The organism is Fontimonas sp. SYSU GA230001, assembly GCF_040066175.1.
GTDB lineage: Bacteria > Pseudomonadota > Gammaproteobacteria > Nevskiales > Nevskiaceae > Solimonas.
This window is the reverse complement of the sequence record NZ_JBEAAM010000029.1, coordinates 1-46,227: the sequence shown is the minus strand read 5'-3', so window position 1 is coordinate 46,227 and position 46,227 is coordinate 1. Positions and strand designations below refer to the sequence as shown.

The following is a 46,227-nucleotide window of genomic DNA, read 5'->3' as shown; positions in this document are numbered from 1 at the left end:
TCATCCTCCGATGATCCCGCCGCCCCGCCGGCCTTTCAGGCTCACTTCACGTTGGAATCACGCACCCCCTTCAGGCTCATGTGTCATTGGAAGAGGCTTTCGGTGCAGAACACCCGCCGCCATCGGATAGAATTACATTTTTTACCCGTTCCATCCCGTCCGAGACCGGCAGTCCATGTCCTCCCAGTACGTTTACACCATGAACCGCGTCGGCAAGACCGTGCCGCCGAAGAAGGAGATCCTGCGCGACATTTCGCTGTCGTTCTTCCCCGGAGCCAAGATCGGCGTGCTCGGCTACAACGGTGCCGGCAAATCGACGCTGCTGCGCATCATGGCCGGCGTGGACAAGGACTTCCACGGTGAGGCGCGGCCCATGCCGGGCCTCAAGATCGGCTATCTGCCGCAGGAACCGCAGCTCGACCCGAGCAAGGACGTGCGTGGCAACGTGATGGAGGCGCTGTCGCACATCGCCGATGCGCAGGCCGAGCTGGAAAAGATCTACGCGGCCTACGCCGAGCCGGATGCGGACTTCGAGAAGCTCTCCGCCCGCCAGCAGGAGCTCGAAGCGATGCTGCACGCCGGTCACGGCGAGAGCCTCGATGTCACCCTGGACAAGGCGGCCGAGGCGCTGAACCTGCCGCCCTGGGATGCCGATGTCAGCAAGCTGTCGGGCGGCGAGAAGCGCCGCGTCGCGCTGTGCCGGCTGCTGCTGTCCAAGCCGGACATGCTGCTGCTCGACGAGCCGACCAATCATCTCGATGCCGAGTCCGTCGCCTGGCTGGAGAAGTTCCTGAAGGACTTCCCCGGCACGATCATCGCGGTCACCCACGACCGCTACTTCCTCGACAACGTCGCCGGCTGGATTCTCGAACTCGACCGTGGCCACGGCATCCCCTGGCAGGGGAATTACTCCTCTTGGCTGGAGCAGAAGGAGAAGCGCCTGGAGAACGAGCAGAAGGCCGAGGACGCTCACACCAAGGCGATGAAGGAAGAGCTGGAGTGGGTGCGCAAGAACCCGAAGGGTCGTCAGGCCAAGTCGAAGGCGCGTGTCAAGGCGTTCGAAGAGCTCGCCTCGCAGGAGTTCCAGAAGCGCGCCGAGACGCGCGAGCTGTACATCCCGCCGGGTCCGCGCCTGGGCGACAAGGTCATCGAGGTCAAGGATCTGCGCAAGACCTATGGCGACCGCACGCTGTACCAGGGCGTGAGCTTCACGGTGCCGCGCGGCGCGATCGTCGGCATCATCGGCGCCAATGGAATGGGCAAGACCACGCTGTTCCGGATGCTGACCGGACAGGAGAAGCCAGACGGCGGCGAGATCGTCGTCGGCGAGACGGTCAAGATCGCCTACGTGGATCAGTCACGTGACACGCTGGATGGCGAGAAGACCGTGTTCCAGGAGATCGCCAACGGCCAGGACATCATCCGCGCCGGCAGTTACGAGATGCCGAGCCGCGCCTATATCGGCCGCTTCAACTTCAAGGGCGAGGCGCAGAACAAGCGGATCAAGGAGCTGTCCGGCGGCGAACGCAACCGCGTGCATCTGGCCAAGCTGCTGATGTCCGGCGGCAACGTGCTGCTGCTCGACGAGCCGACCAACGACCTCGACGTCGAGACCCTGCGCGCGCTCGAAGACGCCCTGCTCGACTTCGCCGGCTGCGTACTGGTGATCTCGCACGACCGCTGGTTCCTCGACCGCATCGCCACGCACATCCTCGCCTTCGAGGACTCGGGCGACGTGATCTGGCACGAGGGCAATTACCGAGAGTACGAGGACGACTTCCGCAAGCGCACCGGCTCCGAGCCCGGCGTCAACCGTCGCGCGCGCCACAAGAAGCTGGCCTGAAAGAGACCGCGCCGCCCTGTGCGACGCAGAGGGCTACTCGGGCAACGCCATTCGCAGTGTGGCGGCGACGCGCCGCCGCACTTCGACAAAGTTTGCATGCCCGAGCCTGCCCAGGGGCTCGGCATCTCGAGCCTCGATCGTGGCGATCTTTGCGGTGCGCACCACCGAAGGAACTGGCAGACCCGCTCTCACCAATCCGGTGACGGACACATCGCCGGGCCAGCCGCGATTCTCCGCGCTGGTCACCATCAGCACCCACAGCAAGCCGTGTGCGTCCTCAAGTCCGTCCGACGCGATCACCAGCGCCGGACGGCGCTGCCGGGTGGCCTTATCGGTGTAAGGAAACGGGACTTTGACGACGGTCCCAGGCTCAAAGATGCGCATAAGCGCGCCGATCGGCTTCCGAATCCCACTCCTCAAAGGTTCGGAACGGATCATCCTTCGCGCTCGGCTGGCGCTTCGAGAGCACGACGCGATCGCCGGAAATTTCGTAGACCAGCTCGTCCCCTTCTCGCACGCCCAATGCCGCGCGGACCGACTGGGGAATGGTCGTCTGCGCCTTGGACGTGAGCTTGCTGGTAATCATGTGGCAATTGTAAGGACGTTCCTTACTCGCAACAAGAGATGAGGATCACGTCGCCTCTGCCACGATTGGACGTTTACCATACGGCCATGGTCACATCATCGTCCCCGCTCGCCTATCGCTGGCGGCGCGGTGCGCTGCAGCCGGTGCCGTATCCGCAGACGATCGTCCCCGAAAGCCTGCTCGGCATCGATCGCCAGAAGGCCGCGCTGTTGGAAAACACCCGGCGCTTCGTCGAGGGCCTGCCGGCCAATCACGCGCTGCTGACCGGCGCGCGCGGCACCGGCAAGTCCTCGCTGGTCAAGGCGATGCTGAGCGCGTTCGGACGTCGTGGTCTGCGTCTGGTGGAAGTGCCGCCGCACGATCTGATCGACCTGCCGGACATCGTCGCGCCGCTGCGCGGCAAGGCGGAGCGCTTCATTCTCTACGTGGACGATTTCTCGGTGGCCGCCAATGACCCGGCGCTGATGGCACTGAAGACCGCGCTGGACGGTGGCGTCGAGGAGCCGCCGGATAACGTGCTGATCTATGCCACGTCCAACCGGCGTCACCTGATGCCGGAGATGCGCACCGACAACGACGAGTACCACTGGATCGACGGCGAGCTGCATCCGGGCGAATCGACCGAGGAGAAGATCTCGCTGTCGGAGCGCTTCGGCCTGTGGCTGTCATTCCTCGCCTTCGACCAGGATCAGTACCTGGAACTGGTGCGCCAGCACCTGTGCCGGCTCGGCGACGAACGCTGGGACGAGGAGACGCGGACGCGGGCACTGCGCTGGGCGCTGGAGCGCGCCTCGCGCAGCGGCCGCGTTGCGCAGCAGTTCGCGCGCCACTGGTCCGGGCGCGCCGCCTGAGACTCGCGGTCAGTTGCCGCGCGCGGTGACGAACTGCCAGCTGTACGGCCGCGCCAGGGGCTGGCCCTTGTAGTCCTTGACCTTGGTTGTCAGCACCGCGGTGTAGCGGTGAGCGGGCTTGAGCGGGGCATCGAGCCGCACGCGCGTCGAATGCGACCAGTGGCGCGACCAGCCATGCCCGCCCTGCACCGTCAACGCAACCGGCTCGCCGTCCTCGTCGAACAGACAGAACGCGCCCGGCTGCTCGATGCTGTCCGGATCGACTTCGCTGTCGAAGAACACGTGCAGCCAGCGGTGCTCCGTCCAGCTGCGTTCCCCGGCGGGCTCCAGCCGGACTTCGACAACGCCATGACGCGGATAGTGGCCGGCCACCTGCGGTGCCATCGGCTGCGCGGCATCTCCGGTCAGCTGGTCCCACATCTGCAGGTACATGCCGCTGACGACCAGCGCGGAGCTGATCACGCCGCCTTCGCCCATGAAGTAATTGTTCGACGCCCACGGCATCTGCGCGCGCACGCGCTCGTAATCGAGCGGCGCGGTCAGCGCCTGGGCCTGCACGGCGCCGCGCGAGAACAGGTTGCCGCGTTCGATCTGCTCGCGCGCGACGGTCATGCCGCTGCTCGCGTAGACCGCGATCAGGTCGTCGGCCGGCGGAAACACCAGCGTCGGCGCATCGAGTTCGAGCCGGTGCTCGGCGATGTTGACCACGTCCATGGCGTACTCGATCGCGTTCATCGGCGTCGCCGCGTAGAGATCGGCGATGTAGTGATACGAGTCGCCGAGCGCCTGGCGCAACACCGAACCCGGCGTGAACGGGCCCCAGAAGCCCTGCGCGTCGAAGAACGTCGCGATGTTCGGGTCTTCGCCCTGGTGGCGCACCTCCGGCTCGAACTGGGCGTCCCAGGTCTCGTCGGTGACGCCGTGCGCCGCGATGCCGAAGGCAAACGCGATCAGCATGCCGCAGCGGTCCGTGAGTCCGGCCAGATCGACGGTGCCAAGCGGATTGGTGATCGTGCTCCCCGGCAGATCGAGCGGCGCATCCGCAGGCAGGTTGACCAGGCGGGCCGCCTGCGCGCCGCAACCCTGCTCGCGCAGATATTGCATGAACGCGATATGCATTTCGCCCCAGTGGGCGTGCTCGGCCATGTCCCGGTCCGCCGGGAAGGCTGCACCGGAGCCGTAGCCACCGTCGGGGTAGATCGCGCCGGCCAGCAGCGCCGGACGGTGCGCGCCCAGAATCCGTTTGAGCGGGCCATCCGGCAGTGCCTGCCGGCCGTGATCCGCCATCGTCGCGTGCGTGGTCATTCCCGCCGCCCATGCCGGCGCCCACAGGGCGTTGAACAGCGCCAGCACAGCGACCGTCTTCCCGAGAATACCCATGGCCCGATTCACCTTACTGCTGCTCACAGCAACCCTGCTCCATCGCCTGCAACTGTTCGAACGCCGCCCTCGCCTCGGCCAGATCATCCGCGACCGGCGGCGTCGCGGCCGGCGATGAAGTCGGCGAAGGTTCCGGTGAAGGCGTCGGCGTAGCCGTCGGCAGCGGCGAGGCGGATGGGAGTGGTGTCGGCGAAGGCGTCGATCCCGGCAGCGGCTGGCCGCCGACGCCCGCGCCCTGGTTGCACGCTCCAAGCAGGAAGACCACGGCCAGCACCGCCGACCGCGGTCGAAGATCAACTCGTTTCATCTGTGGAGCCTAAGCCTGCCCTGTGACTCCGGCGTTGCAGCCCGTGCCGCCCCTATTGCTGCGCGCGGCGCATCACCACCGCATCGATGCTTTCGGTGCGGATCACGGCATCGAAGAACTCCATGCCAGTCAACTCGGTCAGCTTCACGGTGTCGTTTTCAACCGCGACAACGACGCCAGTCAGTTCCTGGCCCGACTGCAGCTTGAGCGTCGCGCGCTTGCCCTTGAGTTCGGTCAGGGTCTTCGCGATCGCACCGTCACCGCCCGCGAACGCGGGAGCGGCCATGCACGCCGCCGCCAGCAGCACCAACGCCGCACTTCCGTTCCGGATCGCGTTCATGGAAGCGGCCTGGCTCACTTGTGGGTCTTCAGCAGCGCGGCGACCTTGTCCACGTACTGCTTCATCGCGGCGTCGGGCTTGGTGCCCTTGAGCTTGGCCCAGGCGTCGTACTTGGCGCGGCCGACCATGTCGAGCATGCCCGGACGCGAGCCCTTGACGTCACCTTCCGTCGCCTGCTTGTAGGTGGAGTACAGCAGCAGCATGTCGTTGTTGTCCGGGCGCCTGGTCAGGGTCTTGACGTCCTTCTGCGCCTGTTCGAACTGAGCCTTGAGGTCGGCCATCGCTGTCTCCCGCGTCGTGGTGGTTTGTGCCTGATCTTACGCCCGGCGCTCCAGCGTGCGGAAGCGGTAGGCGAAGGCATGGCGCTCATCGGCGGGATGCGCCTCGCTGGCGATCTCCCGCCACTGCGCCGGATCGTAGTCCGGAAAATGTGCGTCACCTTCAAGTGACGCATCGACTTCGGTCAGGTACAGGCGCCGTGCCAGCGGCAAGGTCTGGCGGTACAGGTCGGCACCGCCGATGACCATCAGCTCGCCGGTCCCGTGCGCGCGCAACGCCGCATCGAGATCGCGGAACACGCGGCAGCCCTGGGCCGTGAAGGATGCATCACGCGTCAGCACCCAGTTCTGGCGGTCCGGCAGCGGACGGCCCAGCGACTCCCAGGTCTTGCGTCCCATCAGGACGGTCTTGCCGACGGTCAGCCGCTTGAAGTGCTTGAGGTCGTTGGGCAGCCGCCACGGCAGGCCGCCATCGCGGCCGATCAGGCGATTGCGATCGATCGCGACGATCAGGGCAATCGTGTGCTCCGACATCAAACGGCCACCGGCGCCTTGATGTGCGCGTGTGGCTCGTAGCCGGTCAGTTCGAAATCCTCGTAGCGGAACGCGAACAGGTCCTTCACGTCCGGATTGAGGCGCATCGTCGGCAGCGGCCGCGGCGCGCGCGACAGCTGCTCGCGGGCCTGGTCGAGATGATTCAGGTACAGGTGGCAGTCGCCGCCGGTCCAGACGAAGTCGCCGGGACGCAGGCCGGTGACCTGCGCCACCATCATCGTCAGCAGCGCGTAGGACGCGATGTTGAAGGGCACGCCGAGGAAAATGTCGGCGCTGCGCTGGTAGAGCTGACAGGACAGATGCCCGTCGGCGACATAGAACTGGAAGAAGGCGTGGCAGGGCATCAGCGCCATCTGGTCGAGTTCGCCGACGTTCCAGGCCGACACGATCAGCCGCCGCGAATCGGGATTGCCGCGGATCTGGTCGAGCAGCAGCTGGATCTGGTCGATGTGCCGGCCATCGGCGGTCGGCCACGAGCGCCACTGCTTGCCGTACACCGGGCCGAGTTCGCCGTTCTCGTCGGCCCACTCGTCCCAGATGCTGACGCCGTTCTCCTTGAGATACCGGATGTTGGTCTCGCCCTTCAGGAACCAGAGTAGCTCGTGGATGATCGAGCGCAGGTGGACCTTCTTGGTCGTCACCAGCGGAAAGCCGTCGGTGAGACGGAAGCGCATCTGGTGACCGAACACCGACAGCGTGCCGGTGCCGGTGCGATCGCTCTTCTCCGCGCCGTGCTCCAGCACGTGGCGCATCAGGTCGAGATACTGGCGCATGCGGTCGGTCTATGATCGTGGGACAGGCCATTGTAGTCCGATCGACCCGACCATGACCGATTCGCCGTTCCGCATCGAGACGCAGCGCCTGCTGATCCGCGAATGGCGCGCCGAGGATCGGCCCGGACTCGAACGCCTGACCGGCGATGCCCAGATGATGCGCTACATCACCGGCGGCGAGGTCTGGAACGCCGAGCGCAACGACGGCCTGGTCGCACGCCAGCAGGCCCATCTCGCCGCGACGGGTCTGTGCATGGGGCCGGTGCTGCTGCGCGCCACCGGCGAGATGATCGGCGTCGCCGGCGCGCAACCGCTGGACCGGTTGCCGGGCTTCGACCTCGGCTGGTGGATCTGGCGCGCGTACTGGAATCAGGGCCTGGCGACCGAGGCTGCATGGGCGGTGTATCGCCACGCCTTCGACCGCGGTGGACTCGACCGTCTCTACGCCGTGATCGACCCGGACAATGGGGCGTCACGGCGCGTCGCCGAAAAACTGGGCATGCGCCTGCACGGGCACAGCACCGCCGACCGGACCGCGTCGTGGCGCCCTGCGGTGGATGTGCTGCTCTACCTGGCCGAACGTTCCGGCAGCCGAGTCTTGCCGTAGGCGAGCGCGATCAGCGTGAGGCCGACGATCCACATCGGCGCGCTCAGCACCATGCCCATGGTCAGCCAGCTCGTGCCCGCCAGATAGCCGATGTGCGCGTCCGGCAGGCGCACGGTTTCGACCAGCGTGCGGAACACGCCGTAGCCGAGGAGGAACAGACCCGACACCGCCATGCGCGGGCGCGGCTTGCGGCCGAACCACCACAGGATCGCGAACAGCACGAGACCTTCCAGCGCCGCTTCGTAGAGCATCGACGGATGGCGCGGCTCCGGACCGGCATGCGGGAACACCATGCCCCAGGGCAGCGTCGTCGGCGCGCCCCACAGCTCGCCGTTGATGAAGTTGCCGATGCGCCCGGTGAACAGGCCGATCGGGATCATCGGCACGGCGAAGTCGCCGATGTCGAAGGGATTGAGCCGGTGCACGCGCGCAAACCACAGGATCGCGACGACCACACCGATCAGCCCGCCGTGGAAGGACATGCCGCCTTCCCAGATCCGGAAAATGGACAGCGGCTCGGCGAGGAAGCGGTCGAGGTTGTAGAACAGCGTGTAACCGATGCGCCCGCCGAGGATCACGCCCATCACGCCGTAGAACAGCAGGTCCGACACACGCTCCCTGGGCCAGCGGAACTGCGGCAGCTGCGCGCGGCGCAGGCCGGCCCACCAGAAGCCCAGAAAGCCGAGCAGGTACATCAGGCCGTACCAGTGCACGGACAGGGGACCGAGACGCAGGGCGACCGGATCGATGTCGGGATGGACGAGCATGGCGCGCGATTGTAGCCCCGCGCGCTACAGCACAACGCCGACGCGCCGCAGCACCAGCGTCATCAGACCGTAGGCGGCCGCAGTCGCCACGCAGCTGAGCAGCAGGGCCAGCCAGAAGCCGAGGCCGGCGCGCAACAGCACCGGCAGCAGCACGAACAGCAGCAGCGACGGCAGCACCAGCCAGAAGATCGAGCCGGACAGCGCAGCGATCTGCGCGGTGTCGCCGGTGTCGCGGTAGAGCCAGACGAAGGCCAGCAGCGAGGTCAGCGGCAGCGAGGCGACCAGCGCTCCGAATACGCTTGAGCGGCGCGCGATCTCGGACACCGCGACGACGACCGCCGCGCTGATCGAGAACTTGAGGATCAGATACAGCATCAGCCGGCCAGCGCGCGGCAGTAGAACGCCTTGAGATAGCGCGTTTCCGGTATCGCCGGGTGCACCGGATGATCCGGCCCCTGCCCGCCCTGCTCTAGGATCTGCAGGCGGCGGCCGACTTGACGCGATTCGCGCAGCAGCACGCGCTGCAGATCGTCCGCGTCCAGGTGGTGCGAGCAGGAGCAGGAGACGAGGATGCCGTCCGGGACGAGCAGTTGCAGCGCCGCGCGGTTGAGCGCGGCATAGTGCTCGACACCGGCGTCGAAATCCTTGCGCCGCTTGATCAGCGCCGGCGGATCGACGACGACCACGTCGAAGCTGCGTCCGGCCGCGCGCAGCCCCTTGAGGCCGTTCAGCGCCTCGTCGCGGATCGTTTCGATCTTGAGGCCGTTGAGCGCCGCGCTCGCCAGCGCCGCGTCGAGGGCGGCCTGCGAAGAATCGAGGCAGGTGGCCGACGCCGCGCCATAGCGCATCGCGCGCTGCGCCCAGGCGCCAACGTGGCTGAACGCATCGAGCACGCTGCGGCCCGCGACATAGCGCTGCAGGCGGCTGCGATTGTCGCGCTGGTCGAAGAAAAAGCCGGTCTTCTGCCCCGCCTTCAGATCGACTCGGTAGCGCAATCCCTCCTCGTGGACCTCGACGGAGTCGCCGACTTCGCCGATCACTTCGGCTTCCGCCAGCGGCAGACCTTCGAGCTCGCGCGCGCCACTGTCGTTGCGCAGCACGATGCCAGCCGGCTGTACGACGGCGCGCAGCGCGTCGAGCAGCACCGGCTTCAGGCGCTCCATGCCGGCGGTCGTGATCTGCACGACGCAGACCGCGCCGTAACGGTCGATGACGACGCCGGGCAGGCCGTCCGACTCGCCATACACCAGCCGGTAGTGAGGCTGCGGGTACAGCCGCGCGCGCAGTGCCAGCGCCGCCTGCAGCCGACGCTCGAACCAGGCCGCGTCGATGGTCGCCTGCGCGTCACCGCTGAGCAGGCGCGCCGCCAGCAATGTGCGCGGATTGACATAGCCGGTGCCGAGCGGCTTGCCACGGTGATCGACGACCCGGCACAGGCTGCCGGGTTCGATCTGCCGGAAGCGGTCGTCGGTCTCGATCTCGTTCGAGTACACCCACAGATGGCCGGCACGCAGGCGGCGCTCCTCGCGCGCCTTGAGTTTGAGCGTCAGCATGGCGGCTCCGGCCGGGTCAGGCGTAGTCGTAGCGGAATTCCTTCCGGAAGCGTGCGCGGAATTCGTCGATGTGGAAGCGGTGATTCTGTGTGCCGGGACGCTCGATGTTGTAGGCGCCCATCAGCGAGGCGATGCGCCCGGTCGTCTCCCAGTCCATCTCGCGCAGCAGGCCGTAGAGCAGGCCGCCGCGGAACGCGTCACCGCAGCCGGTCGGATCGGTCAGCGAATCGGCCTTGGCGCAGGGGATGTCGTACACCTTGCCCCTGGCGTGGATGTGCGAACCCTGGGCGCCGCGCGTCACGATCAGTGCCTCGACGCGCGCCGCGATGTCCTTGAGCGACAGGCCGGTGCGGTCCATCAGCAGCTCGGACTCGTAGTCGTTGACGGCGAGGTAAGTGGCCTGTTCGACGAAGCTGCGCAGTTCCTCGCCGTTGAACATCGGCAGTCCCTGACCGGGATCGAACAGGAACGGGATGCCGGCCTCGGCGAACTGGCGCGCATGCTTGATCATGCCGTCGCGGCCGTCCGGCGACACCGTGCCGATCTTCACGCGACCGGCCGGCACGTCCTGCTGATGCGCGTGGTTCATCGCGCCCGGATGGAAGGCCGTGATCTGGTTGTCGTCGAGGTCGGTGGTGATATAGGCCTGCGCCGTGTAGGCGTCGGGCACGGCCTGGATGAACTCGCGCGAGATGTCGAGGCGGTCCAGCCACTCCGCGTAGCGGTCGAAGTCCTTGCCGACCGTGCCCATCGGCAGCGGCTCGCCGCCGAGCAGCTTGAGGTTGTAGGCGATGTTGCCCGCGGTACCGCCGAACTCGCGGCGCAGCTGCGGCACGAGGAAGGCGACATTGAGGATGTGCACCTTGTCCGGCAGGATTTCGTTCTTGAAGCGACCCGGAAACACCATGATGGTGTCGTAGGCCAGGGAACCGCAGATCAGGGCTGACATCGTGATGCCTCGGAGCTGAGTGTGTTCGTCATTCCCGCGAAAGCGGGATTCCAGGCCTTCAGGGCACTGGATGCCCGCCTGCGCGGGCATGACGCCATGTTGGATTATGCGGTGGCTTGCGGCTGGTAGCGCAGGTCGAGCTGGCGCGCGGCACGCACGTCGTCGAGACGGCGCACCGGCATCGTGTACGGCGCGCCCTTGAGTTTCGCGATGTCCTGTTTGCCCTCTGCCCAGATCGCGACGAGCGCATCGACGAAGGCGTCGAGCGTTTCCTTGTCCTCGGTCTCGGTCGGCTCGATCAGCAGGCACTCCGGCACCAGCAGCGGGAAGTACACCGTCGGCGCGTGGTAGCCGTAGTCGAGCAGGCGCTTGGCGACGTCGGTCGCCGTCATCTCGATCTCGGCCTTCTGCTTCTTCAGCGTGATGATGAACTCGTGGCTCGCGCGCCGCTGCGGGAACGCCAGCTCGAAACCCTTCTCGCGCAGGCGCGCGGCGAGGTAGTTCGCATTGAGCGTCGCGAATTCGCCGACACGGTGCATGCCTTCGCGGCCGAGCATGCGCGCATAGACATAGGCCCGCAGCAGCACGCCGGCATTGCCCATCCACGCCGACAGGCGGCCGATCGTCTGCGGCAGGTCGCGCTCGTCCAGCCAGCGGTAGCGGTCCCCCTGCCTGCCGACGACGGGAATCGGCAGGAAGGGCTTGAGTCGATCCGACACACCGACCGCACCCGCGCCCGGTCCACCGCCGCCGTGCGGCGTCGAGAAGGTCTTGTGCAGGTTCATGTGGATGACGTCGAAGCCCATGTCCCCCGGCCGCACCTTGCCGAGGATCGCGTTGAGGTTGGCGCCGTCGTAGTACAGCAGGCCGCCGGCCTGGTGCACGATCTCGGCGATCTCCTTGATTCGGCGCTCGAACACACCCAGCGTGGACGGATTGGTCAGCATGATGCCGGCAGTCTGCGGGCCGACCGCGGCCTTGAGCGCCTCGACATCGACGTCGCCATCGTCATTGGTCGGGATTTCGCGCACGCTGCAACCGAGCATCGCCGCAGTCGCCGGGTTGGTGCCGTGCGCCGCGTCCGGGACCAGGATCTCGGTGCGCGCGAGATCGTTGCGCGAGCGGTGATAGGCCTGGATCATGGCCACGCCGGCGAACTCGCCCTGCGCACCGGCCATCGGCGTCAGCGACACGCCGGCCATGCCGGTCACGTCCTTGAGGATCTCCTGCAGGTCGTACATGCAGGCGAGGAAGCCCTGCGAGTGCGACTCCGGCGCGAGCGGATGACGCGCGAGGAACTCCGGCAGCATCGCCAGGCGATTGCAGGCGCGCGGGTTGTACTTCATCGTGCACGAACCCAGCGGGTAGAAGTGCGTGTCGATCGAGAAGTTCTTCTGCGACAGGCGCGTGAAGTGCCGCACCACCTGCATCTCCGAGACTTCCGGCAGCAGCGGCTTGTCGGTGCGGCGCAAGGCTTCGGGAATGCCGGACGGATCGACGCCGCCCTCAGGGTTCTGCGCCCAGGCCACGCGGCCCGGCCGCGATACTTCAAAGATCAGCTTTTCGGTCATCTTCAGCTCAGCGACTGGAGTGCCGCCTCGTAATTGGGTTCGTTGCCGATTTCGCTCACCAGCTCGGCATGGATCACGCGGTCGTTCTCGTCGAGCACCACGACGGCGCGCGCGGTCAGGCCGGCCAGCGGGCCGGTCTCCAGCAGCACACCGTAGTCCTCGGCGAAGTGGCGGCCGCGCATCAGCGACAGCATGACCACGTTGGCGAGTCCTTCCGCGCCACAGAAGCGCTTCTGCGCGAACGGCAGATCGGCCGAGATGCACAACACGACGGCGTTCTTCAGCGCGGCGGCGCGCTGGTTGAACTGGCGCACCGACATCGCGCAGGTCGGCGTGTCGATCGACGGGAAGATGTTGAGGATCTTGCGCTTGCCGGCGAAGTCGTGGAGTGCGACATCCTTGAGGTCGAGTCCGACCAGCCGGAATCCCGGCACCTCGGTTCCGACGCCCGGCAGCTCGCCGCTGGTCTGCACCGGGGCACCACGCAATGTGACAGTGGCCATCCTTTGTCTCCGTGATCAGTGCGCCGACAGAACGTCGGCAAGGGCCTGACGATATACCGCGATATCCGCGTCGGTCTTGGTCTCGGTTGCGCACACCAGCAGCGCATGACCCAGCTCGGGGTGATGCCGGCCCAGGTCGAAGCCGCCGAAGATGTCCCGCCTCGACAAGGCCTCCAGCACCGGCGCGACCGGCCTGGGCAGACGGATCACCGCCTCGTGGAAGCGCGGTCCGTCGAACACCACCTCGACGCCCGGAATCGTCGTCAGCGCGGCGACCAGCTTGCGGGTGTTGCTCATGCAGCTTGAGGCGACCTGCGCCAGCCCTTCCGGCCCCAGCAAGGACATGTGGATCGTCGCCGCCGTCACCAGCAGGCCCTGATTGGTGCAGATGTTGGACTTGGCCTTGGCGCGGCGGATGTGCTGCTCGCGCGCCTGCAGGGTCAGCGTGAAACCCGGCTTGCCTTCGAGATCGACAGTGCGGCCGACGATGCGGCCCGGCATCTCGCGCACGTGGGCCATCCGGGTCGTCAGGAAGCCGAAGTACGGGCCGCCCGAGGACAGCGGCGCGCCCAGCGGCTGGCCATCGCCGCAGACGATGTCGGCGCCGCTTGCGCCCCAGCGCCCGGGCGGCTTGAGCAGCGCCAGCGACACCGGGTTGACGACCGCGACCACCAGCGCGCCCTGGGCATGCGCCCAGTCGGTCAGCGCATCGACGTCCTCGATCTGACCGAAGAAGTTCGGCTGCTGGATCACCACCGCGGTGATGTCCTGTCCTTCGTAGCGCTTGAGCGCGGACAGCAGCGTCGTGCCAGCCTGCGGGCAGTAAGCGACCGGCTCGGACTTCACCCCCTGCGCCGAGGTCGTGGCATGCACGACATCGACATAGAACGGATTGACCGCTGCCGGCATCAGCACCCGCCCGGACGTGTTCTTCTTGTTCGCGCGCACGGCCATCAGCAGCGCCTCACCCAGCGCCGAGGCGCCGTCGTACATCGACGCGTTCGACACCTCCATGCCGGTGAGCGCGCAGATCATCGTCTGGTACTCGTAGAGCACCTGCAGCGTGCCCTGGCTCGCCTCGGCCTGGTACGGCGTGTAGGCGGAGTAGAACTCGCCACGCGTCGTGATCTCCCAGACCGCCGCGGGGATGTGGTGCTCGTAGGCGCCGGCGCCGATGAAATTCAGCGCCAGACCGTCCTGCTCGGCGCGCTCGTGCATCAGGCGCGAGACCTGCATCTCCGGCAGACCCTCGGGGACGTTCGTCAGCGGACCGCAGCGCAGCGCCGCGGGAATCTCGTCGAACAGGGTGTCGATGCTCGGCGCGCCAATCGCGCCGAGCATGTCCTTGACGTCGGTTTCGGTGTGGGGAATGAAAGGCATGTCTGATCGTGGGCGGCAGGCGTCAGGACTTACAGCGTCTTCAGGTAGGCCTCGTAGCCGGCGGCATCGAGCAGCTTGCCGATGTCCGCGGCATTGGCCGGCTTGAGCTTCCACATCCAGCCGGCGCCGTAGGGATCGCTGTTGAGGATCTCCGGGTTGCCACCGAGCGCATCGTTGGCGGCGACGACTTCGCCGGCGATCGGGGCGTACACGTCGGATGCCGCCTTGACCGACTCGACGACGGCGCAGGCCTCGTTGGCCGCGACCTTGCGGCCGACCGCCGGCACCTCGACGAACACCAGGTCGCCCAGCGCCTGCTGCGCGTGGTCGGTGATGCCGATGGTGACGGTGCCGTCGGCCTCGACGCGCAACCACTCGTGCGACGACACGTACTTCAGATCTGCGGGGACCTTGCTCATCTCTGTGCTCCCAATCGATTGATCAAACCAGAACCTTGTTGTTGCGCACGAACGGCGGCCGGACGACCCGCGCCGCCACCCACTGCCCGCGGATCTCGACCTCGCAGGTGCCATCCGCCGTCGCATCCACGCGCGCGAAGGCGATCGACTGCTTCATCGTCGGCGCGAAGCCGCCGCTGGTGGTCTCGCCGCTCGCGCCGTTGGCGAAGCGCACCTTCATGTGCGCGCGCATGATGCCGCGGCCTTCGAGCACGAGGCCGACCAGCTTGCGTGGCGACTGGCCGCGCATCGCTTCGAGCGCGGCGCGGCCGATGAACTGCCGGTCGGACGGATCCCACGCAATGGTCCAGCCCAGGCCGGATTCGAGCGGATGCGTGGTCTCGTCCATGTCCTGGCCGTAGAGGTTCATGCCGGCTTCGAGACGCAGCGTGTCGCGCGCGCCCAGGCCGCAGGGCCTGACGCCGGCATCGAGCAGGCGCTGCCACAGCGCCACCAGCTCGGCGTGCGGCAACATCAGCTCGAAGCCGTCCTCGCCGGTGTAGCCGGTGCGCGCGACCAGCCAGTCCCCCAGCTGGGCGGCCTGGAAGTTGGCCAGTGCTGCGGCCGCCGCGCGCAGGCCCGCGGGCAGCAGGGGTTGCACCAGCGCGCGCGCCTGCGGCCCCTGTACCGCAAGGATGCCCAGGTCGGCGCGTTGGCGGACGTCCACGTCATAGGTGGCAGCGTGCCGGCGGATCCACGCCAGATCGTTGTCGGTCGTGCCGGCATTGACGACCAGCCGGAACCAGTCCTCGCGCAGGAAGTACACGATCAGGTCGTCGATGATGCCGCCGTCCTCGCGCAGCATGCACGAGTAGAGGGCCTTGCCGGGCACGGTCAGGCGGGCGACGTCGTTGGCCAGCAGGTGGCGCAGAAACTCGCGCACGCGCGCGCCGTGCAGATCGACCGCGCACATGTGGGCGACGTCAAACATCCCGGCGTGCTGGCGCACCGCATGGTGTTCGTCGAGCTGCGAGGCGTACTGGATCGGCATCTCCCAGCCGGCGAAATCGACCAGGCGCGCGCCCAGACGCTGGTGTTCGGCATGGAGTGCGGTTTTCTTGAGCATGCGGTTGCGCCGATGAACGTGGATTCGGTACGAACCGCCCTGACTCTGTCCGGGTACCTGAAAGTTCGAAAGCGGCGAACCGCTCCTGCCTCGTCGGTGGCCCGCTCGTGGCGGACGCTCTCCAGAGTTTTGCCGCTGCAGCGCGCTCCTTGTGCCTGAGCGATTCCGGGCGGATTTGCGCCTTCGGCGCCGCCGGATCCCGGCGGACTCTCGCGCACTGCAGACCCTGGCCGACCGATGCCGGCGCAGGGTCGGCAGATTCTATGCGCGAAGCCACCGCTTGGCGAGGGCCGCGCCATCAGGAGCCGGTCGGCCGCGGCGCTGTGACCCACTCGACAGCCGCGCCTGTCGCACCGCGCGCCGCTGATCTATAGTCCCATAGGCCTTCAACCGGCCCTTCCATGGCCATAGGGGAATCCGAGATGCGCGCGCATCGCCTGGGGATAGCGTCAGTGTCGCTGGTCCTGTTCTGCGCACCCGCGTGGCCGCAGACCGTCACGCCCGGCCAGATTTCGGACACGCTCAAGCCGGCGCCGGAGTTGCGCGCACCGGCGGCCGAAGGAAGGATCGAGGCGGCACGGCCGCCGGCGCCGCGTCCCCCGGGCAGCGGCGCCACGGTCACGGTCACGCAGTTCGCGTTCACCGGCAACACGGTGTTCAGCAGTGCCGAGCTGGCAGCCCTGGTCAAGGGCTACCTCAACCGCCCGCTGAACCTGCAGCAGCTCTACGAGGCGGCGGACCGCGTGGCGTCGCACTATGCCAGCCGCGGTTATGCGCTAGCCTCGGTCAATCTGCCGCCGCAAAAGATCACCGACGGGCGCGTCGAGTTACAGGTTGCCGAAGGGCGCGTGGCGCGGATCGATGTCACGGGCGCGCGGCAATACCAGCCCGGCCATGTCCGCGCCTACCTCGGCGAGTTCCGGCCCAACGAGATCTATCGCTCCGACACGCTGCAGGACGGTTTGCGCCTGCTCAGCACCCTGCCCGGCCTGTCGGCCAAGGCGACGGTGAAGCCCGGGACGGTCTTCGGCACCAGCGACGTCACCGTCGATCTCGACGAGAGACTGCTGCAAGGCGACCTGAGCGTGGACAACTACGGCCGCAAGGGCGTCGGCGAATACCGCTTCACGGCACGCGGCCAGATCAACAATCCGCTGCGCGTGGAGGACCAGTTGTCGCTCACCGGCCTGCTCGCCGAGGATCAGTCCACACGCTACTGGTCGGCAAACTACGCCTTCCCCCTGAATTTCCGGGGCACGCGCGTGCGGGCGAGCTACGCCGACGCATTCTTCGAGGTCAAGGATTCGCCGGTCGAAGGACGCAGCCGCAGCGGCGACGTCATGCTCGAACATCCGCTGCTGCTGGATTCCCGGCAACGCCTCTACGGCACGTTCGGCGCGACGCGGACGCTGTCGAACGCCGATTTCAGCGGCCTGATCTTCAATCAGACCTCGATCACACTTCTGCGCCTGGGGTTCACTTACAGTCACACCCAGCTGAACGGCTCCGTGCTGCAGCTGGGTACCTCCATGTCGTCGAACTTCAAGCAGCTGGAAATCGAGGACTTCGCCAACGACGAGGTGGAGGGCAAGCAGCGCCTGAAGTGGGAAGCGGACGCGCAGTACCTGCTGCAGATGACCCGTTCGTTCCAGCTGTACTTGCGGGTCAACGGCGCCTGGTCCCCGGACCCGCTGGTCGATACCGAGAAGTACTCCCTCGGTGGCCCCGGCAACGTGCGCGGCTATCCGAGCGCCGAAGTGCGCGGCGATCAGGGCTACTTCGCTTCGATCGCGCTGCAGCACCGGCTGCCGCTCGGTCCGGCCACACTGCGCAGCCGCATCTTCTTCGACGGTGGCGAGGTGTTCTCGGTGGACGCCCCGGATGCCGGCTCGCTGTCGAGTGCCGGCGTCGGCTTCGACCTGATCCTTCGCCCGATGGTCTTCAAGCTCGATTGGGCGTATCCGCTGGACGATCGCGACGTCAGCGACGGCCGCGACTCCGGCCGCGCGTTCGGTTCCCTGTCGGCCAGCTTCTGAGGGCACCCCATGTCCAACAAGCACCGCCTCAATCCCATCGCCGCCTGCCTGCGCGCGAGTGCAGCCGCACTGGCCGGCGCCACGCTGCTGGCGCCGATCGCCGCGACGTCCAACCCGCAAAACGGGCAGGTCATCGCCGGCCAGGCGAACGTCTCGACGCCGACTGCGGGCACGACCGTGATCGACCAGCAGTCGCAGGCCGCGATCATCAACTGGCAGAGCTTCTCGGTCGGCGCCGGCGAGTACGTGATGTTCAACCAGCCGTCGGCGTCCGCAGCGGTGCTCAACCGCGTCGTCGGCAACCTGCCTTCGGAAATCCTCGGCAATCTGTCCGCCAACGGCCAGGTGTTCCTGATCAACCGTCAGGGCGTGATGTTCGGCGCCGGCAGCCGCGTCGATGTCGGCGCGCTGGTCACCAGCACGCGCGACATCCGCAACGAGGACTTCCTCGCCGGTCACTACGTCTTCGCCGGCGACAGCACGGCCGGCATCAGCAACGCGGGCGACATCCGCGCCGCCGACGGCGGCTACGTCGTGCTCGTCGCCGACCACGTCGGCAACAGCGGCCGCATCAGCAGCCCCAACGGCGATGTCCTGCTGGCGGCCGGCAACCGGCTGTCGCTGGTCGTCGATGCCGAAGGTCTGGTCAGCTACGCGGTCGATGGCGCCGCAGCGTCGGCGCTGGCCGGCATCGACAACGCCGGCGAGATCCTCGCGCGCGGCGGCGCGGTGATCATGCACGCCGAAGTCGCGCGCGGCCTGATCGGCAACGCGATCAACAACAGCGGCCGGGTCGCTGCCGACGGCATCGAGACGCGTGGCGGCGACATCTGGCTCGTCGCCAACGGTGGCGGCATCGCGCAGACCGGTGTCCTCGACGCCTCCGGCACCGGCGGCACCGGCGGACAGGTTTCGCTCGTGTCCGATGCCGACATCCTGATCGGCGCGGGCTCGTCGATCGACGCGACCGGCCGCGATGGCGGCGAAGTACGGGCCATCGCATCCGGGGCACTGACCTACGCGCCGGGCGCGGTCATCAGCGTCGCCGACCGGGGTGGCGCCGGCCAGGGCGGATTCGTGGAACTGTCCGGCCATCGTGCGATCCACGTCGGCGACATCGTCCGCCTCGGCAGCGGCGGACGGCTGCTCATCGATCCGGAAGATTTCATCGTCGGCAACAACGACGACGATCCCTCGACGATCAGCATCACTTACGGGTTGCTGATGTCGCAGTTGTCGGATTTCGGCGGCGGCACCGTGCAGATCGCCGCCAGCAATGCGGTGATTTTCCGCGATTACGACAGCAACAACTTTTTCCCGCAGGATTACGGTGGCAGCCTGGAAGTGACCACCAGTCCCGGCTCGATTTGCAGCGGCGTGGGTTCGGACCCTGGAAATGCCTGCCAATCGCCGGGATCGCAGCGGGGCATCTTCTTCGAGGGTGCAGATGACGTCTTCGGTATCCCGGGTTATGTCACGCTCACCGATTCGACGTCCGGCGGACAGATCAGCATCGCCGGCACGCTGAACGCGGGAACGGATCTGACGCTCAGCACGAACGGCAGCATCTCCGCCGCCGGCTTGTCGGCGGCGAACAACATCGATCTGTCGGCCGGCACCGGCATCAGCGTGGCCAATCTGCCATCCTCGGTGTTCAATACCTACAGCCTTCACGCAGGCTCCGGTGCGCTGAACATTCCGCTGCAGGGGTATTCCGCGGACTATCTCTACTTCGACAGCGGCAGCGGCAGCCTCAGCTTCCCGTTCCTCGATGCCGTTTACGACCTGTCGGTCACGACACGTGGGGGCAGCCTGACGGTCGGCGACCTGCCCAGTTACCTCTACGGCAACCTGAACCTGTTCGCCGGCGGCACGCTGAGCATTCCGGTCAACCCCAATACCGACGTTGGTTTCGATTACGAGGCCCGCAACATCACGCTCTACGCCGGATCCGGCGACCTCAGCCTGCCCGACACCTCGCTGCACGCCTACAACGGCGTGATTCAGGTTTCGGCGCCGAACGGGTCGATCGTGCTGGCGGATCTGCAGTCGGATTTCTCGTCGTCTTACTACTTCCTGATCGACGGAGGAGGCAAGGCCACGCAACCGTCCTTCTGCACGATCTCGAACGGATTCGCCTCGGCGGCGTGCATCGCATTGACCGCGCGTAACGGCATACAGACCGGCGATCTCACGGTAACAAACACCAGCAGTTTCAGCAGCACTGCCGCCCAGGCCGCCGTCTTCCTCGACAACCGGGCCACCGGCAGCATCCAGACGGGCGCAATCAACGTCTCCATCGAAGACTACGGCGGTTCCGTCACCGGCAACGCGGTCGTCGGAATCTTCAACACCGGCGGCGCCATCCAGATGGGTACGCTCGATGTCGATGATCCGTACAGAGCGATTGCCGCCGACGTTCGGATCAGCGCAACGGGATCGATCTCCGGCCTCGGCGGACAGGGGCTCAGCCTGTTCGTGAACGACACGGATCATGGATCCACGCCGATTCCGAACACACTGGTGTCGGTGCAATCGACCAACGGCGGTACGGTCCTGATCGACCAGATCGTCGCAGGCCCCAACGTCAGCGGCACGCCGACCTCGGCCAACCGCGCGAACACCGTGATCCGCAGCGCCGCCGCCGGCGGCGCGATCGTCGGCCGGGCGGAGTCCTCGATCTCCACCGGCGCACTGGACGTCGTCGGCGGCACGATCAACCTGTCCCAGACGACCACCCGCGTCGGATCGGCTCGCGCACAGTCCGGAACCGACAGCGCGCTGATCAACGGCGCCAACTCCCTGTCCAATCCGCCCTTGGGGCTCCCCCCCGGGCCGAATGCCAGTTTCTCTTCACCGAGGACCGTGCAACTCGGCGATCTGCGTGTGGGCGGGGGCTATCTGTTCGTCCGCGCCCCGAGCGTAACCGCAGGCAGCATCGGCAACGCCAACGGTGGTCCCCTGTCCGCGTTCAACTTCAGGCCGTTCAGTGACACGGACGGAATCGAGCTGACTGACATCAACGGCGCACTTCGCTCGAATATCGTCACGTACCTGCTGGGTGGCAGCGGCTATGCGGGCATCATCGACGGCGCATTTCCGGCACTGATCCTCAAGTACCAGGGTGCCGAGAACTACGTCCTGATGACCGACGGCAATAGCCCGACGGTCAACCTGGTCAACATCGACACGCTCGAGAACGGCACGTCGGGGCAGGTGATCATCGTTTCCGGGGTGAGGGCCGTGCCGACGCCGCAGCCGACACCGACACCGCAACCGACGGCGACACCGGCGCCTACCGCGACACCGGCACCCACCGCGACACCGGCACCCACCGCGACACCGGCGCCGACTGCGACACCGGCACCCACGCCGACGCCCGTCCCGACACCGACGCCGCCGCTGCTGATTCCGCTGGTGACGTTGACCCAGGCGCAACCGACCCCGGTGCCGGAGCCGACACCCGACCCGACGGACGCGGACGAAATCGCGCGCGCCCTGGACCTGGCCCAGGACATGGGCAACGAGGCGCCGGCTCCGAGTCCGACTCCCACCGTTCCCGACCGGATCGAAGTCCGCGACTCGTCTTACGAGATCAACGATCTTTCTTGCGACGTCGCAGGAGTGCAATGACATGGTCCGTGCAACGCGCTGTCTCTGGCTGATGGCCCTGTGTGGCGGCATCCTCGCGACCCCGTTGCACGCGGCCGAACCGGTACCGGCAGGCACCGTCGTGCTGATGACCGGCGCGGCCACCGCGTCGAGCGTGGAGACGATGGCCATGCGCGCCCTCAAGAAGGGAGATCCCGTCTATGCCGGCGACATCGTCAGCGCGGGACCGAACACCTACGTCAATCTCAAGTTCAGCGACGGCGGCCTGGTCCTGGTCCGGCCCAATTCGCGCTTCCAGATCGAGGCTTTCAGCTTCGCGGCGGAGACGGGCACCCGCCCAGACGCCCCCACGCCCGCAACAGGCGCGGCACGGACTGCACCGGCGGTCGCGACGGCGCAGGCCGAACCGGCCGCGCCTTCGCGCGCCTTCTTCCGTCTGCTGCGCGGCGGCCTGCGCACCGTGTCCGGCCTGATCGGCAAGGGCAACGCGGACGACTACCGCATCAACACCCCGGTGGCCACCATCGGCATCCGCGGCACGGACTACTGGGTGATCCTGTGCGACGAGAAGTGTGCGAACGACCCCGCGCTGCTCGCCAATCTGCCCCCGGGCGTCAGCCCGCAGGGCGGTGTCATCGTCGGCGTCATCGAGGGGTCGATCTTCGTCATCAACGAGGCGGGCAAGGAAGCCGTGGTCGGCGAGGGGCAATACCTGATCACGCTGCCGGACGGCACGCAGATCTATCTGCCGTTCGAACCGCAGTTCATCCAGATCCAGCCGATTCCGGACCCGAAGACGATCTGCACCTCCGAGTGAGGACGACAGCGGTACACCGGTGACGCTTGCGGGCTGAGCGAGCGTGGCGCGCCTGGCCTTTGTCTGGGAACTCGGCTCGTACAGCGGTTATTCCGCCCTGATCGGACAGATCGCGCAGGCGGCCGTCGCGCAGGGCCACGCGTGCGTCTTCGTCGTCAAGGATCTGCGTGCCTGCGCACCTCACCTTCCGGCACGCCTGGGGCCGATGCTGCAGGCGCCCCGCGCGGAGTCCGCGCCGGGTGCGCGCGTGAAGATCCAGACCAGCTACGCGACGCTGCTGCACAACTGCGGCTACGGCGACTCCGACGCGCTGGCCGTCCGGATTCGCGCGTGGACCGAGCTGTACCGGACCCTGCGCATCGAACGCGTGCTCGCCCGTCACAGTCCCACCGCGATCCTGGCCGCAAGACTGCTCGGACTGCCGGTTCTGCATTACGGCAACGGCTTCACCTTGCCGCCCGACTGCGCGCCCTGGCCCAGCTTTCGTCCGGACCTGAACGTCGCGTCCGCCGCGCTGGAACACAACGAGCGCCGCGTGCTGGGCGTGGTCAACGATGCGCTGGCCCGCCTCGGCATCCGGCCGATCCCGAGCGTGCAGGCGATCTTCTCCGGTGTGGCCACCCTGCTCCTGGGTTCACCCGAGCTGGACCACTATGCGCGCACGCCGACGCCCTGCCATGTGGATTTCCCGCCGCTGGGCTATGGCGCTGCGCCGGAGTGGCCGGCGGGTGACGATGAAGCGCGCCTGTTCGTCTCGCTCTGGCCGGGCCCGTCGGCAACCGGCTGGCTCGAACTGCTGGAGCGACTGCCGGCACGCAGCCTGGTCCGCTTTCCGGCCGACGCGGCGATCGAGCACCGCAGCGAACGCGTGCGCATCGCCCGCTCGGCCGTGGACTACGTCGCCGCGCTGGCGCATTGCACCGCCGTCGTGGGCTACGGCTCCCACAACCTGGCCCATGAAGCGCTGCTGGCCGGCAAACCGCTGGCGACGATGGCCCACACCCCGGATCACCTGCTGCTCGCCCGGCGCGTGCAGGCGCTGGGCACCGGCATCCTCCTGCCCGAACGCGCCGATACGCAGGCCCTGAACGGCATCGGCCGCTTGCTGACCGACGAACGCCTGCGTACCTCCGCCGCGGCATTCGCCGCACGCAATCGCCGCAGCGGCAGCGCTGCGGACATCGTCACGCAGATCCTCGAACACGCGCTGGCGGCACACGCAGCTCCGCTCTGAACCCGCTCAGAGGCCGCAGGCGCGCCGCACCAGGGCTTGCCGCAGCGGGTCGGCGCGCCCGACCAGCGACAGCCCACGCTGGCGCAGCCACTGCCACGCCGGCTGGCGGAACCGGTAGGCACGATACAGGCCGTCGGTGACCGCCATCATCTCGACGACCGCGGCCTTGCGGCTGCGCTGGTAGCGCTGCAGCACGCGCAGCCCGCCGATATCCCGGCGCAGACGCCGCGCGCCGGCGAGGGTTTCGATCAGACACTGCGCGTCGCCAAAACCGAGATTGACGCCCTGTCCGGCGAGCGGATGCACGACATGCGCCGCGTCGCCGGCGAGCACGCAGCGCGGCCGCACATAGTCCTGCGCCTGCTGCAAGGCCAGCGGGAACGCCAGGCGCCGCGTGCAGTCGAGTATGCGACCGAGCACGTGCTGACAGGCTTCGCCGAGCGCTTCGCAGAACGCCGCATCGTCAAGCGCCATCAACGCCGGCGCCTCGACCGAAGACCAGACGATGGAGCTGCGTCCGTCGGCCAGCGGCAGCAGGGCCAGCGGTCCGGTGTCGAGGAAGCGCTGGTAGGCCGTCGCCCGATGCGGACGTTCGGTGCGGACATGGCAGACCACCGCGGTCTGCTCGTAGGGATGACCCATCACCTCGATGCCGACCGCTTCGCGCAGCGGCGAGCGGGCGCCGTCGGCGGCGACGACCAGCGAGGCCCGCAGCGGCGCGCCGCGCGCCAACCGGAGCGTCGCGGCCCCGTCATCGACCTCGCACGCGGTCACCGTGACGCCCTCGCGCAGCACGCCGGCCGGCAGGGCATCGAGCAGATGCCGCTGGATGACGCGGCTTTCGACGATGTGACCGAGCGCCGGCAGACGCACATCGGAGGCGTCGAAGTGCAGCGCACCACCCGGTTCCGCTTCCCAGACCTGCATGTGCGTGTACGCGCTGACGCGCTCCGCCACGATCGCGTTCCACGCACCGATGTCGTCCAGAAACTGCGCGCTCGCCGGCGAGATCGCATAGACGCGCAGGTCGTAGTCGTCTGCGCCTTCGGCCGGCAGTCCACGATCGAGCAGGCGCACGCGCAACCCAAGCCGATGCAGACCGACGGCGATCGCCGCACCGACGAGGCCGGCGCCGACCACGGCGACATCGCAGTCCGTGGCCATGGTCAGCGCGTCGAACGCGCAGCGGACGGCGTGTAGCCGCCGAAGCCGAGGTTCTGCCACATCACCGCCTCGCGCAGCGGCGGCGCCAGGTCCAGCGCGAGCAGCCCCAGGTGCCGGAGACCGCGCAGCCCGGGAACGCGGTTGGAAAACAGGCGCACCAGTCCATCGGTGAACTCCGCGGTGCGCGAGCGATCCGGCGCGCGCAGCTCGACATAGCGGCGCAGCAGCTCCGGCGCGCCGGCGTCACCGGCCGACACCGCCAGCAGCTCGCACAGCGTCGCCGCGTCGCGCAGCCCGAGGTTGAAACCCTGCGCCGCGACCGGATGCAGCGACTGCGCAGCATTGCCGACGAAGACGACGCGCGGCGCCGACAGCTCGGCCGCCATCACGCGGCTGAGCGGGAACGCCTGGCGCCGGCCCAGCTCGGTGAAACGGCCCAGACGTTCCCCGAAAGCGTCTTGCGCGGCGGCGAGAAACTCGGCGTCCGCGCACTGCATGCGCGATTCCAGCCCGCTTCGTGGCGTCGTCCACACCAGCGAGCAGACGTTCTCCTCCGCCGCCCATGGCTTGGGCAGCAGCGCGATCGGTCCGTCCGGCGTGAAACGCTCGTAGGCGCAGCCGCGGTGCGGCCGCGCAGTGCGCACCGCGGTGACGATCGCCGACTGCGCGTAGTCCCGCGTCTGCGCGGCGATGCCCAACCAGCCACGCAGCGGCGAGTGCATGCCGTCCGCGGCCACGACGAGCCTGGCCCGCAGGCGGCGACCATCGTGCAGGCTCAGCACGGCGTGCGTCTCCGTCAGGCCGATGCCGGACAGCGACGCCGGCGCGAGCAGCTGGCTGCGCCCGGCCCGGACGAGGGCCTGCCACAGGACTTCGCCGATACGCCGGATCGGGACGTTGTAGCCCAGGGCCTCCAGACCCGCCTCGGCGGCCGTGAAGCGCGCGACGCCGAAGCGCCCCCGTTCGGAGATGTGCGTCGAGACGATCGGCGCGGACACGCGACTCAGCTCGGGCCAGACGCCGAGCGCCTGCAGGATGCGGTAGCTCGCCTGGTTGACCGCGATGCAGCGCTCATCCCAGTCCGCCGCGCCGGCTGCCGGCGGCGCCGGTTCGATCAGTGCCACCGACAGCGGCGTGCCTGCGAGACCGTGCGCGACGGCGGCGCCGACGAGGCCGCCTCCGACGATCGCGACATCGACCTCACGGGGCACGCCATCGCCGGAGTGCGCCGCGCCGGGGTCAGCCTGGCGGCTGTCCGAATTCGTTCCGGACGAACCTGTCATGCGCCGGACATCAGCCTCTCGATCTCGCGCACCTCCTTGGGCACGCCGCCGGTCAGCACCTCGGGCCCCTTGGCCGTGATCGCGACGTCGTCCTCGATGCGCACGCCGATGCCCCAGTACTTCTCCGGCACGCCCTGGGTGCCCGGCGCGATGTAAAGGCCGGGTTCGACCGTCATCACCATGCCGGACTCGAACGGCCGCGGCTTGTTGTCGAGCTTGTAGCGGCCGACGTCGTGCACGTCCATGCCCAGCCAGTGACCGGTGCCGTGCATGAAGAACTGCCGCTGCCGGCCCGCCTTGATCAGCTCGGCCGGCTTGCCCTTGAGCAGGCCCAGATCGACGAGCCCTTCGGTCAGCACGCGCGTCGCGACGTCGTGCGGGCGCGCCGACGAATTGCCCGGCCGGAGTTCCTCGATCGCCTGCTTGTTGGCCTCGAGCACGACTTCGTAAACCGCCTGCTGCGCAGCGCTGAACCTGCCGTTGACCGGGAAGGTCCGCGTGATGTCCGCCGTGTAACCCTGCAGCTCGCCGCCGGCATCGATCAGCACCAGGTCGCCGTCACGCAGCTCGGCACTGTTCTCGACGTAGTGCAGGATGCAGGCGTTCGCGCCGCCGCCGATGATCGTGCCGTAGCCCGGCTCCATGTCGTGGCGCGCGAAGTGATGATGGATCTCCGCACCGAGCTGCCATTCGTAGAGCCCCGGCCGCGCCGTGCGCATCGCGATGCAGTGTGCCTGCGCGGTGATCTCGCAGGCCGTGCGCATCAGCGACAGTTCCGCAGCCGATTTGCGCAAGCGCATCTCGTGCAGCGTCGCCTCCAGCGCCACGAAGTCCACCGGCGCCGCCGCGCCACGACGCGACACTTCGCGGATTTCGCGTACACAGGCGGTGATCCTCGCATCCCAGTGCGGGTGCTCGCCCAGGGTGTAGTGGAGATGCTGGCGGCCCGCGAGCAGGCCCTTGAGCTCGTGCTCGAAGGCATCGATGGTGAACGCCTGGTCGGCGCCGTAGTCACGCATCGCACCGGCCGGGCCGGCCCGGCGACCGTCCCAGATCTCGCGCTCGGGATTGCGCTCGCGGACGAACAGCACGTACTCGGCCTTGCGGCCCTTGACCTTGCGCCCCGGCGCCAGCACCGCCAGCGCGTCCGGCTCGGGAAATCCGGTCAGGTACGAGAAGTCGCTGTCCTGGCGGAACTTGTAATGCGTGTCACGCGAACGGATCACCTCGCGCGCAGACGGCACGATCGCCACGCCGTCGGCACCGATGCGTTTCATCAGCTGCGCGCGACGCGCGGCGTACTCCTTGGGTGTCCTGCGGGCCGGTTTGATCGCCATGTGGAATCAGTTCTCAATGCAGGTGTGGGGAATCCGTCGGATCCAGCGTCGGCCGCGGGTGCAATTCCATGAACACGAGTTGCGCACCCACGCGCAGGTACTCGACCAGCTCGGCGTAGGCCGTCTCCTCGATGTTCGCGTCCACCTCGTCGCCGACCGCGGCCTGCGTCAGCTCGGTGAAGTCGCGGACGATCTCGCGCAGATCCGCTGAGCAGCGCTGCAGGTCGAGGCCCGGGCGGCTCGCCAGTCCGTAGAGGAATCCCTGGCACCATGCGACCAGCGCAGACACTCGCGGCACCAGTGCCGCGTCGTCATCCGGCAACAGCGGGCTGAAGCGCATGTCCTCGTCGCTCAGGGCCTCCGCCGTCGCCGCACGCAACGCCTCCAGCGCCGCACGTGCGTCCGCAGTGGCGGTCGCGGTCTGCGCCGGTTCGATCAGACGCAGCACGTCGATGTCCCGCGCCTCGCGCACGCACAGCGCGCCGCACAATGCGCCGTGGTACTCGGCCGCCTCGTCGGCCAAGCCGGCCTGCCGCAGCACGGCGGCCAGCGCGTCGTAGTCCAGTGCTTGGGTCATCGGCGGATTATAGGGCGGCGGTCCACAAATGGCCGGGCGTTCGGGGGTCCTGCGCCAGATGACCGCAAAGCGGACAGCCTCACCCCCTATAATCCGCCCATGATGTCCGCCGACTTCGTCGCCGTCCTGCGCGCCTGCGCGCCTTACGTGCACGCCCACCACGGGCGTGTTTTCGTGATCGCCTTCGGGGGCGAGGCGGCCGAGCGTGCGGACTTCGACTCCCTGATCTACGACATCGCCCTGCTGCAGAGCCTCGGCGTCCGGCTGGTGCTGGTGCATGGCATGCGGCCCCAGATCGACGCGCGCCTGAAGGAGCGCGGGCTCGAACCGCGCTTCGTCGATGGCCTGCGCGTGACCGACCGCGCGGCATTGGACTGCGTCAAGGCCGCGGCCGGCAGCCTGCGCATGGAGATCGAGGCGCGGCTGTCCACCTCGCTGGCATCGAGTCCGATGGGTGGCGCACGCATCCGCGTGGCCAGCGGCAACTGGGTCACGGCCCGGCCGGTCGGCGTGCGCGGTGGCATCGACCACCTGTTCACCGGCGAAGTGCGGCGCATCGACGTGGACAGCATCCGCCAGGTGCTGGACCAGGAGCGCATCGCGCTGATCTCGCCGGTCGGCTACTCGCCGACCGGAGAAATCTTCAACCTGCGCGCCGAGGACCTGGCGACCGCCACGGCCACCGCGCTGAACGCCGACAAGCTGGTCTTCGTCACGCCGGCGAATCCGGATCAATGGCGATCGGCCGAGACGACCGGCGATGCCGGCCAGCTGTCCCCGCTCGAAGGCGAGCGCCTGCTCGCCAGCGGCGCGCTCGGCGAACTCGACCGCACCTACCTCAGAGCCGCGCTCGCCGCCGCGCGCGGCGGCGTCAAGCGCGTGCACCTCGTCGGCCACGACGACGGCGCGCTGCTGCGCGAGCTGTACACCCGCGACGGCGTCGGCGTGATGCTGTATTCCGACCCCGACTACGAGGCCACGCGCGACGCCACGATCGAAGACGTCGGCGGCGTACTGGCGCTGATCCAGCCGCTGGAGCAGCAGGGCGTGCTGGTGCCGCGCTCACGCGAACAGCTCGAACTCGACATCACGCATTTCAACGTCATCGTGCGCGACGGTCTGGTCATCGCCTGCGCGGCACTGTTCCCGTTCCCGCAGAACGCGATGGGCGAGCTCGCCTGCGTCGCGGTGCACCCGGACTACCAGCGCGCCGGTCGCGCCGGAGCACTGCTCAAGCGCGTCGAGGCCGAGGCCCGGCAGCTGGGACTCAGGCAGCTCTTCAGCCTGACCACCCACACCCCACACTGGTTCATCGAGCACGGCTTCCGCAAGGCCGGCATCGACGCGCTGCCGATGCAGAAGCAGCGCATCTACAACTACCAGCGCAACTCGCTGGTGCTGATCAAGGATCTGTAGCCACTTGGGCTGACCTGGGTCAGCGCAGCCCCCCTGCCGCCCGCCGATACTGCCGCCACGATCGCGAGGCAGGACGCATGGACTGGAAAACCGAAGGCAGGACACTGGCCATACTGGTGGGCGGCTTCCTCGCGTTCTACTTCCTGCCGGTCGGCCAGCCGCGCTTCGACGGCGCGGTGACCGAGGCCCTGGAACTGACACGCTGGTACGCACGCGAGCACGTGATCCTGTGCCTGCTGCCGGCGTTCCTGATCGCCGGCGCGATCGCGGTGTTCATCGACCAGGACGCGGTGATGCGCTACCTCGGTCCGCGCGCGCCCAAGCCGCTGGCCTACGGCGTCGGCGCGGTCTCGGGCGGCATCCTCGCGGTCTGCTCGTGCACGGTGCTGCCGCTGTTCGCGGGCATCTACCGGATGGGCGCGGGTCTGGGCCCGGCGATCGCCTTTCTCTACAGCGGCCCGGCGATCAACGCACTCGCCGTGATCCTGACCGCGAAGGTGCTCGGCTGGGAGCTGGGTCTGGCGCGCGCGATCGGCGCGGTGCTGTTCAGCGTCGTCATCGGCCTGGCGATGGCGCTGATCTTCCGCCGCGAGGCGGCGGCATCGATGAAGCCGGCCGCGCTGCCTGACGACGCCGGTCCACGACGCTCGCTGGGGCGCACGGCGCTGCAGTTCGCGCTGCTGATCGGCGTGCTGGTGTTCGCGAACTGGGCCGATCCCGGGACGGCGAGCGGCTTCTTCGGCGCGGTGCATGCGCAGAAATGGACGCTGACCGCGCTCAGCGCCGCGGCCTGGGCGCTGACGCTGTGGCGCTGGTACGGCCTGTCCGGCCGCGGGCTGCTGGCGCTGGCCGCCACGGTGGCCATCGCCGCGCTCGCCGTGCCCGCGCAGCCGATGCTGGCCTTCGCCGTCGGGGTGGTGGGCCTGTGCGCGATCCTCGCGCGCGGTGGCGACGAAGCGCGCGAGTGGCTGGCGCAGAGCTGGGGCTATGCGAAACAGATCGCCCCGCTGCTGCTGGTCGGCGTGCTGCTGGCCGGCTTCCTGCTCGGCCGTCCCGGCCACGAGGGCGTGTTGCCTTCGGCCTGGGTCGCCGCGGCAGTGGGCGGCGAAAGTCTGGTCGCCAGTTTCTTCGCGGCAGCCGCCGGCGCGCTGATGTACTTCGCAACGCTCACGGAGATTCCGATCCTGCAGGGTCTGATCGGCAGCGGCATGGGCAAGGGCCCCGCGCTCGCGCTGCTGCTCGCCGGCCCTTCGCTGAGCCTGCCGAGCATCCTCGTCATTCACAGCCTGCTCGGCGTGCGCAAGACCGCCACCTACATCCTGCTCGTGGTCGCCATGGCGACGCTCACGGGCTGGATCTACGGCCGTTTCATCGTCTGATTGACCGGAGTTGCCCATGACCAAGATCCAGATCCTCGGCAGCGGCTGCGCGAAGTGCCAGCAGCTCACGCGCAATGCGGAAGCCGCCGCCACCGCGCTCGGGCTCGACTACCAGATCGAGAAAGTCACCGCCGTGGACGACATCGTCGCCTACGGCGTGATGCGCACGCCGGCGCTGGCCGTGGATGGCCAGCTCAAGGCGGCGGGCCGCGTGCTCTCGGCGGACGAGATAAAGCCGCTGCTGCAGTCCTGACCGCGACGTGAGCCGTGCGGGCGACTGCGCTATCGTGCGCGTCCCCCACCGACACAGGCGACCCGCGGCATGAGCAACGACGACTGGACGCAGCGCTCACTCGCACACGTCTGGCAGCCCTGCACGCAGATGCAGGATCACGCCGGTGCCGATCCCGAACTGCCGCTGATTCCGGTGCGCCGCGCCGAAGGTGCGTGGCTGGAGGATTTCGACGGCCGCCGCTATCTCGACGCGGTGAGTTCATGGTGGACCAACATCTTCGGCCATCGTCATCCGCACATCGTCGAGCAGCTCAGGCAGCAGCTCGACACGCTCGACCACGTGATGCTCGGCGGCTTCACCCATGCGCCGGTCGTCGAACTGTCCGAGCGCCTCGTGCAGCTCGCACCGCCGGGGCTGACGCGCTGCTTCTATGCGGACAATGGCTCGTCGGCGGTCGAAGTCGCACTGAAGATGTCGTTCCACTACTGGCACAACGCCGGCCAGCCACGCAAACGGCGCTTCATCACACTGACCAACAGCTACCACGGCGAAACCCTGGGCGCGCTTGCGGTCGGCGGGCCGAGCATCTACCGCGACACCTACGCGCCGCTGCTGCTGCAGCCGATCCATGTACCCTCGCCCGACTGCTACGAACGCACGCCGGGCCAGAGCTGGGAGGACCACACGCGCCAGAGCTTCGTGCACATGGAGCATGCACTCGCCGAGCACGCGGGCGAGGTCTGCGCGGTGATTCTCGAACCGCTGGTGCAGTGCGCCGGCGGCATGCGCATGTATCACCCGCTCTACCTGCGCCTGCTGCGCGAGGCCTGCAATCGCCACGGCGTGCACCTGATCGCCGACGAGATCGCGGTCGGCTTCGGCCGCACCGGACGGATGTGGGCCTGCGACTGGGCGCCGCCCAATCCGCGCGACGACGACGCGCAGCCTGGCATCACCCCCGACTTTCTGTGCCTGTCAAAAGGACTCACCGGGGGCACCCTGCCGCTGGCGGTGACGCTGACGCGCGAGGCGATCTACCAGGCGTTCTACGCCGACTACCGCGCCGGCAAGGCCTTCCTGCATTCTCACTCCTACACCGGCAATCCGCTCGCCTGCCGCGCCGCGCTGGCGACGCTGGACCTGTTCGAAACCGAGAAGCCGCTGGCGACCAACCGCCTGCTCGCCGATCTGATGTGGCGGCAGACCGCGGACATTCGCGCCCATCCGCACGTCGCCGAGGTGCGTCAGCAAGGCATGATCCTGGCGATCGAACTGGCGCGGAACGTGCGCAGCAGGGAACCCTACCCGGCCGCCGAGCGCCGCGGCCTGCGCGTCTATCGCCACGCGCTCAACGGCCGGCCGGACTTCGCCGCGGTATTGCGCCCGCTCGGCAACGTGATCTACTTCATGCCACCCTACGTAATCACGCCGCGCGAGATCGAGCAGCTGTGCAAGCTCGCGCTGGACGCCATCCACCAGGCGACGCGCGACTGAAATGCGGACCCGCTGCGTGAATTGCTTATGGATTCCCGCCTCGCCCGCGCCGACAATGCCGGCATGACCCGAATCCATCTCGACACCCCGCTCGCCGAAGGCGCCAGCGTGGCACTGCCCGAACCCGCGTTCCGCCACCTCGTGCAGGTGCTGCGCATGCGCGAGGGCGAGACCTTCACCGCATTCGACGGCCGCGGCGGCGAGTACGATGCCGTGCTCGTCGAGATCGGCAAGCGCAGTGCGACGGCGCGCCTGCTCGCCCGCCACGACGTCGATCGCGAATCGCCCCTGGACCTCACGCTCGCCCAGTGCATCTCCAAGGGCGAGCGCATGGACTACACGCTGCAGAAGGCCGTCGAGCTGGGCGTGACGCGCATCGTGCCGCTGATCTCCGGCCGCAGCGTCGTGCGCCTCGACGACGACCGCTGGGAGAAGAAGCTGGAGCACTGGCGCGGCGTGATCGTGTCGGCAGCCGAGCAGTCGGGACGCACGCGCCTGCCGATTCTCGAACCGGTGCAGGACCTGCCCGGCTGGCTGGTGGACGAGCGCGCGCGCGGCGACCGCATCACGCTCGACCCGAACGGCCGCCACACGCTGCGCGACCTGCCGCACCGGCACGGTCCGGTGACGTTCCTGGTCGGCCCGGAAGGTGGCCTGAGCGACGGCGAGCTCGACCACGCGCGCCGTGCCGGCTTCATCGGCATCCGCATCGGTCCGCGCGTGCTGCGCACCGAGACTGCGGGCGTCGCCGCGATCGCCGTGATCCAGGCCTTGTGGGGCGACTGGAACTGACGCCCGGTTCAGGGCATCGCGTCGACTTCCTTGTCCTCCGGCGGCAGCAGGTCCTCGCGCGACACACCCAGCGCGACGGCCAGATTGGTCGATACGTAGATCGACGAATAGGTCGCGACGATCACGCCGAAGATCAGCGCGACCGAGAAGCTGTGGACGCTGGAGCCACCCAGGATCAGCAGTGCGAACAGCACCAGCAGCGTCGTCAGGTGGGTGATCACCGAGCGCAGCAGCGTCTGGTTCACCGACAGGTTGACGACTTCGAGGATATCGGCGCGGCGCTGGTTGATCAGGTTCTCGCGCACGCGGTCGAAGATGACGATGGTCTCGTTGTTCGAGTAGCCGATCAGCGCGAGGATCGCCGCGAGCGTGGTGATGTCGAACTCGACCCAGAGCAGCGACAGGTAGCCGAGCACCATCACCGCGTCATGGATCAGCGCGGCGATCGCACCGATCGAGAACTTCCACTCGAACCGGAACGCGATGTAGATCATGATGCCGATGAAGGCGAACAGCAGCGCCAGACCGCCCTTCTCGGTCAGTTCCTCGCCGACCTGCGGGCCGACGAACTCGATGCGGCGCAGCTCGATCCCTTTCTCCTCGGCGTGCAGCGCCTGCAGGATGTTGGTGCTGACCTGCGCCGACGAGGCATTTGCGGCAGGTGGCAGACGGATCAGCACCGCATTGGTCGAACCGAAGTACTGGACGACGGCACGGTCGTATTCGGCGGCCGCGAGATCCGCGCGCACGACGTCGAGCTCGACGGTCTGCGGGTACTCGACCTCGACCAGCACGCCGCCGGTGAAGTCGATGCCCAGGTTCAGGCCACGGATCGCGACGAGCAGCAGCGCGCCGAGCGTCAGCACCGTCGAGACCAGCAGGCCCGTCTTGCGCTGGGCCATGAAGTTGATGTTGGGAACACGTGCAAAGAATTTCATTTGTAGCTCCCGGTTCACCAGACAGGCACGTCAGTCAGCTTGCGCTTGGCGAACACCAGCTGCGCCAGCGCGCGCGTGCCGACGATGGCGGTGAACTGCGAGGTGAGGATGCCGATCGCCAGCGTGATCGCGAAGCCCTTGATCGGCCCTTCGCCGAGGGCGAACAGCACGACGGTGGCAATCAGGCCGGTGATGTTGGCGTCGGCGATCGTCAGGAAGGCACGGTCGTAGCCCGCCTCGATCGCCGCGTGTGGCTTGGTGCCGGCGCGCAACTCCTCGCGGATGCGCTCGTAGATCAGCACGTTGGCATCGACCGCGATACCCATGTGCAGGACGATGCCGACGATGCCGGGCATCGTCAGGGTCGCCTGCAGCACCGACAGGATCGCGACCAGCACGACCAGGTTGAGCAGCAGCGCGGAGATCGCGAACAGGCCGAACACGCGGTAGTAGATCGCCATGAACAGCACGACCAGGGTCAGGCCCAGCACTGCGGCCGAGAAGCCCTGGCGGATGTTGTCCGCGCCCAGGCTCGGGCCGACGGTGCGCTCCTCGACGATCTCGACCGGTGCGGCGAGCGCACCCGCCTTGAGCAGCAGCGCGAGGTCGTGCGCCTCCTTGCTGGTCAGGCCGGTGGTCTGGAAACGCTTGCCGAACACGCCACGGATATTGGCGATCGAGATGACCTCCTCGACCTCGCGATGCTCGCGGATCGGTTCGCCCTTGGCGTTGTAGTTGGTGACGACCTCGCGCTCCTTGAACAGCACGGCCATCGGCTTGCCGACGTTCTTCTCGGTGAACGCGAACATGCGCTTGGCGCCGGCGCCGTCCAGCGTCACGCTGACCGCGGGGCCGCCGTTCTCGTCCACCGTCGCGGCGGCATCGACCAGGTTGTCGCCACCGGCGATCACTTCGCGCTGCAGCAACACCGGGCGCCGCCCCTCACGGGTGTAGAACAGCTCGGTGCCGGCCGGCACGATGCCGGTGCTGGCCGCGGTATAGGCGTCCGCATCGGCCACCGCGCGGTACTCCAGCGTCGCGGTCGCGCCGAGCAGATCCTTGACGCGCGTCGTGTCCTGCACGCCGGGCAGCTGCACCACGATGCGGTTCGCGCCCTGCCGCTGCACGACGGGCTCGGCGACGCCGAGCTGGTTGACGCGATTGCGCAGCGTCGTCAGGTTCTGCTGGACCGCGAAATCGACGATGCGCTTGGCCTCGCTCTCCGACAGGCGCACCTGCAGCGACAGCGGCGCATCCGGTGCGACCGTCAGCTGGTACTCGGGAAACGCCTTGGCAATGGCGTGGCGCGCGGCTTCCAGACGAGTCTCGTCCGCGAAGTCGAGAATGCCCGCATCCCCGGCCTGGCGGCGCCCGGTGTAACGGATATCCTCCTTGCGCAGCAGCGTCGGCACCTCGCTGACGATGCGATCCACCGCGCGGGTGCGCACGTCGGCGATATCCACCTCCAGGAGGAAGTGCACGCCGCCACGCAGATCGAGACCCAGGTTCATCGGTCGTGCCCCCAGCGCCCGCAGCCAGCCCGGCGTTTTCGACGCGAGGTTGAGCGCGACGACGTAGTCGCGGCCCAGTTCGCGCTTGAATGCGTCCGCGGCCTTCAGCTGCGCCGAGGTGTCGTCGAAGCGCACCACCCACTGCCCCTCCTCGATCCCGCTGGCGGCCGCCGCGATCTGCGCATCCTGCAGGATGCGCTCGACGCGCGCGGCGAAATCCGCCGTCAGCGCCTCGCCGCTGGACCGCGAGATCTGCACCGAAGGATCGTCGCCGTACAGATTGGGGGCCGCATAGACCAGGCCGAACAGCACGGCGAGAACGAGAATGACGTACTTCCAGGTCGCGTAGGGTTTCATGGAGTTCAACGGCGCGGCGCGAGCCGCTTCAAAGCACGCCGGATTGAGGATGCCCGGCGCAGGGTCAGAGGGATTTCAGGGTGCCCTTGGGCAGCACGCTGGTCACCGAGGACTTCTGCACCTTGACGGCCACGTTGTCGGCGATCTCGACCGACAGGTAAGCCTCGCCGATGTTGACGACCTTGCCGGCGATGCCGCCTGCCGTGACCACCTCGTCACCCTTGGCGATCTTGGCCAGCATGTCGCGGTGCTCGCGATTCCGCTTCATCTGCGGGCGGATCAGCATGAAATAGAACAGCACCACCAGCAGGATCAACGGCAGGAACTGCATCAGCGGATTGGGCGGGGTGGCCGCTGCCTGGGCGTGGGCAGGGGCGATCAGGAAATCCAGCACGGGAAAGACTCCGGACAGACCAGATTGAAGGGCGCGGATTATGCCACGGGCCAGCAAACGCGCTGCGGCGCCGCCCGGCAAGGCAGTGCCGGGCTGCCCGGATACAGGGGAGGATCGGCGCGAAAGCGCGGTCGCGACATGGGCGGTCTGCACGTGCCCACGACCGCGGGCCTCATGCGAGACGGCGGCCGATCCCCTGGTAGTGAAACCCCAGCTTTCTCAGCGCGACCGGATCGTAGAGGTTGCGGCCATCGAAGATCGCCGGGTTCTTCATCAGCGTCTTGATGGCCGCGAAATCCGGGCTGCGGAACTGCGCCCACTCCGTCACCAGCGCCAGCGCATGCGCGCCTTCGCAGGCCGCCTCGGCGCCGTCGGCCAGCACCAGGTCGGGCCGCTCGCCGTAGATGCGGCGCGTGGCATCCATCGCGATCGGGTCGTAGGCGCGCACCGTGCCGCCCGCGGCCCAGATCGCCTCCATCAGCACGCGGCTCGGCGCCTCGCGCATGTCGTCGGTATTGGGCTTGAACGCCAGCCCCCACAGCGCGATGGTCTTGCCGCGCAGCGAGCCGAGGTGTGCCTGGATACGCGCGAACAGCACCGACTTCTGATGCTCGTTGGCCGCCTCGACGGCGTGCAGGATCTTGAGGTCCTGTCCGAACTCGCCGCCGGTGCGCACCAGCGCCTTGACGTCCTTCGGGAAACAGGAGCCGCCATACCCGCAGCCGGCGTACAGGAACTGGTAGCCGATGCGCGGATCGGAGCCGATGCCGCGGCGCACCGACTCGATGTCCGCGCCGACCTTCTCGGCCAGCAGCGCCAGTTCGTTCATGAAGCTGATGCGCGTCGCCAGCATCGCGTTGGCCGCGTACTTGGTCAGCTCGGCGGACTCGACGTCCATCGCCATCAGGCGATCGTGGTTGCGGTTGAACGGCGCGTACAGCGTGCGCATCAGCGCCAGCGCCCGCTCGCTGTCGGTGCCGACGATGATGCGGTCCGGGCGCATGAAGTCCTCGACCGCCGCGCCTTCCTTGAGGAACTCGGGATTGGAGACGACGTCGTAATCGACGGCGGCGCCGCGCGACGCCAGCGCTGCGGCAACTTCCGCCCGTACCTTGCGCGCGGTGCCGACCGGCACCGTGGACTTCGTGCAGATGACGCGGTACTCGCGCATGTGCGTGCCGATGGTGCGCGCCACCTGCAGCACGTACTGCAGATCGGCCGAACCGTCTTCCTGCGGCGGCGTGCCGACCGCGATGAAGAGGATCTCGCCGCTGGCCACGCCTTCGGCGGCATCGGTCGTGAAGCGGATCCGGCCGGCGCGCAGGTTGCGCGTCAGCAACTCGTCCACGCCGGGTTCGTAGAACGGGCAATGCCCGGACCTGAGCATGGCCACGCGCCCGGCATCGATATCGACGCAGACGACATGGTTGCCCGAATCGGCCAGACAGGCTGCCGTGACCAGGCCGACGTAGCCGGAACCGAAGACGGTGACTTTCATGGATGTCGCTCTTTTGAATTGAAGTTCAACAGCGATGGTACTGACGGTACCAGGCCACGAAGCGGGCGAGCCCGATCTCGATCGGCGTCCTCGGCTCGAAGCCGCAGTCGCGGGTCAGATCGGCGACGTCCGCGTAGGTGCGCTGCACGTCGCCGGCCGCCATCGGCCGCAGGACCTTGCGTGCCGGCCGGCCGATCAGCCGTTCGAGCACCTCGATGAAGTGCAGCAGCGGCACCGGCGAGTGGTTGCCGATGTTGTACAGGCGGTAGGGCGCACGGCTGCGCCCGGCCAGCGGCGGATCGCCGCTCCACGACGGGTCGGGCTGCGGCGGGCGGTCGAGCACGCGGATCACGCCATCGACGATGTCGTCGATGTAGGTGAAGTCGCGCTGCATGTCGCCGTTGTTGAAGACCTCGATCTCGCGTCCTTCAAAGATCGCCTTCGTGAACGAGAAATAGGCCATGTCCGGGCGGCCCCAGGGACCATAGACCGTGAAGAAGCGCAGACCAGTCGAAGGAATGCCGTAGAGGTCGCTGTACGCATGTGCCATCACCTCGTTGGCTTTCTTCGTCGCCGCGTACAGACTCACCGGGTGGTCGGTGCGGTCGGTCACCGCGAAGGGCACCTTGGTGTTGGCGCCGTAGACCGAGCTGCTGGAGGCGAACACCAGATGCCGCACCGGGTGATGGCGGCAGCACTCGAGAATGTTTGCGAAGCCGACCAGGTTGCTGTCCACATACGCGCGCGGGTTCTGCAGCGAATAGCGCACGCCGGCCTGCGCGGCGAGGTGGACGACGGCCTGCGGCCGGAACTCGCGGAACGCCGCCTCCAGCGCCGCGGCATCGGCCAGGTCGATGCGCCGGAACTGGAAACCGGGACGCCCCTGCAACAGCGCCAGGCGCGCGGTCTTGAGCGTCGGGTCGTAGTAATCGTTGAGATTGTCGCAGCCCAGTACCTCGTCGCCACGCGCGAGCAGCGCGAGCGTGCTGTGCAGTCCGACGAAGCCGGCCGCCCCGGTGAGCAGGATTTTCATGGGCGGACATTGTAGTGTCTCCGTCCCGCAGCGGCGTGCGCCTCGGCATCGCGTGCTGTTACCCTTACGCCCCCGCAACGACCTCCCCCACCGCGTTTTCCAGGTGTATCGATGGCCAGCTACAAGGCGCCCCTGCGTGAAATCAGCTTCGTTCTCAACGACGTCCTCGACGTCGGCCGGCTGACCGGCATCCCGGCGTTCCAGGACGCCACGCCGGAGACGCTGTCTGGCCTCATCGAAGAAGCCGCCAAGCTGATCGAGGAGCGGCTCGCGCCGCTCAACAGCATTTCCGACCAGCAGGGCTGCAAGCTCGCCAACGGCGAAGTCACCGTCCCCGACGGCTTCGCCGAGTTCTACAGGATGTACTGCGAGGCCGGCTGGATCGGCATCTCGCAGAAGACCGAGTACGGCGGCGCCGGCCTGCCCTACACGCTGGGCAAGGTCACCGAGGAGCTGCTGTGTTCGGCCAACGTCGCCTTCGCGCTGTATCCGGGCCTGACCCAGGGTTGCTTCGAGGCGCTCGAAGCCTCGGCCTCGGACGAGATCAAGCGCACCTACCTGCCCAGACTCGCGACCGGCGAGTGGTCCGGCACGATGTGCATCACCGAGCCGCAGGCCGGTTCCGACGTCGGCGCGGCCAAGACCCGGGCGATTCCGCAGGCGGACGGCAGCTTCCTGATCGAAGGCGGCAAGATCTTCATCACCTCCGGCGAACACCGGATGGCCGACAACATCGTCCACTTCGTACTCGCACGCCTGCCCGACTCGCCGCCCGGCGTAAAAGGGCTTTCGACCTTCGTCGTGCCCAAGTTCCTGGTCAATGCCGACGGCACGCTCGGCGCGCGCAACAAGCTCGCCGCGACGGCCATCGAGCACAAGATGGGCATCAATGGCTCGGTGACCTGTGTGATGCAGTTCGACGGCGCGAAAGGCTGGATCGTCGGCGCGCCCAACCAGGGCATCCAGAGCATGTTCGTGATGATGAACCTGGCGCGCATCATGGTCGGCTTCCAGGGCCTGGGCCAGTGCGAGCTGGCGACGCAGAACGCGATCCGCTACGCGCTCGAACGCAAACAAGGCAAGGCTTTCAACGGCAGATCCGAGATCATCGAGCACCCGGACGTGCGCCGCATGCTGCTGCAGATGAAGGCGACCACCGAAGGCGCGCGCGTGCTCGCCTACGAGACCGCGATCCATGTCGATCTCGCGCGCAACCACCCGGACGCTGCGGTGCGCGAAGTCGCACAGGACTGGGTCGATCTCAACACGCCGCTGGTCAAGGCCTTCTGCACCGACGCGGCCGTGGAACTCGGTTCACTGGCGATCCAGGTTTACGGCGGGCATGGTTTCATCAAAGAACATGGCATCGAGCAGATCGTGCGCGATTCCAAGATCCTGTGCCTCTACGAGGGCACCAATGGCATCCAGGCGATGGACCTGGTGCGCCGCAAGCTGATGATGCACAACGGCCGCCTGCCCGGTCGCTTCTTCAGCGCCGTGCGCGCCGACCTCGCCGCCGGCCCGGATGCGCTGAGCGCGCCGCTGAAGACCGCGCTCGACGCGCTCGAAAGCACCACGCGCTGGGTGCAGGAAACCTACAAGTCCAGCCCGGACGACGCCGCCTTCGGCTGCTGCGATTACCAGCGTGCCTTCGCGCTGACTTATCTGGGCTGGAACTGGCTGCGCATGGTCCGCGCCGCCGACAAGACCGGTGACGCAGGCCTGGCCAGGACCAAGCGCGTCACCGCCGCGTACTTCGCGACGCGTATGCTGTCGCAGGTGCCCGCGCTGCTCGCCAACGTGCGCGAGAGCGCCGCGCCGATGATGGAACTCTCAGCGGAGGACTTTGCATGAGCAGCGTTTACGATTTCGAAGCGAACACCATCGACGGCCAGACGCAGAAGCTCGATGCGTACAAGGGTAAGGTCCTGCTGGTCGTCAATGTCGCCAGCAAGTGCGGCTTCACGCCGCAGTACAAGGGCCTGGAGGCGCTGTGGCGCAAGTACAAGGACAAGGGCCTGGTGATACTCGGTTTCCCCTGCGACCAGTTCGGCCACCAGGAGCCGGGCGACGAGAATGAGATCAAGAACTTCTGTTCGCTGACCTATGACGTCAGCTTTCCGATGTACGCCAAGATCGAGGTCAACGGCGCCAACGCCCACCCGCTCTACAAGCACCTGAAGGAAGAGGCGCCGGGCGTGCTCGGCAGCGAGGCCATCAAGTGGAACTTCACCAAGTTCCTCGTCGGCAAGGATGGCAAGGTCGTCAAGCGCTATGGCTCGATGGACACGCCGGAGAAGATCGAGGCCGACATCGTCAAGCTGCTGTAGCGTGTGCCGTGCAGGCCGGGGGCGATCCAGGGGTCCGGCATTCGCAACGAACAGCGCATCCATTGCATGAAAAAGGCCGCGTCAACGCGGCCTTTTTCATTGCCTCGCGCCGTTACAGCTTGCCTTTTTCCTTGAGGAATGCGAGCAGCGTGTGCACCGACTGCTCGATCGACAGTTCGCCGGTGTTGATCGTCAGATCGGGATGTTCCGGCGCCTCATAGGGCGAATCGATGCCGGTGAAGTTCTTGATCTGGCCGGCGCGCGCCTTCTTGTACAGGCCCTTGGGGTCGCGGCTCTCGCAGACATCGAGCGGAGCGTGGACATAGACCTCGAAGAACTCGCCCTCCGGCATGATCTTGCGCACCAGATCGCGGTCGGCGCGGAACGGCGAGATGAAGGCGGTCAGCGCGATCAACCCGGCGTCGGCGAACAGCTTGGCGACCTCGCCGATGCGGCGGATGTTCTCGACGCGCTCGGCATCGGAGAAACCGAGATCCTTGTTCAACCCGTGGCGGATGTTGTCGCCGTCGAGCAGATAGCTGTGGAAGCCGAGCCGGAACAGCTCGCCTTCCAGCGCATTGGCGATGGTGGACTTGCCGGCACCGGACAGGCCGGTGAACCAGATCACGCAGGGCTTCTGCTTCTTCTGCGCGGCGCGCTCCGCGCGCGAGACGTGGTGGGCATGCCAGACGACGTTGGTGGCTTTGACGTTGGAGTCCAAGGCAGTGATTCCGTGCGGAGGAAGGGCGGCAGCGAAGATTAAGGAGCGTGCGGGGATTTGGCCAGCCTCCGTTCGGACGAGGACGCCTGCCCCGCCGTGTCCGGCCGCAGCACGACGCGCAGCAGCGGCTCCAGCAGCCGATCCGGCGGGGACCAGGGGTACTCGGGAATCGTGATCAGCGCATGCGCGATACCCTGCAGGCCGCAGACCAGCGTCTCGCCCATCTGCTGCCCATCGCCGGGCCAGGCGGTGCCCTCGACCTGCGCTGCCTCGATCAGCGTGCGAAAGAGCGCGTAGCCGTCGAGGACCTCGGACGCCTCGGCGAAGTAGTGTTCGCCCGCCCGGGTCCGGTCCTGGTTCAGATAGACCATCCGGTAACGGTCCGGAAACTCGATCCAGTAATCGAGATACGAGGCGCAGGCGTGCCGCAGGCGCGACGCGGCGTCGCCACGCGACGCGGCGGCGGCGAGTCGCTCGAACAGCTCCGCAAAGAACCCCTGCCAGATGTAGCGCAGGATCTCGTTCTTGCTGTGGAAGTACCCGTAGAGGGTCATCGGCGCACAGCCGGCCGCCGCGGCGATGCGCCGCATGCTCACCGCCTCGAAGCCATCGGCGGCGAACAGCGCACGCGCGACCTCGATCACCCGCGCCCGCACCTCGGCGGAGCGCTGCGCGCTGCGCGGCGGACGGCCGACGCGCGGCCGCGGACGGGATTTTGCGGAGACAGGAGGCCGCATGGCGTTCGGGCTCGGGGTTTGACGCGCATCTTACCGGCCCATTATTTTTTTACGCGTACACAAAACGCAGCAGGACGTGCACCCATGGGAATCGGCACGCTGGATCGCGTCTGGCCGCTGGCCATGGGAACCATCGGTCTGGCCCTGGCAATCGTCGGTTGTTCGGACCCCAAGGCGGGCGGCTGCGCCGGCGAGCACTGTCCGCGTGCGCTGGGGGCGGTGCCCGACCGTCCGCCCGCGCAGATCTGTGCGGCGCTGCGCCCGCCGCGCTGGCAGGCCGCCACCGGCCTGCCCGATGCGAACGGCCGGCTGCGCGTGGTCGGCATCCAGTTCAAGCAGGATGTGCGCCACGTCGTCAGTTATGACAGCTACCGCACCAAGATGCGCTGTCTGGTGGAGGACCACGCGGTGCCGCTGATGCAGCCGGACCGGCCGATGCTGGTCGTGTTCAACGAGGACATCGGCCTGATGACGCTGGCGACCGGCTCGCGTGGCGCACCGGTGCGCAGCCAGGCGGCGACGCCGCTGCGGGCACCGCTGGGGGACGCGGCACCGCTGGGCATCGCCGGTGCCCTCGGACTGCTCAACGCCGCCTACGCGCCGCAGATCGCCGCTTACCAGGCCCTGTTCCCCGGCGTGGACCCGCGCAAGCAGGTGCTGCTCGCGGCGACCGACACCTTCGCACGCGCCTATGCGCAGACCTTCTCCGACATCGCCCGCGACTACGGCATCTATGTCGTCGCGTCCAACAACCAGGCACCGTACCGCGCCTCGCGCGATCCGCGCGAGATCGCCCTGTTCGGTGACCCGGATCTCGGCTCCGTCGAGGAGGTATACATCGCCACGGCTGCGGTGGTCACCAACCAGACCGCCGTGTGGGGCCCGATCGACGTGCATCCGGATGCGCCCGCAGGAGAGACCAATCTGCTGTTCCGCAATCACAAGGTGCCGCTGACCGACATCGAGCTGACCGTGCTCGCGCTCGACGAAGGCCCGGCCGAAGGCGAAGCGGCACTCGTCAACGCTGCCGGTGTCGAGATCGAGGGATTCCGCATGGGCTTCGCCACCTCGCTGCCGGCCTTCCAGTGGGGCTACGACTTCGGCCAGCGGCCGGCGAACTTCCAGCCCTGCGCCGACATCCGCGCCAGCTACATGCCGTGCATGGACGCGCTGGGCGTGGACGTCGTGATCCAGGCCGAGGCCAATCCGGGCCGCTGGGCCACCGAGCAGGCCGGCGGCTGGCAGCCGCTCGAATGGATGGCCTCGACGTGGCGCACGGTGGCCGAGCCCACCGTCGGTTTCCGCTACAACGTCACGCCGCACATGGTCGGCAATCTGCTCGACTTGGTGTTCGACGGCCAGTCGGCGATCACGATGCGCGGCGCGCACGCGCCCTCGCGGCACTACGTCGGCAACCTGGAGTTCGTCGATGGCGTGGACGTCGAGGCGTATCGGGTATTCCAGGGCGAGAAAACCGAGTTCCTGGCGCTGGCACCGTGGGTGACGCCGGACGGACCGCGCGCCGGGCTGCGCGCCACCGCTGCCCGGCTCGCGTCGGGCAGCGGCGATGCGCTGGAAAACGACTATCTCGAAACCGCCGTGTGGGCCGACTTCACGCGCTGATCATCACGCTGCGTCGGCCCGCGCCGTCCGCCGTGCCGGTCATGGGCCCTCGGTCTCGAACTGCGGGTGTGCACGCTCCGTCGCGCCGGCGCCGAGCCGGTTGACGGCATTGACGTAGGCCTTGGCCGAGGCGATGACGATGTCCGTGTCGGCGCCCTGACCATTGACGGTGCGTCCGTCCTTGCTCAGACGCACCGTGACCTCGCCCTGCGCATCGGTGCCGCTGGTGATGTTGTTGACCGAGAACAGCAGCAGCTTGGCGCGGGTATCCACGATCTGCTCGATCGCGGCGAACACCGCGTCCACCGGGCCGTCGCCCTGTGCCTGAGCTTCGCGCCGCTGACCATCGACGGACACGGCGACGCGTGCGACCGGGCGCGTGCCGGTCTTGCTCATCGCTTCGAGGTCCAGCAGCTGCACGCGTTCCTGTGCCTGCGCGTGCTGGGTTTCGCTGACCAGCGCCTGCAGATCCTCGTCGAAGATTTCGTGCTTCTTGTCGGCGAGGTCCTTGAAGCGCGCGAACGCAGCCGCCAGCTCGGCGTCGGACTTGAAGCGGTAGCCCAGTTCCTCCAGCCGCGCGCGGAACGCCGCACGGCCGGAGTGCTTGCCCAGCACCAGCTTGTTGGCGCTCCAGCCGACGTCCTCGGCGCGCATGATCTCGTAGGTCTGGCGGTGCTTGAGCACGCCGTCCTGGTGGATGCCGGACTCGTGCGCGAAGGCGTTGGCGCCGACGATGGCCTTGTTCGGCTGCACGGGGAAGCCGGTGATGCCGGACACCAGGCGCGAGGTCGGCACGATCTGCGTGGTGTCGATGCGCGTGTCGAACGGAAAGACGTCGGCGCGGGTGCGGATCGCCATGACGATCTCCTCCAGCGCGGCGTTGCCGGCTCGCTCGCCCAGGCCGTTGATCGTGCATTCGATCTGCCGGGCACCCGCCAGCGCCGCCGACAGCGAGTTGGCCACCGCCAGGCCCAGGTCGTTGTGGCAATGCACCGAGAACACGGCCTTGTGTGCGTTGGGGATGCGCCCGAGCAGCGAACGGATCAGTTCACCGAACGCATGTGGCAGCGTGTAGCCGACGGTGTCCGGGATGTTGATCGTGCGCGCGCCGGCGTCGATCGCCGCCTCGATGATGCGGCACAGGAAGTCCGGCTCGGAACGGCCGGCATCCTCGCAGGAGAACTCGACGTCGTCGGTGAAACTGCGCGCCAGCTTGACGGCTCCGACCGCTGCCGCGACGACCTGGTCGGGCTGCATGCGCAGCTTCTTCTCCATGTGGATCGGACTGGTGGCAATGAAGGTATGGATGCGCTTGCGCGGCGCCGGCGCGATGGCTTCCGCCGCCCGCGTGATGTCACCGGCGTTGGCGCGCGCCAGCGAACAGACGACGCTCTCGCCGACCGCCTCGGCCACCGCGCGCACCGCGGCGAAGTCGCCGTTGCTCGCGGCCGCGAAACCGGCCTCGATGACGTCCACCTTCATGCGCTCGAGCGCCTTGGCGATGCGTACCTTCTCGTCCTGGGTCATCGACGCGCCGGGGCTCTGCTCGCCGTCGCGCAGGGTGGTGTCGAAAATGATCAGTGTGTCTTTCATGATGTCTGCAACCTGGATTCGGAACCGCCACGCCGCGCGCAGCGTCGGCGGGCATCGGGTCTTGGGTTCTTGTACACGGTTTTGGCCCCGTGCGCGGCGCGGCTCGTCTGTCTGCCTTACGGCAGAAGGAGCAGGTTGAGCAGACGCGCAAGCGGCAGACGGCGGCAGGGGGCCGCAGTCGAGCGTGAATCATGGCCGCTATCGAAACGCATGGGCGCCATTATTGCCGAGAGTCCGCGCCGAAGACAATGCGGAGCCTCTTCCAATGACACATGAGCCTGAAGGGGGTGCGTGATTCCAACGTGAAGTGAGCCTGAAAGGCCGGCGGGGCGGCGGGATCATCGGAGGA

44 protein-coding genes and 1 riboswitch are annotated in these 46,227 nt (G+C 67.7%); of the genes, 15 read left to right on the top strand and 29 right to left on the bottom strand.

The window, feature by feature from the left end; all coding sequences use genetic code 11:
• The first annotated feature begins 175 nt into the window (after window positions 1-175).
• Window positions 176-1,843, top strand: a complete 1,668-nt coding sequence (gene ettA, locus AAG565_RS13885) for an energy-dependent translational throttle protein EttA (protein WP_348820225.1) — start codon at window positions 176-178, stop codon at window positions 1,841-1,843.
• A gap of 33 nt (window positions 1,844-1,876) precedes the next feature.
• Here ettA and AAG565_RS13880 read toward each other — a convergent pair whose 3' ends face one another.
• Window positions 1,877-2,227: a type II toxin-antitoxin system PemK/MazF family toxin gene (locus AAG565_RS13880; RefSeq protein ID WP_348820224.1), complete on the bottom strand. Its 351-nt coding sequence runs from the start codon at window positions 2,225-2,227 to the stop codon at window positions 1,877-1,879.
• Window positions 2,214-2,429: a type II toxin-antitoxin system PrlF family antitoxin gene (locus AAG565_RS13875; protein WP_348820223.1), complete on the bottom strand. Its 216-nt coding sequence runs from the start codon at window positions 2,427-2,429 to the stop codon at window positions 2,214-2,216. The genes AAG565_RS13880 and AAG565_RS13875 overlap by 14 nt, the downstream gene beginning before the upstream one ends.
• An 86-nt stretch (window positions 2,430-2,515) precedes the next feature.
• Between AAG565_RS13875 and AAG565_RS13870 the strand changes: the two genes are divergently transcribed.
• Window positions 2,516-3,280: an ATP-binding protein gene (locus AAG565_RS13870; protein WP_348820222.1), complete on the top strand. Its 765-nt coding sequence runs from the start codon at window positions 2,516-2,518 to the stop codon at window positions 3,278-3,280.
• Window positions 3,281-3,289: 9 nt separating this feature from the next.
• Here the strand turns inward: AAG565_RS13870 and AAG565_RS13865 are convergent, their stop codons facing one another.
• From AAG565_RS13865 to AAG565_RS13840, 6 genes are read right to left on the bottom strand one after another with little or no spacing between them, the layout of a single operon-like run.
• Window positions 3,290-4,660 carry an Ig-like domain-containing protein gene (locus AAG565_RS13865; RefSeq protein WP_348820221.1) on the bottom strand — a complete coding sequence of 457 codons (1,371 nt, stop codon included), beginning with the start codon at window positions 4,658-4,660 and terminating at the stop codon, window positions 3,290-3,292.
• A 13-nt stretch (window positions 4,661-4,673) separates the two neighbouring features.
• Window positions 4,674-4,967 (bottom strand): hypothetical protein, encoded by a 294-nt coding sequence (locus AAG565_RS13860; RefSeq protein WP_348820220.1) that lies wholly within the window; start codon window positions 4,965-4,967, stop codon window positions 4,674-4,676.
• 52 nt (window positions 4,968-5,019) lie between these two features.
• Window positions 5,020-5,307 carry a hypothetical protein gene (locus AAG565_RS13855; protein WP_348820219.1) on the bottom strand — a complete coding sequence of 96 codons (288 nt, stop codon included), beginning with the start codon at window positions 5,305-5,307 and terminating at the stop codon, window positions 5,020-5,022.
• Window positions 5,308-5,321: 14 nt separating this feature from the next.
• Window positions 5,322-5,588 carry an acyl-CoA-binding protein gene (locus tag AAG565_RS13850; RefSeq protein WP_348820218.1) on the bottom strand — a complete coding sequence of 89 codons (267 nt, stop codon included), beginning with the start codon at window positions 5,586-5,588 and terminating at the stop codon, window positions 5,322-5,324.
• Between the two features lie 36 nt (window positions 5,589-5,624).
• Window positions 5,625-6,119, bottom strand: coding sequence for a dihydrofolate reductase (locus tag AAG565_RS13845; RefSeq protein ID WP_348820217.1), 495 nt, complete (start codon window positions 6,117-6,119; stop codon window positions 5,625-5,627).
• Window positions 6,119-6,913, bottom strand: a complete 795-nt coding sequence (locus tag AAG565_RS13840) for a thymidylate synthase (protein ID WP_348820216.1) — start codon at window positions 6,911-6,913, stop codon at window positions 6,119-6,121. Before AAG565_RS13840 ends, AAG565_RS13845 begins: the two co-directional genes overlap by 1 nt.
• A 52-nt stretch (window positions 6,914-6,965) precedes the next feature.
• Between AAG565_RS13840 and AAG565_RS13835 the strand changes: the two genes are divergently transcribed.
• Window positions 6,966-7,520, top strand: a complete 555-nt coding sequence (locus tag AAG565_RS13835; RefSeq protein ID WP_348820215.1) for a GNAT family N-acetyltransferase — start codon at window positions 6,966-6,968, stop codon at window positions 7,518-7,520.
• Here AAG565_RS13835 and lgt read toward each other — a convergent pair.
• From lgt to gcvT, 9 genes are all read right to left on the bottom strand, one after another.
• Window positions 7,481-8,287, bottom strand: coding sequence for a prolipoprotein diacylglyceryl transferase (lgt, locus tag AAG565_RS13830; protein WP_348820214.1), 807 nt, complete (start codon window positions 8,285-8,287; stop codon window positions 7,481-7,483). The genes AAG565_RS13835 and lgt overlap by 40 nt on opposite strands.
• Window positions 8,288-8,311: 24 nt before the next feature.
• Window positions 8,312-8,662 carry a DUF3147 family protein gene (locus AAG565_RS13825; RefSeq protein WP_348820213.1) on the bottom strand — a complete coding sequence of 117 codons (351 nt, stop codon included), beginning with the start codon at window positions 8,660-8,662 and terminating at the stop codon, window positions 8,312-8,314.
• Window positions 8,662-9,840 carry a class I SAM-dependent rRNA methyltransferase gene (locus AAG565_RS13820; RefSeq protein ID WP_348820212.1) on the bottom strand — a complete coding sequence of 393 codons (1,179 nt, stop codon included), beginning with the start codon at window positions 9,838-9,840 and terminating at the stop codon, window positions 8,662-8,664. Before AAG565_RS13820 ends, AAG565_RS13825 begins: the two co-directional genes overlap by 1 nt.
• Before the next feature lie 16 nt (window positions 9,841-9,856).
• Window positions 9,857-10,789: a carbohydrate kinase family protein gene (locus tag AAG565_RS13815; protein ID WP_348820211.1), complete on the bottom strand. Its 933-nt coding sequence runs from the start codon at window positions 10,787-10,789 to the stop codon at window positions 9,857-9,859.
• A 104-nt stretch (window positions 10,790-10,893) separates the two neighbouring features.
• The gene (gene gcvPB / locus AAG565_RS13810; RefSeq protein ID WP_348820210.1) at window positions 10,894-12,360 is read right to left on the bottom strand and encodes an aminomethyl-transferring glycine dehydrogenase subunit GcvPB; all 1,467 of its coding nucleotides are present in this window, start codon (window positions 12,358-12,360) and stop codon (window positions 10,894-10,896) included.
• A 2-nt stretch (window positions 12,361-12,362) separates the two neighbouring features.
• Window positions 12,363-12,863, bottom strand: a complete 501-nt coding sequence (gene tpx / locus AAG565_RS13805) for a thiol peroxidase (protein ID WP_348820209.1) — start codon at window positions 12,861-12,863, stop codon at window positions 12,363-12,365.
• 15 nt (window positions 12,864-12,878) lie between these two features.
• Window positions 12,879-14,243, bottom strand: coding sequence for an aminomethyl-transferring glycine dehydrogenase subunit GcvPA (gene gcvPA / locus AAG565_RS13800; RefSeq protein ID WP_348820208.1), 1,365 nt, complete (start codon window positions 14,241-14,243; stop codon window positions 12,879-12,881).
• A gap of 29 nt (window positions 14,244-14,272) precedes the next feature.
• Window positions 14,273-14,662, bottom strand: coding sequence for a glycine cleavage system protein GcvH (gene gcvH / locus AAG565_RS13795; RefSeq protein WP_348820207.1), 390 nt, complete (start codon window positions 14,660-14,662; stop codon window positions 14,273-14,275).
• 22 nt (window positions 14,663-14,684) lie between these two features.
• On the bottom strand, window positions 14,685-15,767 hold the full coding sequence (gcvT, locus tag AAG565_RS13790) for a glycine cleavage system aminomethyltransferase GcvT (protein ID WP_348820206.1): 1,083 nt from the start codon (window positions 15,765-15,767) through the stop codon (window positions 14,685-14,687).
• Between the two features lie 133 nt (window positions 15,768-15,900).
• Window positions 15,901-15,992: riboswitch (glycine riboswitch) on the bottom strand.
• Window positions 15,993-16,219: 227 nt separating this feature from the next.
• On the opposite strand from gcvT, the gene AAG565_RS13785 reads away from it, so the two are divergent.
• Genes AAG565_RS13785 through AAG565_RS13770 form a run of 4 tightly spaced genes read left to right on the top strand, consistent with a single transcriptional unit; the run spans window position 16,220 to window position 23,466 of the window.
• Window positions 16,220-17,803, top strand: a complete 1,584-nt coding sequence (locus tag AAG565_RS13785) for a ShlB/FhaC/HecB family hemolysin secretion/activation protein (protein WP_348820205.1) — start codon at window positions 16,220-16,222, stop codon at window positions 17,801-17,803.
• A 9-nt stretch (window positions 17,804-17,812) separates the two neighbouring features.
• Window positions 17,813-21,436, top strand: coding sequence for a filamentous hemagglutinin N-terminal domain-containing protein (locus AAG565_RS13780; protein ID WP_348820204.1), 3,624 nt, complete (start codon window positions 17,813-17,815; stop codon window positions 21,434-21,436).
• 1 nt (window position 21,437) lies between these two features.
• Window positions 21,438-22,232: a FecR family protein gene (locus AAG565_RS13775; RefSeq protein WP_348820203.1), complete on the top strand. Its 795-nt coding sequence runs from the start codon at window positions 21,438-21,440 to the stop codon at window positions 22,230-22,232.
• A 43-nt stretch (window positions 22,233-22,275) separates the two neighbouring features.
• Complete coding sequence (locus AAG565_RS13770) at window positions 22,276-23,466, top strand: nucleotide disphospho-sugar-binding domain-containing protein (protein WP_348820202.1); 1,191 nt, start codon at window positions 22,276-22,278, stop codon at window positions 23,464-23,466.
• Between the two features lie 6 nt (window positions 23,467-23,472).
• On the opposite strand, the gene AAG565_RS13765 is transcribed toward AAG565_RS13770, so the two are convergent.
• The 4 genes from AAG565_RS13765 to AAG565_RS13750 form a co-directional block, all read right to left on the bottom strand.
• Window positions 23,473-24,630, bottom strand: coding sequence for a UbiH/UbiF/VisC/COQ6 family ubiquinone biosynthesis hydroxylase (locus AAG565_RS13765; RefSeq protein WP_348820201.1), 1,158 nt, complete (start codon window positions 24,628-24,630; stop codon window positions 23,473-23,475).
• 2 nt (window positions 24,631-24,632) lie between these two features.
• Window positions 24,633-25,841, bottom strand: coding sequence for a 2-octaprenyl-6-methoxyphenyl hydroxylase (gene ubiH, locus AAG565_RS13760; protein ID WP_348820200.1), 1,209 nt, complete (start codon window positions 25,839-25,841; stop codon window positions 24,633-24,635).
• 68 nt (window positions 25,842-25,909) lie between these two features.
• The gene (pepP, locus tag AAG565_RS13755; RefSeq protein ID WP_348820198.1) at window positions 25,910-27,250 is read right to left on the bottom strand and encodes a Xaa-Pro aminopeptidase; all 1,341 of its coding nucleotides are present in this window, start codon (window positions 27,248-27,250) and stop codon (window positions 25,910-25,912) included.
• A gap of 13 nt (window positions 27,251-27,263) precedes the next feature.
• Entirely contained in the window at window positions 27,264-27,827 is a 564-nt protein-coding gene (locus AAG565_RS13750; protein ID WP_348820197.1) for a UPF0149 family protein, read from the bottom strand.
• A gap of 99 nt (window positions 27,828-27,926) precedes the next feature.
• Between AAG565_RS13750 and argA the strand changes: the two genes are divergently transcribed.
• From argA to AAG565_RS13725, 5 genes are all read left to right on the top strand, one after another.
• Window positions 27,927-29,243 carry an amino-acid N-acetyltransferase gene (gene argA, locus AAG565_RS13745; protein WP_348820196.1) on the top strand — a complete coding sequence of 439 codons (1,317 nt, stop codon included), beginning with the start codon at window positions 27,927-27,929 and terminating at the stop codon, window positions 29,241-29,243.
• 77 nt (window positions 29,244-29,320) lie between these two features.
• The gene (locus AAG565_RS13740) at window positions 29,321-30,622 is read left to right on the top strand and encodes a permease (protein WP_348820195.1); all 1,302 of its coding nucleotides are present in this window, start codon (window positions 29,321-29,323) and stop codon (window positions 30,620-30,622) included.
• Between the two features lie 16 nt (window positions 30,623-30,638).
• A complete protein-coding gene (locus tag AAG565_RS13735; RefSeq protein WP_348820194.1) occupies window positions 30,639-30,875 on the top strand; it encodes a thioredoxin family protein in 237 nt (78 codons plus the stop codon).
• Window positions 30,876-30,944: 69 nt separating this feature from the next.
• The gene (locus AAG565_RS13730; RefSeq protein WP_348820193.1) at window positions 30,945-32,351 is read left to right on the top strand and encodes an adenosylmethionine--8-amino-7-oxononanoate transaminase; all 1,407 of its coding nucleotides are present in this window, start codon (window positions 30,945-30,947) and stop codon (window positions 32,349-32,351) included.
• 63 nt (window positions 32,352-32,414) lie between these two features.
• Window positions 32,415-33,143: a 16S rRNA (uracil(1498)-N(3))-methyltransferase gene (locus AAG565_RS13725; RefSeq protein ID WP_348820192.1), complete on the top strand. Its 729-nt coding sequence runs from the start codon at window positions 32,415-32,417 to the stop codon at window positions 33,141-33,143.
• Window positions 33,144-33,151: 8 nt separating this feature from the next.
• Here the strand turns inward: AAG565_RS13725 and secF are convergent, their stop codons facing one another.
• The 5 genes from secF to AAG565_RS13700 form a co-directional block, all read right to left on the bottom strand.
• Window positions 33,152-34,081, bottom strand: a complete 930-nt coding sequence (gene secF / locus AAG565_RS13720; protein ID WP_348820191.1) for a protein translocase subunit SecF — start codon at window positions 34,079-34,081, stop codon at window positions 33,152-33,154.
• Window positions 34,082-34,095: 14 nt separating this feature from the next.
• Window positions 34,096-35,949, bottom strand: coding sequence for a protein translocase subunit SecD (secD, locus tag AAG565_RS13715; RefSeq protein WP_348820190.1), 1,854 nt, complete (start codon window positions 35,947-35,949; stop codon window positions 34,096-34,098).
• Window positions 35,950-36,013: 64 nt separating this feature from the next.
• Window positions 36,014-36,280, bottom strand: coding sequence for a preprotein translocase subunit YajC (yajC, locus tag AAG565_RS13710; RefSeq protein ID WP_348820226.1), 267 nt, complete (start codon window positions 36,278-36,280; stop codon window positions 36,014-36,016).
• A 235-nt stretch (window positions 36,281-36,515) separates the two neighbouring features.
• Window positions 36,516-37,841 (bottom strand): UDP-glucose/GDP-mannose dehydrogenase family protein, encoded by a 1,326-nt coding sequence (locus AAG565_RS13705; protein ID WP_348820189.1) that lies wholly within the window; start codon window positions 37,839-37,841, stop codon window positions 36,516-36,518.
• A 25-nt stretch (window positions 37,842-37,866) separates the two neighbouring features.
• A complete protein-coding gene (locus AAG565_RS13700) occupies window positions 37,867-38,874 on the bottom strand; it encodes an NAD-dependent epimerase (protein WP_348820188.1) in 1,008 nt (335 codons plus the stop codon).
• 111 nt (window positions 38,875-38,985) lie between these two features.
• Between AAG565_RS13700 and AAG565_RS13695 the strand changes: the two genes are divergently transcribed.
• Together AAG565_RS13695 and AAG565_RS13690 are read left to right on the top strand one after the other, a co-directional pair.
• Window positions 38,986-40,728 (top strand): acyl-CoA dehydrogenase family protein, encoded by a 1,743-nt coding sequence (locus AAG565_RS13695; protein WP_348820187.1) that lies wholly within the window; start codon window positions 38,986-38,988, stop codon window positions 40,726-40,728.
• Window positions 40,725-41,204 carry a glutathione peroxidase gene (locus AAG565_RS13690; protein WP_348820186.1) on the top strand — a complete coding sequence of 160 codons (480 nt, stop codon included), beginning with the start codon at window positions 40,725-40,727 and terminating at the stop codon, window positions 41,202-41,204. The genes AAG565_RS13695 and AAG565_RS13690 overlap by 4 nt, the downstream gene beginning before the upstream one ends.
• A 112-nt stretch (window positions 41,205-41,316) precedes the next feature.
• Here the strand turns inward: AAG565_RS13690 and cysC are convergent, their stop codons facing one another.
• Both cysC and AAG565_RS13680 read right to left on the bottom strand, forming a co-directional pair.
• A complete protein-coding gene (gene cysC, locus AAG565_RS13685; protein WP_348820185.1) occupies window positions 41,317-41,925 on the bottom strand; it encodes an adenylyl-sulfate kinase in 609 nt (202 codons plus the stop codon).
• A 38-nt stretch (window positions 41,926-41,963) separates the two neighbouring features.
• A complete protein-coding gene (locus AAG565_RS13680) occupies window positions 41,964-42,662 on the bottom strand; it encodes a TetR/AcrR family transcriptional regulator (protein ID WP_348820184.1) in 699 nt (232 codons plus the stop codon).
• 84 nt (window positions 42,663-42,746) lie between these two features.
• Between AAG565_RS13680 and AAG565_RS13675 the strand changes: the two genes are divergently transcribed.
• On the top strand, window positions 42,747-44,285 hold the full coding sequence (locus AAG565_RS13675; protein WP_348820183.1) for a hypothetical protein: 1,539 nt from the start codon (window positions 42,747-42,749) through the stop codon (window positions 44,283-44,285).
• A 39-nt stretch (window positions 44,286-44,324) separates the two neighbouring features.
• Here the strand turns inward: AAG565_RS13675 and AAG565_RS13670 are convergent, their stop codons facing one another.
• A complete protein-coding gene (locus tag AAG565_RS13670; RefSeq protein ID WP_348820182.1) occupies window positions 44,325-45,878 on the bottom strand; it encodes a 2-isopropylmalate synthase in 1,554 nt (517 codons plus the stop codon).
• Window positions 45,879-46,227 lie beyond the last annotated feature (349 nt).

Excerpts from the sequence above, each read along its gene's own strand:
- ettA (WP_348820225.1), top strand. The coding sequence starts at position 176 with ATGTCCTCCCAGTACGTTTACACCATGAACCGCGTCGGCAAGACCGTG.
- AAG565_RS13880 (WP_348820224.1), bottom strand. The coding sequence starts at position 2,227 with ATGCGCATCTTTGAGCCTGGGACCGTCGTCAAAGTCCCGTTTCCTTAC.
- AAG565_RS13875 (WP_348820223.1), bottom strand. The coding sequence starts at position 2,429 with ATGATTACCAGCAAGCTCACGTCCAAGGCGCAGACGACCATTCCCCAG.
- AAG565_RS13870 (WP_348820222.1), top strand. The coding sequence starts at position 2,516 with ATGGTCACATCATCGTCCCCGCTCGCCTATCGCTGGCGGCGCGGTGCG.
- AAG565_RS13865 (WP_348820221.1), bottom strand. The coding sequence starts at position 4,660 with ATGGGTATTCTCGGGAAGACGGTCGCTGTGCTGGCGCTGTTCAACGCC.
- AAG565_RS13860 (WP_348820220.1), bottom strand. The coding sequence starts at position 4,967 with ATGAAACGAGTTGATCTTCGACCGCGGTCGGCGGTGCTGGCCGTGGTC.
- AAG565_RS13855 (WP_348820219.1), bottom strand. The coding sequence starts at position 5,307 with ATGAACGCGATCCGGAACGGAAGTGCGGCGTTGGTGCTGCTGGCGGCG.
- AAG565_RS13850 (WP_348820218.1), bottom strand. The coding sequence starts at position 5,588 with ATGGCCGACCTCAAGGCTCAGTTCGAACAGGCGCAGAAGGACGTCAAG.
- AAG565_RS13845 (WP_348820217.1), bottom strand. The coding sequence starts at position 6,119 with ATGTCGGAGCACACGATTGCCCTGATCGTCGCGATCGATCGCAATCGC.
- AAG565_RS13840 (WP_348820216.1), bottom strand. The coding sequence starts at position 6,913 with ATGCGCCAGTATCTCGACCTGATGCGCCACGTGCTGGAGCACGGCGCG.
- AAG565_RS13835 (WP_348820215.1), top strand. The coding sequence starts at position 6,966 with ATGACCGATTCGCCGTTCCGCATCGAGACGCAGCGCCTGCTGATCCGC.
- lgt (WP_348820214.1), bottom strand. The coding sequence starts at position 8,287 with ATGCTCGTCCATCCCGACATCGATCCGGTCGCCCTGCGTCTCGGTCCC.
- AAG565_RS13825 (WP_348820213.1), bottom strand. The coding sequence starts at position 8,662 with ATGCTGTATCTGATCCTCAAGTTCTCGATCAGCGCGGCGGTCGTCGTC.
- AAG565_RS13820 (WP_348820212.1), bottom strand. The coding sequence starts at position 9,840 with ATGCTGACGCTCAAACTCAAGGCGCGCGAGGAGCGCCGCCTGCGTGCC.
- AAG565_RS13815 (WP_348820211.1), bottom strand. The coding sequence starts at position 10,789 with ATGTCAGCCCTGATCTGCGGTTCCCTGGCCTACGACACCATCATGGTG.
- gcvPB (WP_348820210.1), bottom strand. The coding sequence starts at position 12,360 with ATGACCGAAAAGCTGATCTTTGAAGTATCGCGGCCGGGCCGCGTGGCC.
- tpx (WP_348820209.1), bottom strand. The coding sequence starts at position 12,863 with ATGGCCACTGTCACATTGCGTGGTGCCCCGGTGCAGACCAGCGGCGAG.
- gcvPA (WP_348820208.1), bottom strand. The coding sequence starts at position 14,243 with ATGCCTTTCATTCCCCACACCGAAACCGACGTCAAGGACATGCTCGGC.
- gcvH (WP_348820207.1), bottom strand. The coding sequence starts at position 14,662 with ATGAGCAAGGTCCCCGCAGATCTGAAGTACGTGTCGTCGCACGAGTGG.
- gcvT (WP_348820206.1), bottom strand. The coding sequence starts at position 15,767 with ATGCTCAAGAAAACCGCACTCCATGCCGAACACCAGCGTCTGGGCGCG.
- AAG565_RS13780 (WP_348820204.1), top strand. The coding sequence starts at position 17,813 with ATGTCCAACAAGCACCGCCTCAATCCCATCGCCGCCTGCCTGCGCGCG.
- AAG565_RS13775 (WP_348820203.1), top strand. The coding sequence starts at position 21,438 with ATGGTCCGTGCAACGCGCTGTCTCTGGCTGATGGCCCTGTGTGGCGGC.
- AAG565_RS13765 (WP_348820201.1), bottom strand. The coding sequence starts at position 24,630 with ATGGCCACGGACTGCGATGTCGCCGTGGTCGGCGCCGGCCTCGTCGGT.
- pepP (WP_348820198.1), bottom strand. The coding sequence starts at position 27,250 with ATGGCGATCAAACCGGCCCGCAGGACACCCAAGGAGTACGCCGCGCGT.
- AAG565_RS13750 (WP_348820197.1), bottom strand. The coding sequence starts at position 27,827 with ATGACCCAAGCACTGGACTACGACGCGCTGGCCGCCGTGCTGCGGCAG.
- argA (WP_348820196.1), top strand. The coding sequence starts at position 27,927 with ATGATGTCCGCCGACTTCGTCGCCGTCCTGCGCGCCTGCGCGCCTTAC.
- AAG565_RS13740 (WP_348820195.1), top strand. The coding sequence starts at position 29,321 with ATGGACTGGAAAACCGAAGGCAGGACACTGGCCATACTGGTGGGCGGC.
- AAG565_RS13735 (WP_348820194.1), top strand. The coding sequence starts at position 30,639 with ATGACCAAGATCCAGATCCTCGGCAGCGGCTGCGCGAAGTGCCAGCAG.
- AAG565_RS13730 (WP_348820193.1), top strand. The coding sequence starts at position 30,945 with ATGAGCAACGACGACTGGACGCAGCGCTCACTCGCACACGTCTGGCAG.
- AAG565_RS13725 (WP_348820192.1), top strand. The coding sequence starts at position 32,415 with ATGACCCGAATCCATCTCGACACCCCGCTCGCCGAAGGCGCCAGCGTG.
- secF (WP_348820191.1), bottom strand. The coding sequence starts at position 34,081 with ATGAAATTCTTTGCACGTGTTCCCAACATCAACTTCATGGCCCAGCGC.
- secD (WP_348820190.1), bottom strand. The coding sequence starts at position 35,949 with ATGAAACCCTACGCGACCTGGAAGTACGTCATTCTCGTTCTCGCCGTG.
- yajC (WP_348820226.1), bottom strand. The coding sequence starts at position 36,280 with ATGCAGTTCCTGCCGTTGATCCTGCTGGTGGTGCTGTTCTATTTCATG.
- AAG565_RS13705 (WP_348820189.1), bottom strand. The coding sequence starts at position 37,841 with ATGAAAGTCACCGTCTTCGGTTCCGGCTACGTCGGCCTGGTCACGGCA.
- AAG565_RS13700 (WP_348820188.1), bottom strand. The coding sequence starts at position 38,874 with ATGAAAATCCTGCTCACCGGGGCGGCCGGCTTCGTCGGACTGCACAGC.
- AAG565_RS13695 (WP_348820187.1), top strand. The coding sequence starts at position 38,986 with ATGGCCAGCTACAAGGCGCCCCTGCGTGAAATCAGCTTCGTTCTCAAC.
- AAG565_RS13690 (WP_348820186.1), top strand. The coding sequence starts at position 40,725 with ATGAGCAGCGTTTACGATTTCGAAGCGAACACCATCGACGGCCAGACG.
- AAG565_RS13680 (WP_348820184.1), bottom strand. The coding sequence starts at position 42,662 with ATGCGGCCTCCTGTCTCCGCAAAATCCCGTCCGCGGCCGCGCGTCGGC.
- AAG565_RS13675 (WP_348820183.1), top strand. The coding sequence starts at position 42,747 with ATGGGAATCGGCACGCTGGATCGCGTCTGGCCGCTGGCCATGGGAACC.
- AAG565_RS13670 (WP_348820182.1), bottom strand. The coding sequence starts at position 45,878 with ATGAAAGACACACTGATCATTTTCGACACCACCCTGCGCGACGGCGAG.